The sequence below is a fragment of the Janthinobacterium goodfellowi genome, from assembly GCF_051380695.1.
Lineage (GTDB): Bacteria > Pseudomonadota > Gammaproteobacteria > Burkholderiales > Burkholderiaceae_D > Janthinobacterium.
The window spans coordinates 500698-558147 of the sequence record NZ_JBNYXN010000002.1 but is presented as its reverse complement, the minus strand read 5'-3'; the positions used below and the strand labels follow the sequence as shown (position 1 = coordinate 558147).

Genomic DNA, 57450 nt, shown 5'->3' with positions numbered 1-57450 from the left:
GTATTCCTGGCGCATGCGCACGCTGGCGCGCGCCGTCTGCGCCTCGAAATACGCGCTGACCGTCGCCGCCAGGGTCTTTTGCAGCACGGCGTCGCGGTTGGCCAGGGCCGCGTCCAGCATGGCTTGCGCCGAACGCCGGCCCGCCGCGCGCCCGCCGAAGTCGAACAGGCGCCAGGAAAAGCTCAGCGAGCCCGTATTGCTGGCCAGGCTGCCGGACGGCGTGCCGGCGCCCGGATAGGCCGTGCGGTCGTGCACCCGGCTCAGCCCCGCATTCAGGGTGGGCAGATAGGCGGCCCTGGCCTCGCCCACGCCGGCCGCCTGCAGCCGGATGCCGGCCCAGGCGCCATGCACCTGCGCGTTGCGGCACAGGGCCAGGTCGACGGCCGCCGGCAGGGTCAACGGCACATCGCCGTCGTGCGTGGACGGGCATGGCGCGGCGTCCAGCATCTGCGCCCGGACCGGCGCGGCGGCCAGGGACAGGAACATGAACAGGCCGGCGGCACGGCATCTAGCGTTCATGCAGCGCCTCCTTCTGGTGCTGCACCAGCGGCGAGAGCACGTATTCGATCACCCTGCGCGTGCCTGTGCGGATTTCCGCGCGCACGGCCATGCCGGCCGACAGCGGCACCACTCTGCCATCGATGACGATGGCCGGCTGGCGCAAGGTGATCCTGACGGCGTAGACGGGCCCCTTCTTTTCATCCTCGATGGCATCGCGCGAGACGCTGCTGACGACGGCGGGCACGGTGCCATACTTGGTGTAGTCGAAGGCGTCGATCTTGACGGCCACCGCCTGCCCTGCCTGCACGAAGCCGACGTCTCGGTTTTCCAGCATGGCGTCGATTTCCAGCCTGCCCTGGCGCGGCACGATCTGCATCAGCGCCTGCGCGGCCGGCACCACGCCGCCCACCGTATGCACCTTCAGTTGCTGCACCGTGCCGTCGACGGGGGCCGTCAGGCGCAGCAGGCTGCCCCGGGCGCCCGCGCGGCGCGCATCCTGGCCGCTGGCCGCCGCCACCCTCGCCCCTTCCGCCAGCGCGTCATACGCGTCTTTCCTCGTCTGCGCCACCAGGGCCGCCCGCTCGCTGCGCGCCGACGCCAGCTGGCCGGCCAGGTCGATGCGCGCCTGTTCCTTGTCCAGCCACGCGTGTTCGGCCACGTCGCGCGTGGCCAGCAGCGCCCGATAGTCGCCCGCCCGCTGCGTGGCCAGCGGCAGCGCCTGGGCGTAGCGGGCGATTTCGCCGTCGAGATGCGCGAGCCGGGCGCGAAAGCTCGCGTACTGGCCATCCACGTGCGCTTGCGCGGCAGCGCGCTCCAGGGCCGGGATCGCGTCCGGCGCCGCCAGCTTCGGCATCGTCAGGGTGTCGACGGCGGCGATCAGCGCGCGCGCGCGGGCCACCTGCAAGGCGGCGGCCACGGCGTCGCCGGCCGCCTTGTCGCGCTCGGCGTCGGGTCCCCGGCTGTCGAGTTCCACCAGCAGCTGGCCCGCCTGCACGGCCTGCCCCTCGCGCACGTTCAGGGCGCGCACGGCGGCCACGTCGACGGAAGCGATGGTCTTGGTGTTACCGGATGGAATGATCTTGCCGGCCGCATGGACGATGATGTCGACCTGGCCGAAGATAGCCCACAGCACCACGCAGCCGACCAGCAGCATCAGCACCCTGGCAGTGAGGCGCAGCGACGGCGACACTGGCCGCTCCTGCAGGGCCAGCGCGGCCGGCAGGAAGGCCGCCTCGTCTTCGCTGAGCACGGGACCGCCCAGGGTGGCCCGGCTTTGCCAGCTGTGCCGCAGCACCTGGCCATAGCGTTTCAATAACTCGCCATACGCGGCGAGACGGTGGCCGGCGTTCATGTTGCGTCCCCTGTTGCGCTCCCGGCGCCGCCCTGCTGCAGGCTATACAGATGGGCATAGATGCCGCCCGGCCGTTTCAGCAGCGCGTCGTGGCTGCCCAGTTCCGCCACCTGCCCCCGCTCCATGACGACGATGCGGTGTGCTTCGCGCACGGCCGACAGGCGGTGGGCGATGATCAGCACGGTGCGCCCCGCGCAAATGCCGCGCATATTGTCCTGGATGATCTTTTCCGACTCGTAGTCGAGCGCGCTCGTCGCTTCGTCAAAAATCAGGATGCGGGGGTCGCCGATCAGGGCGCGGGCGATGGCGATGCGCTGGCGCTGGCCGCCCGACAAGCCCGTGCCATGCTCGCCCACCATGGTGTCGTAGCCTTCCGGCAACTCGCAGATAAAGTCGTGGGCACCGGCCAGTTTCGCCACGGCAATGACCGCATCGATGGGCAGCGCCGGGTCGCTGAGGGCGATATTGTCGCGCACGGAGCGGTTGAACAGGATGTTTTCCTGCAGCACCACGCCGATCTGGCGCCGCAGCGAGGCCGTGTCGATGACGGCGATATCCTGCCCGTCGATCAGCACCTTGCCCCGCTCGGGGATGTACAGGCGCTGCGCCAGCCGCGTCAGGGTGCTCTTGCCGGAGCCGGAGCGCCCGACGATGCCGATCACCTCGCCGGGCGCGATGGCGATCGATACCTCGCGCAGCACCTCGGCCGCGTCCGGCCGGTAGCGGAAGCCCACCTGCTGGAAATCGATGGCGCCAGCGATGCGCGGCAGGCGCGCCTTCTGGCTGCCCGCTTCCGTACGGGCATTGAGGATATCGCCCAGCCGGCTCATGGAGATGCCCACTTGCTGGAAATCGTTCCACAGCTGCGCCAGGCGCAGGATGGGCGAGGCCACCTGCCCCGCCAGCATATTGAAGGCCACCAGTTCGCCCACCGTCATCCTGCCGTCGATGACGAGGGTGGCGCCCCACCACATGATGGCCGCCGTCACTAATTTACTCACCAGGGTGACGCCGCCGCTGGCCAGCATGCCGATGTTGTTCGCCGACAAACCCGCCGAGACATAGCCGGCCAGCTGCTTTTCCCACTGCTGCTGCCAGCGCGGTTCCACGGCCATGGCCTTGAGCGTGTCGACGCCGCTGATGGTTTCAACCAGAAAAGACTGGTTTTCCGCGCTGCGGTTGAATTTGTCATTCAGGCGCCCCCGCAGCACGGGCGTGAGCAGCATCGACAGGGCCGCGTAGACGGGAATCGACGCGAGCACGACCACGCTGAGCGCGGCACTGTACCACAGCATGGCGGCGATGAAGATGAAGGAAAACAGCACATCGAGCACCAGGGTCATCGCATTGCCGGTGAGAAAGGACCGGATGTTTTCCAGTTCATGGATGCGGGCCACGGAATCGCCCACGCGGCGCGCCTGGAAATACGCGATCGGCAGGGCCAGCAAATGGCGGAACAGGCGCGCGCCCAGTTCCACGTCGATCTTGCTGCTGGTGCGCGCGAATACATAGGTGCGGATGAGGCCCAGCACGGCTTCGAAGACGATGGCGCAGACCAGGCCGATGGCCACCACGTTCAGGGTCTGCATGGCGTGGTTGACCAGCACCTTGTCCATCACCACCTGGAAAAACAGGGGCGTGGCCAGGCCGATCAGCTGCAGCACGAAGGAAATGAGCAGCACTTCGCCCAGCAGCCTGCGGTATTTGACGATGGCGGGGATGAACCAGCTGAAATCGAAGCGGGCCGTCTCGCCCGCATAGCTGGCCTTGCTGGTAAAAAAGATCAGTTCGCCCGACCAGACGGCGAGGAAAGCGTCGCGGCCGAGGACCTGGGGCGGCTGGCCCGGATGCTGGATCAGCACCTTGCTCACGGCGCCGTCGCTGCTGTCGACCTTGCCGAGAATAAAGAAACACCCATCGTGAGCGATGGCGATGGCAGGCAGCGGCGCTTGCGCCAGCCGTTCGGGCGGCTGGCGCACCAGCTTGGCCGTCAAGCCCAGCCCTTTCGCGGCCAACAGGACGGTTTGGCGCGTGAACAGGGCCTGGCCGAAAGCGTGCTTGAGCTGGGCGCCGTCGGCGGCGATGCCGTGCAGGCTGGCCATCAGCAGCAGCGACAGCAAGCCCGTGTCGGGCGCGGGTTCGGTGGACGAGGTAGCGTGGCGATATGGAAGTGCGGTCATCGTATCATGTCGGAAATTCAATGGCACAGCCGGGCCGGGACGTGCAAAGCCGGCCCGGCTGCGCGGCGGTGGAACTACGTACTCAAGCGATCAACGTAAGCGATCATTGCGCTGCCGCCAGCTGGATCTGCGTCGACGGGTTGCCGTGGCCGGACCAGGGCGCCGATGCGGCTGCCGGCACGGCAAAACCGGCCATCGCTTGCACCAGCTGCGCCGGATCGGCTTGCCAGGCAGCGGAACCGCCCTGGCTGGCGGCGCCGAATTGCTGCGCAGCACGCCAGTTCTGCGCCAGCACCGGCGCCAGGATGGCGGCCGTGCCTGCAGGCAAGGTCAGCTGGCCGGCCGGCGGCGGCGTCAGGCCCGCCATCGCCTGCACGAGGTTTTGCACCTGGCTGCCCAGCAAGACGCGGCCATCGGCCGTGCGGAATTCCTCGATGCGCCGCAGGGTGCCTTCGTACCAGCCGGTGACGGTGACCTTGTCGCCCGTGCCGATGGTGCTCACTTCCAGGGCCGTGCCCACCTGGCGGAACCACAGCTGCTCGGCGCTGACGCCGGCCAGAAAGGACACCACGTCGCGGCTGCCCGCCTCGTCCGCCTCGGAAATCGTGTCGGCGCCGTCGCCGCGGGCGAAGATATAGGTATCGTTGCCCAGCGCGCCGGACAGCCCATCGTCGCCCTTGCCCCCTTGCAGGGTATCGTTGCCCAGGCCGCCGATGAGGATATTCCTGATGTCGTTGCCGATCAGCACGTCATCGAAGGTGCTGCCGATGACGGCGTTGAAGTTGGCCAGCACGTCGACGCCGGCACGCGCGGCCAGGGGCCCGCCGACGGGCGCGAAGGCGGCCGTCACGCCCGCACTGGCGCCGTTGTAGTTGAGGAAGTTGCCCGCCCCGCCGCCGTCGAGCACGTTGCCACCCGGGGTAGAAACGAAAAAGCTGTTGCTGGTGTAGGCGCTGCCCGTCACGGTCAGGCCGGCGCCGGTCAGGCGCACGATCTCGACGTTGTCGGCTACCGTGTAATTGACGTTGGTGTAGACGGTATCGTTGCCGCCGTTGCCCCGCTCGACGATGAAATCGCCCGCATGGTTGACGTAATACGTGTCGTCGCCCCCCAGGCCTTCCAGCAGGTCGGCGCCGGCCGTGCCGTACATGACATCGGCATTGGCCGTGCCGGTAAAGGTCTGCCCCGTCGGCTGCGTGGGGCCGTTGAAATGCCAGGCCTGGGCCAGCGCGGGCGCCAGGGCGCTGGCCGTAGCGGCCGGCAGGGTCAGCTGGCCCAGCGGCGGCGGCGCCAGGTTCGCCATCGCCTGCACCAGCAGCTGCACGTCCGCGCCGCGCAGGACGTGGCCGGCAGCCGTGCGGAATTCCTCGATGTTCGGCGTGGCCGCGTTCCAGGCGCGGATGGTGATCTTGTCCGTCGTGCCGATGGTGCTCACTTCCAGGTCCGCGCCCACCTGGCGGAACCACAGCTGGTCGATGTTCACGCCGGCCAGGAAGGCGATGCTGTCGTAGCCGGCATCGGCGGACAGCTCGGTGACGATATCGGCGCCGTCGCCGCGGCCGAAGACATAGGTATCGTCGCCCAGGCCGCCCGCGAGCTGGTCGTTGCCTTTGCCGCCTTGCAAGGTATCGTTGCCGAGGCCGCCGGACAGGGTATTGGCCAGCTCGTTGCCGGTCAGCACGTCGTCATAGGCGCTGCCTGTCACGCTGGAAATATTGACCAGCACGTCGCTGCCCGCACCCGCCGCAGTGGCGGCGCCGGCCGGCGCCATGGTCGCCGTGGCACCCGTCCTGGCGCCCGCATAGGTGGCGGAGTTGTTCGTCCCGCTGCCGCGCAGCAGGTTGCCGCCCGCGACATCGACGTGGAAGACATTATCGCCGCCATTGCCCGTCACCGTCAGGCCGGCGGCGCTCAGGTGCACCTCTTCCACATTCGCCGCCAGGGTATAGTCGACCGTGGCAAACACGGTATCGCGCCCGCCGCCCGCCTGCTCCAGCACCACGTCGCCCGCATGGTTGACGTAATAAATGTCGTCGCCGGCCAGGCCCGCCATCACGTCGGCGCCCGCCGTGCCCTTGATGATGTCCGGGTTCGCCGTGCCGGTGTAGACGCCATTGCCGGGCTGGTTCGGTCCCTCCGTGCGCCAGTTCTGCGCCAGCGCCGGCGCCAAAATGGCGGCCGTGCCGGCCGGCAGCGTCAGCTGGCCAAGCGGCGGCACCGCCAGGCCCGCCATCGCCTGCACCAGGTTTTGCACGTCGCTGCCCAGCAGCACGCGGCCATCGGCCGTGCGGAATTCCTGGATGCGGGGCACCGTGCCGGAAAACCAGCCGTTGATGGTGATCTTGTCAGCCGTGCCGATGGTGCTGACCTCCAGGTTCACGCCCACCTGGCGGAACCACAGCTGGTCGGCGCCGACGCCGGCCAGGAAGGAAACCACGTTGCGGCTGCCCACCTCTTCCATCTCGACGATGAGATCGGCGCCATCGCCGCGGGCAAAAACATACGTATCGTCGCCCTGAAGGCCGGACAGCGTGTCATCGCCCTTGCCGCCGCGCAGGGTATCATTGCCCACGCCGCCGATGAGAATATTCCTGAGTTCGTTACCGGCCAGGACATCGTCGAATTTGCTGCCGATGAGGTTGGCGAAATTAAGCAGCACATCGCTGCCGACAGGCGCCGTCACGGCGGCATTCGCACCCAGCAACGTCGCCGTCACACCCGTGCCGGAACCGATGTAGGTGATCGCGTTGCCCGTGCCGCCGCCATCGAGCCTGTTGCCACCCGCCGTATCGACGTGAAACACATTATTGGTATTGGCGCTGCCCGTCACGGTCAGTCCGCTGGCCGTCAGGTGCACGTTCTCGACGTTGTCGGCCACCGTGTAATTGACGCTGGTGTACACCGTATCGTTGCCGCCGTTGGCCAGTTCGACGATCACGTCGCCGCTGTCGTTGACGTAATACGTGTCGTCGCCGGCCAGTCCCTCGAGCACGTCGGCGCCCGTGGTGCCGCTGAGCACATCGGCGCCCGCCGTGCCGGTGAAGCGCTGCGGGGCGGCCGCGACAGCGTTCAGGTATGCCTCGATGGCGGTCATGCCGTCGGCAGAGGCGGCGGTGGAAGTTTGCGATGCAAATTTTTCAGTCATGTTGCAGTTTCCTGTCATTAAACGTCAAAACCAAGAGTGAATATGTCGGCGCAAGCTGACATGCAAGGCAAAAGTCCGGGCCGCCTGCACTTGCCGTTCAGCGTGCACTTGCAACGGTCCGGCACTTTCGGCGCATGGACGGCGCGCCGTTGAGCGTCGCCTCACATGCACGCCTTAATGACGCGCAAGCGGGATAGGCACTGTTATTTGTCATGCAAATGTCACACTGCACGGGGGGAGGAAAGAAGGGGACAGGCGGGAGGAAGCGAGCCTGCGCGCCCGGTGGCGCGGGCCCATGCAACTAGCGTCAGGAAAAAATCCGCCGTCATGGCTGGGTTCAAAAAGTGTGATCCTGTAGCTGCTGCACCAGGAAATCGATGAACACGCGCAGGCGCGGCGGCAGGTGGCGGCTGGCAGGCCACAGCAGCCAGAATGCCGTGCGCGCCTGCGTGTGCTCGTCCAGCAGCGAGACCAGCTGCCCCGCCGCCAGCTCGCGCTGCACGGCGAATGCGGGCAGGTAGGCGATGCCCTGCCCCTGCACGGCCAGGAAGACGCGCATTTCCACGCTGTTGCAGACCATGCCGGGCGCCGGCTGGGCAGCCTCGTCCATCAGCGGCCACTGTTCCAGACGGCCCGTGGCGGGGAAACGGTAGTGCAGGCGCTGGTGCCGCAACAGCGCGGCGCCATCGGCGGGCCGGCCATGAAGGGTCACGTAGCCGGGCGACGCCACCAGCAGGCGGCGGAACGTGCACAGTTTGCGCCGCATCAGGCCGGAGTCAAGCAGCTCGCCCGTGCGCACGACAGCATCGAAGCCGTCGCTGACGATGTTGACCATGGCGTCGGAGAAATCGAGGTCGAGTTCGATGGCGGGATACGCCTGCATGAACGCGGCGATGGCCGGCTCGAACAGGCCGCTGTAGCGTGGCAGGCTGATGCGCAGGCGGCCGCTCGGGGCGCCGCCCGCTTCAGCCAGCTCGCGCTCGGCCGCCGCCACTTCGGCCAGGATGCGCTTGCAGCGCCGCAGGAATTTTTCCCCTTCGTCCGTCAGCGCCAGGTGCCGCGTGCTGCGCTGGAACAGGCGCGCGCCCAGCCGCGCCTCCATGCGCGCCACGCTCTTGCCCACGGCCGACGACGACAGGCCCAGCAGCCGGCCCGTGGCCGAAAAGCTGCCGCTGTCGGCCACCTGCACGAACATGGCGATGCCGCCCAGGCTATCCATACGATTTTCCATTGAAGACATTCTTGTCCGATATGTTCGGCAGTTTAGGCCATTTTTCTTCAATGACGGGCGCGCCATAATCGCCCCTCTTTCTTTCATATCCGACACCGATGCCCTTTTCCTCTCGCCTTTCACTCCCGCTGCAAGTGCTGGCCGCCTGCCTGACGGGCTTGCTCATTCCCCTGTGCTTCACGGGCCCGGCCCTGGCCTTGCCCGCCCTCGGCGCCGAACTGCACGGCAGCGCCGCCGCCCTGAACTGGATCATCAATGCGTATATCCTCAGCTATGGCAGCGCCATGATGGTGGCCGGCAGCCTGACGGACGTGCTGGGACGGCGCCGCGTCTGGCTGGCGGGACTGGCGCTGTTTTGCGCGGCGACCCTGGCCATCGCCTGGGCGCCCTCGGCGGCGTGGATCGCCGCGCTGCGCTTCGTGCAGGGCCTCGGTGGCGCGGCCGCGTTCGCCGCCGCCATGTCGTCGCTGGCGCCCCTGTTCCACGGTGCGGCGCGCAGCCGCGTGATGAGCGTGCTGGGCACGACCTTCGGCCTGGGCCTGGCCTTCGGTCCGCTGGCGGCCGGCGCCATGCTGGCGCTGGCCCGCTGGCCCGCCATTTTTTATGCCACGGCCGCGCTGGGCGCCATCGGCATGCTGCTGGTCTGGGGCAGCGTGCCGGCCGATCCGCCGCGCGGCAAGGGCCGGCTGGACTGGCCGGGCGCCATCAGCTTCAGCGCCGCGCTGGGCTTGCTGACCCTGGGCATGCTGCTGGCGCCCGAACACGGCTGGCGCAGCGGCGCCGTGCTGCTGTCTGTTGCCGCGTCCGTGCTGCTGTTTTTCTCCTTTGGCGCCATCGAGCGCAGGACGGCGCAGCCCCTGCTGGACCTGTCGCTGTTCCGCCAGCGCCGCTTCGTCGCCGTGCAAGTGCTGGCCGCCTCGCCCGCCTTCCTGTTCATCGTGCTCATCGTCATGCTGCCAGGGCGTTTCATCGGCATCGACGGCATGTCCGCGCTGGCGGCGGGCCGTTTGATGGTGGCCCTGGCCGCGCCGCTGCTGCTCGTGCCCGTGCTGGCCGCGCTGTTGTCGCGCTGGATCAAGACCGGCGTCCTGTGCGCGGCGGGGCTGCTGCTGGCCGCGGCGGGCCTGGCCTGGCTGGCGCAGGTGCTGGGCCATGGCGGCACTGCGGCGCTGGCCGGCCCCTTGCTGCTGATCGGCGCGGGGATCGGCTTGCCGTGGGGCTTGATGGATAGCATGGCCTTGAGCGTGGTGGGAACGGAGCGGGCAGGCATGGCCACGGGCATCTTCAATACCGTGCGCATCAGCGCCGATGGGGTGGCGCTGGCCTTGGCGGGCGCGGTGCTGGCCGGCCTGATCGGCGCGAACCTGGCGCGGCAGCTGCCCGCTGGCCTGCCCGTGCTGGCCGCAGCCAGCCGCGCCGCGCTTGGTGATATGCAACAGGCAACACAGCTGCTGGGGGGCCAGGAAGCGCTGCTGCGCGCCAGCTATGACGCCGCCTTCCGCCAGTTGCTGAACGGCTTGGCCGTGCTGGCCGTGGCGCTGGCCGCGCTGCTGCCGTATTTGCTCAGGAAGGAAGAAAAGCGCCTAACAAAACCGTAGCGAGCGGAAGGTAGCGGTGGTCGAGAAGCGCAACCGTACTAAGTACGGGGGCGCCGAGCCGGTGAGCATCGCAGGCCGCCTATACCGACGCGCACCAGGTTTTGGAAGGTGCTTTAGGCGTCGAGGCCGTAAAACACGGCAACGAGGATGGCGATGTTGTTGCAGGCGCGGGCAAAGGTTGTTGTCGCATAAGCCACGGCCACGCCGGGGGCGCGGTAGCGCAGGTAGACAAAGCTGAACATGGCGCCCGAGCCCAGCGCGACGATGGCGTGCAGCAAGCCGCCGCTGATGAAATGCACGATGGCCCACAGGATGGCGCCGATAAAAATGCTCAGCTGGCGGCTGGCGCCCAGGCGCTTGAGGATTTCCAGCGGCAGCAGTTGGCCGAGAAACGTTTCCAGGATGGGAGAGTAGATGACGACCCAGAACACCAGCAGCGGCAGCGACATTTCGCGCTTGAACTTGGACAAGCCCGTGTGCGCGCCCCAGTATGCGGGCGGCAGCAGCCATTTCGTGAGGAACAGGATGGCAAAGCACAGCATGCAGGTGAGCAAGCCCCAGCCGAGACCGGCAAGGGCCAGCTGCAGCACGGGCGGCGCCGGTTTGTCGTCGTCCGGGCTGGATAGATCGTGGCTGCTGCGCACTTGCATGAGTCGTCCTGGCGGTGATCCAGCGCTCATTGTAGCGCGGAATAGGACTATTGGCGCATGGCTGGCGGCGCGCCGCGCTGCCGCGCCATCGGCGTCAGGCCGCCAGGCGCAAAGGGCCGTTCGTCGGCGGGGCCAATTTAAAAATGCCCACTTCCTGCTCCAGTTGCGCCGCCTGCTGCTGCAATTCGTGCGCGGCGGCCGCCGCCTGCTCGACCAAGGCCGCGTTTTGCTGGGTCACACGGTCCATGTCGACGATGGCGCGGTTGACTTGCTCGATGCCGGCGCCCTGCTCCTGCGTGGCGTGGCTGATCTCGGCCATGATGCCCGTCACCCTGCCAATGCCGGCCACCACGTCATGCATGGTGGCACCGGCCTGTTCGACGAGCACCGTGCCCGTGCCCACCTTGCTGACGGAATCGTCGATCAGGGCCTTGATTTCGCGCGCGGCGGCGCTCGAGCGCTGCGCCAGGTTGCGCACCTCGGTGGCGACCACGGCGAAACCGCGTCCCTGCTCGCCCGCGCGCGCCGCTTCCACGGCCGCATTCAAGGCGAGGATATTCGTCTGGAAGGCGATGCTGTCGATCACGCCGATGATGTCGACGATCTTGTTCGACGAGGCATTGATCAGGCCCATGGTGTGCACCACTTCGGCCACGGCCTTGCCGCCCTGCTCCGACACCTTCGACGCTTCGCGCGCCAGGCGGTTCGCCTGCTGGGCGTTGTCCGCATTCTGGCGCACGGTGGAAATCAGTTCTTCCATCGATGAGGCCACCTCTTCCAGCGAACCGGCCTGCTGCTCCGTGCGCTGCGACAGGTCGCGGTTGCCCGAGGCGATCTCGGTCGAGGCCGTGGCGATGCTTTCCGTACCATGGCGCACCTTGCCGACGATGGCGGCCAGGTTGTCGCGCATGGTCTTGATGGCGAACAATAAACTGCTGTCGTCGCCATGGCGCGTGTGCACGTCGATGGCCAGTTCACCGAGCGCGATGCGCCCGGCGATCGAGGCCGCATACGCCGGTTCGCCGCCCAGCTGGCGCAGCAGGCCCCGCGTGATGACGGTGGCGACCGCAATACAAATGAGCACGCTGAGCGCGGCCAGCACGCCGATCCAGCGCAGCGACTGGCCATAGATGGCGCGCGCGGCCACGCTGGCCTGTTCCGATTCGCGCTGCACGTTTTTCAGGACGGCATCGATGTCGGCGACGATCTGGCGCCGCAGGGGGCTGCATTCCTCGACGAGGAAGGTGCCGTACTGCTCCATCTGCCCCGTGGCGCGGAACTGGCGCGGACGCTGCAATTCCTGCGCCATGGCTTTCAGGCCCGTGCTGACTTTCTCGAATTGCGCATCGCCGGCGAACTGCGGCGCCAGCTTCGCCAGCGCGTCCAGGTACAGCGCTTTCTGGGTATCGAGGATGGCCAACTCTTTTTCGGCGGCGGCCTGGTCATGGAAGATATACGCATTGCGGGCTGCCAGGCCCGTCTGGTCGAGCGCTTCGCGCGCCACGTACAGCGGTTCGAGTTTTTCCAGCTGTACTTTTTCTTGCGCGTCCATGGCGCCGGAAATGGCGCCGATGCGCAGCAGCGCGAAGGCGGCCAGCAGCAGCATAAGCAAGACCAGCAGCCCGAAGCCTGCGCTCAGGCGCGCGCCTATCGTCAAACGATTGAATGACATCATTGTTGTTATTGCCCTGTATATAAAGTTGATTGTTGCCGGCTCCGCTAGAGCCGGCGATCTGCTCGCCGTCGTGTTGCCTTTCCCGCATGGCGCAGGATGGGTCTCTAACTGGCGTTTTTTGGGCAGTCAGCTTCTAATTTCGGGCAATGTAGCTGCGCGGGGAAAAACCTCGCGCAATACAACAGCACACTGAATTATAAGCGAACAGCGTTATGGATGATTCCACGCGCTCGCTTTTAATGCCTTGATGCAAGTCAAGGGGTACCGTGTCGGCCCGCGCCAGGGGCGTCGATGACGGCCATGGTGATGCGCGAGATGCAGCACAGTTTGCCGTCATCATCCGTGATGCGGATTTCCCAGACCTGGCTGGTGCGGCCACGGTGGATGGGCGTGGCGCGCCCCGTCACGTGGCCGCCGCGCACGCCGCGCACGTGGTTGGCATTGATTTCCTGGCCCACGCTGACCTGCTTGCTGCTGTCCAGGCAGGCATTCGCGGCCATGCTGCCCAGGGTTTCGGCCAGCAGGACGGACGCGCCGCCATGCAGCAGCTTGAAAGGCTGCATGGTGCGGTGGTCGACGGGCATGGTCGCCTCGATCCAGTCTGGGCCGAAGGCCGAGAATGCGATGCCCAGGTGGCGCATGGCCGTGCCCTCGCTGGCGGCGTTGAGGGTGGCCAGGTCGAGCGGTGCGTGCCAGATTTCCATTGTTACCCCTTCAGTGATGAAATAAAGCCATTGTAGGACAGAGCGCCCAGGCGCGCCGCTTCATCTTTCCTTCACCGTGGCACGCGGTGGCGGGGGCATTAACTGGTTATAATTGCCCCATTCTTTCAAAACGAGGTTGTGTATGAAGTGGGCCTTGCTGGGCATTTTTGTGTTTTCTGTTTTACATATTCATTTTCGGGGCAAGGTGCGCCTGCCGTTTCGCCGCCAGATCTTCGATCACTCCTCGTTCATGGCGCCGCTGAACCTGTTCATGCACACCTTTTCCAAGGTGCCGGCCACGCCCTATCTGTCCGTCGATCAATTCCCGGAACTGGCGCCGCTGCAGCAGAACTGGCAGATCATCCGCGATGAAGCGCTGCGCATGCAGGAAATGAAAAAGATCAAGGCGGCCGAAAAGAACAATGACGTGGGCTTCAATTCCTTCTTCAAGTATGGCTGGAAGCGTTTCTACCTGAAATGGTATGACGCGAACCACCCGTCGGCGCAGCAGATGTGCCCGCAAACCTATGCGCTGCTGCAATCGATTCCCTCGATCAAGGCGGCCATGTTCGCGGAACTGCCGCAAGGTGGCAAGCTCAACCCGCACCGCGACCCGTTCGCCGGCTCGCTGCGCTACCACCTGGGCTTGCAGACGCCGAACGACGACCGCTGCTTCATTGACGTCGATGGCGAACGCCACAGCTGGCGCGACGGCCAGGCCGTGATGTTCGATGAAACATATATCCACTGGGCACGCAACGATGCCGACAGCGACCGCATCATCCTGTTCTGCGACATCGAACGCCCGATGCGCTACCGCTGGGCGCAAGGCTTGAACCGCTGGCTGGGCCGCACCCTGATGACGGCTGCCGCCTCGCCCAACGAACTGGGCGACCAGGTGGGCGGCGTGAGCAAGCTGTTCCAGATTTCCTGGACCATGGGCCAGTACCGCCGCCGCTTCAAGGCGTGGAACAAGACGGCATACCAGGTCACCCGCGTGGCGCTGGTGGTCGGCATCATCGCGCTGATCTATTTTATTTAAGCGCTTGCTTGCACCGCATTGGAAAACCGCCTTCGGGCGGTTTTTGCGTTTCTGGCTGCCTGGAAAAATACATAGCCTACTATATTCATCGGAATTATGATAGCATGCTATATTCTTTTCATCGGGGATGTTCATGATCGACTTCCAGAAAGAGCATTCCGCAGGCCACATGACCAGCCGGGCTGCGCGCCTGTTTGCCAAAATCATCGAGCGCAAGCTCAAGCTGATCGGCATGGCGCCGGGCCAGTTGCCCGTGTTTTATGAACTGGCGAATGGCGCGCAGCTGACGCAGAAAGCCCTCACCGTCGCCGCTGCCGTCGAGCAGCCGACCATGGCGGCCACCCTGGCGCGCATGGAACGTGACGGCCTGGTCAGCCGCCAACCCGACCCCAGCGATGGACGCAGCAGCCTGTTCGGCCTTACCCCGGCCGCATTACAGCAGTCGCCCCTGATCAAGAAAGCGATTCATGCCAGCAACCGCGACGCCCTCGCCGGTTTCAGCGCCGAGGAAGAACACGCCTTGCTGGACATGCTCAGCCGCATCATCGCCAATCTCGACAGCAAGTCCACCACGCCAAACTCGGGCTGAGCATCCCGCCAGCGGGCCTGCGCTCACCCCTCGCCCAACAGGGGAACCGAGTCTTGGTTATTCAGCATCAGCGGGCGGCGCCTGGCCGGCCGGTCAACAATAAAAGGAATCATCGTGAACCGTTCCAGTTCATCCACACCTGCAGCGCGGAGTCAGACAGCGTCGCCGTTGCGCTACCTTCCAGCCGCGCTGCTCATCCTGTCCGGCCTCTTCCTCGCCATCGGCGGAGCGTACCTCGTGTACCTGGGCGGCAGCTGGTTTTACCTGCCGATGGGCATCGCCACCTTCGCTTCCGGCGTACTCGTCTGGCGTAGCAAGCCGGCTGGCGCCCTGCTGTTCGGTGCCGCCTTCATCGTCGCCCTGATCTGGGCGCCCTTCGACGCGGGCTGGAACTTCTGGCCTCTCGTGTCGCGCCTGTTCGTCTTCGGCGTACTGGCATTCCTGGTCGCCCTCGCCTATCCGGGCCTGCGCCGCGCCGCCGGCGTGCCGGCCGGCAAAGGCGCCTTCGCGCTGGCGGGCCTGATCGCCGTCTGCCTGGCCATTACGGGCGTCAATTTCTTCCTGCCCAAGTCCGTCATCGAAGCCGATGTCGTGGCGGGCGTGACGCCCGTCGCCCCCGGCGCGCAGCAGAAGAACTGGCTGCACTGGGGCAACACCACGGCCGGCAACCGCTTCGCCGCCCTGGACCAGATCAACAAGGGCAACGTCAGCGAGCTGAAGCTGGCCTGGACGGTGCACACGGGCGACATCCCGCAAAGCAATGGTTCCGGTGCGGAAGACCAGAACACGCCGCTGCAAGTGGGCGACACCCTGTACGTCTGCACGGCCTACGGCAAGGTCGTGGCGCTGGATGCCGACACGGGCGCCGAGCGCTGGAAATACGATCCGAAAGGTTCCGCGCCAAACTGGCAGCGCTGCCGCGGCCTGGGCTACCATGAAGCGCCCGCCGCGCAGCCGCTGCCGGCCAACGCCTCCAGCGACGCCGCCCCGGCCGCCTGCCGCGCGCGCATCTTGCTGCCGACCATCGATGCGCGCCTGATCGCGCTCGACGCGGCCACGGGCGTGCCTTGCGCCGATTTCGGCGAGCATGGCATCGTGGACTTGAAGGTGGGCATGGGCGAGGTCAAGCCCGGCTACTACCAGCAAACGTCGACGCCGCTGATCGCGGGCGACCTGATCGTCGTCGGCGGCCGCGTGGCCGACAATTTCTCCACCGGCGAGCCACCGGGCGTGGTGCGCGCCTTCGACGTGCGCAGCGGCGAACTGGCATGGGCCTGGGATCCGGGCAACCCGGCCATCACGAAACTGCCGCCGCCAGGCCAGACCTACACGCGCGGCACGCCGAACGTCTGGTCGGCCATGTCGTATGACGCCCAGCTGGACACCATCTACCTGCCGACCGGCAATGCGACGCCCGACTTCTTCGGCGGCACGCGCACGGCGCTGGACGACAAGTACAGCTCGTCCATCGTCGCCGTCAACGCGAAAACGGGCCAGGTGCGCTGGACCTTCCAGACCACCCACCACGACCTTTGGGACTTCGACCTGCCGGCTCAGCCTCTGCTGTACGACATTCCTGACGGCAAAGGCGGCACCCTGCCCGCGCTGGCGCAAGTGACGAAACAGGGCGAAATCTTCCTCATCAACCGCGTCACGGGCCAGCCCATCGCCCCCGTGGAAGAGCGCCCTGTACCGCAAGGCAAGGTACCTGGCGAGCGCTATTCGCCCACGCAGCCGTTCTCCGTCGGCATGCCGTCGATCGGCAACGCCACCTTGCACGAGTCCGACATGTGGGGCGGCACCGTGTTCGACCAGCTGCTGTGCCGCATTGAATTCAAGGGCATGCGCCACGAAGGCGTCTACACGCCGCCAGGCCTCGACCGTTCGCTGCAGTTCCCGGGCTCGCTGGGCGGCATGAACTGGGGCAGCGTCTCCGTCGACCCGACCACCAACTACATGTTTGTCAACGACATGCGTTTGGGCCTGGCCAACTACATGATCCCGCGCGCCGCCATTCCGAAGGGTGCCAGCGGCATCGAGATGGGCGTCGTGCCGCAGGAAGGCACGCCGTTCGGCGCCATGCGCGAACGTTTCCTTTCAAAAGCGGGCATTCCCTGCCAGAAGCCGCCATTCGGCACCATGTCGGCCATCGACCTGAAAACGCGCAAGCTCGTGTGGCAGGTACCGGTCGGCACGGTGCAGGATACGGGCCCGATGGGCATCCGCATGAAGATGCCGATTCCCATCGGCATGCCGACCCTGGGCGCGTCGATGTCGACGCAATCGGGCCTGCTGTTCTTTGCCGGCACGCAGGATTTCTACCTGCGCGCCTTTGACAGCGCCACCGGCAAGGAAATCTGGAAACAGCGCCTGCCCGTGGGCAGCCAGTCCGGCCCGATGACATATGTCTCGCCGAAAACGGGCAAGCAATACATCGTCGTCAGCGCCGGCGGCGCGCGCCAGTCGCCGGACCGGGGCGACTACGTGCTCGCATATGCCCTGCCCGACAAGCAGTAAGCGGCAGCGCCATCGCCTGCAGAAAACCGCCTCCGGGCGGTTTTTTTTATAATGCGATACCACCGACCAGGAGAATGTTGAAAAATGACCGAACGCGACCGCCAGTACGATATCCAGATCGGCGACGACGCCTGGATCGAATTCATCGATCTTGACGGCCGCTATGACCAGGCCGTCGATATCGATGCCTTGCTGGGAGAGCTGTGGCAGCTGATCTGCCGGCTGGAAACGCATTGCGTGGCCGGCTGTTGCGGCATGGATGCCTACGATTTTACGCGCGAAGGCATAGCGATGGCGATGCTGGAACTCGATCGCGCGCAGCTGCATGCCGCCTGCGCGCAAGCCAAGGCCGCCGTGGCGGCGGTGGACAGCGATGTCTTGACGAGCGCCACGATGAATCACTTTGCGGATAAACGCGTGTTCTTGCAGTTGCTCGATCATCTCGACGCCTGCATCGTCGCAGGGGCTTGACCTTGCCAAGGCGGGAAGGTCCAAGGTGACGGTATTGCAAGATAACCGAGGAGAATCCCGCATGCCAAAAATCACCGTCCTGCCCCATCCCGAGCTGGCTCCCGACGGCGCCGTGTTCGACGCGCCCGAGCAAATGAGCATCTGCGACGCCTTGCTGCTCAACAAGATAGACATCGAACATGCCTGCGGCCAGGTGGGCGCCTGTTCCACCTGCCACGTGGTCGTGGTGCAGGGTTTCGACTCGCTCAACGCACTGGGCGACAATGAAGAGGATATGCTCGGCCAGGCCTGGGGCTTGCAGCCCCACTCGCGCCTGTCCTGCCAGGCACGCATCAGCCAGCAAGACCTGACGGTGGAACTGCCCCGGTACACGCTCAACCACGCCAAGGAATAGTCCCCGGCGCGGTGCGCGACTGCCCTACGGGTTTACCACATGATCACGCGCTGCTCGGGCGGCAGGTACATCGGGTCGCCCGGCTTGATGCCGAACGCTTCGTAGAAGCCGGGCTGGTTCTTGACCGTACCCTTGGCGCGGAATTCGCCCGGCGAATGGGGGTCGCTCTTGATCTGGGCGATCGCCGCTTCCGGACGCAGTTTCGCGCGCCATTTCTGCGCAAAGCCGATGTACAGGCGCTGTTCGCCCGTCAAGCCGTCGATGACGGGCGACGGCTTGCCGCCCAGCGAGCGCTGGTAGGCCTTGTAGGTGATCGACAGGCCGGAATTGTCGCCGATGTTTTCGCCCAGGGTCAGCTCGCCATTGATGTGGTAGCCCGGCACGGGGCTGTAGGCGCCGTACTGCTTGACGAGCCCGGCGGCCAGCGCCTTGAAAGCCGTGCGGTCTTCCGCCGTCCACCAGTTGCGCAGGCGGCCCTTGGCATCGTATTGGCTGCCCGAATCGTCGAAGGCATGGCTGATCTCATGGCCGAAGGTGATGCCCAGCAAGCCGTAATTGACGGCATCTTCCGCTTTCACATTGAAGAATGGCGGCTGCAAAATGGCGGCCGGGATCGTGATGGCGTTCAGCGCGGGGCTGTAGCTGGCGTTGACGGTTTGCGGCGTCATCGACCATTCGTCGCGGTCGACGGGCTTGCCCAGCTTGGCCAGGTTCTGCTGGCGGCTCCACACGCGCGAGGCGCGCACGTTGGCGATCAGGTCGTTCGGCTGCGTCTGCATGCTGCTGTAGTCGCGCCAGGTATCGGGATACGCGATCTTCGGCTTCAGGGCGGCCAGCTTGAGCTGGGCTTCCTTCTTGGTTTCCGGACCCATCCAGTCGAGCTGCTCGATGCCATCCTTGAATGAGGCGACGAAATTGTCGAACATGGCCATCACGCGGGGCTTCGTCTCCGGCGGCAGATACATTTCCACGTAGCGCTTGCCGACGGCGTCGCTGATGGCGTTATCCGTGAAGCGCAGCGCCAGTTGCCACTGCGGTTCGCTTTGCGGCACGCCGCGCAGCACCGTGCCGTCGAAGGCGAAACGCTCCTTGACGGTGGCGCTGTCCAGGTAGGAAGCATAGCTTTCGATGATGCGCCAGTTCAGGTAGCTCTTCCACGATGCCAGCGGCACGGCGGCCACGGCCTCGGAAAAACCGCTGAGGAAGCTGGGCTGGCGTACCACGGCCGAGGTTTCCTTTTTCGCCAGGCCGGCGGCGGCAAAGTAGGCTTTCCAGTCGAAGGCGGGCGCCAGTGCCGCGAACTTGTCGAAATCGACGCGGTTGTACGATTTGACGGGGTCGCGCATCTGCACGCGCGTCCACTGCACGGCCGCCAGCCGGGTTTCGATGTCGAGGATCTGCGCCGCGTGTTCGGCCGCGGCCTTGTCGCCGCTCATGGCCAGCATGGTCTCGATATGCTTGAGGTATTTGGCGCGCACGGCTTGCAGCTTGGCGTCGTCATCCTTCAGGTAGTAATCGCGGTCAGGCAAGCCCAGGCCGGACTGGCTGATGTTGACCGTGTAGCGCTCGGGGTCTTGTGCGTCGGGCGCCACATAGGCGGAAAACGGCGTCTGGATGCCATTGCCTTGCAAATAAGCAAACAGCGCCGGCAAATCCTTCTTGTCCTTGATGGCGGCGACGCGGGCCAGCTCGGCCTTCAGGGGCTTGAAGCCGGCCGCATCGCGCGCCTTGTCGTTCATAAAACTCGTGTACAGGTCGGCGATCTTGTGCGCCTCGCTGCCGGGCTTGCCCGGGTTCTTGACGGTGGCATCGATCAGGCCGCGCAGCTGGCCCTGCGCGATTTCACGCAATTCGATATACGTGCCCCAGACGGATTTGTCGGCCGGGATTTCCGTATTGCGGGTCCACACGCCGTTGACGTAGCCGTAGAAATCATCCCTGGGGCTGACAGCGGGGTCCAGGGTTTTCAGGTCGATGCCGGAGACGGGCGCGGCAGCATTGGTGGCTTGGGCGTACAGCGATGGCGAAGATAGGGCGAGCAAGGCGCAGCAGGCGGCGCTGATGAGTGAACGTTTCACGAAGATTCCTTTAATTGTTTTAACTTCATGTTGGGGAACATGCTGTGTCCAGGCATGGGAGGCAAGATTATAGTCGGCCTGCTTGCGGGGAAACAATGTCGGTTGAACAAGTCCGGTGAGACGATGGGTGCTGAAGCCCCCAAGCCCCCGCCGATCATCGGCAAATGTTACCATCTGGCAATAGCCATGCCCGCAGCGCGCCATATCGCCTTACCTGGCTCTTTGACTGGAGAAGTGTGATGCAGGAATTCAAGTTCAATATTTTCGGCACGCTGATTGCCGTCCGGGGGAACCAGGGCGCGTGGCGCGCATTCTATCTCGGCGCGGAAGGCAAGCGCCGCCCCGCCGATTTCATTATTCCGGACGATATTGGCGCCGATGCGCTATGCGAATACCTGGCGGACCTGTTCCATGAAGAGGCGACGCCGCGCAATAACACGGCCACGCCTGTCACTGTGCCCGCGTTCCGGCCCTAGCCTACTTCACCGGCTCGAACGTCACCGTCAAGCCATTGCCCGTGGTCCTGAGCTGCGTGGGCACGAATTGCACGCCCGCATAACGCAGTTCATCGGGTCTGAACGTATAGATCGGCGTTTCATGCATGAGCTGGTCGGCCACCAGGCTGGCCACCTTGGCGAACTGGCGCTGCTGCGACTCGTCCATGCCATCGATGCTCACCTTGTCCACGCTCGCTTCGCTCAGATAGACGGCATTGCGCTGGGGGTCGAGCACCAGGCGGCCCGACATGGCCAGGCTGCCGCGCCAGGTCTGGCGGATAAACGGCGGCATCACGCTGGCGTCCACGCTCAATGCGACCCGTTCGCGCTCGGGCTGCAAGGACAGCTGCGGATGCGTCAGCTTGACGTCCAGCACGGACAGCACGCGCTTGTCGATGGGAAAGCGGCGCTCCAGGCCTTGCTGCATCTTGCTGAGCGACACATTCACGTCGCGCGGGCCAATCAGGGTGGAACACGAGGCCAGCACGCTACAGGCAAAGGCGGCGATGGCGGCGGTTTTCAGCAAGGGATGCACGGCGGTCACATTCATGGATAGTCTCGGAGGAAAGATGGCGCCATCTTACACATGCGGCCGCTTTCACGCAAAAACCGGCGCCCACCTTGCAGCGGGCGCCGGTTTTTCTCATGTTGGCCTGCTTAGCGGACGAACAGGGCGATCAGTATGACGATGGGCAATGGAATGCCCAACAGCAGCAAGAGGATGGAACGCATGGCAGACTCCTTGATTTATATGATAGGTAGGGGTTCAGATGGTGACGTGGCGCAGCACGCGCTCATGGTCGCGCTGGCGGCCGCCGAACGTTGCCGCCAGGCTGGCGACGAAGGCACCGAGCAGCAAGGCGACGAACATCCACAAGGCCGTGTGGGCACCGGCCTTACGGGCCGTTTCCGCCGCTTGCTGGGCAGCCGCCTTGGCATCGGCGGCAGCCTTGGCGGCGCGGCCGTAGACGGCGTCGACGCGCGCTTCCGCTTCCGCTTGCGTCAAGCCGGTGCGGCTGGCCACGACCTGGCCCAGGTAGGCGCGGTCATCGGCGGCCAGGCTGCCCGTGGACAGGCTTGTGGCGAAGATCTTGCCGATTTCCACGCGCTGGTCGGCGACGGTCGCGCCGGGGTTCGCTGGCGTGCCGGTGGCGGCAGCGGGCGCGGGTGCGGCGCGCAGCAGCATGTCCGAGAAATAATCGAGCGGATTGGCGCTGCTGCCGCCCTCGCCCGCCTTGGCGCCCGCTGCGGCTGCGCCCGCCCCTACGGCCGGGCCAACGGCAGCCGCCACGCCGCTGCCCGCGTCGATGGCGCCGCTCAGGACGGCGCGCGTGCCGCCGGCCAGCACGGCCACGGTGATCAGGGTGGCCACGGCCCAGGCCAGCAAGCCGTGCGCCGTATCGCGGAAATGCACCTCATCCGTATGAATGGCGCTCCATTTCACGCGCAAACGGCCCGCCATGTAGCCGCCGATACCGGAGGCGGCCAGTTGCATGAAGGCCAGCCAGGCGATGGTCGACACGCCGATGGCCGTGGCATTGAACGACCACGGCGACACGGACGACAGGCCCAGGCCCACGCCGAGGATCAGCAGGATGAAGGACAAGGCGGCTGCCGCGGCGGCGCCCGCCAGCACGGCGCCCCAGGAGACGCCCGGGTTGTTCAGGTCCGATACGGACAATTGTGTAGCTTGCATGGAATACTCCCTTGGTTGTTGATTTTGTATGCCGTTCAGGCGGCGACGCCCGTCAGCTGTTCCTTGCGCGCGGCCATTTCCTTGCCCAGCGCATCGAGGTCGACGTCCGCCTTGCGCACCTTGGGAAACATGTCGCCCTCTTCTTCCTGGACGTGGTGTTCGATCTGCTCGGACAGAACCTTGACCTTGGCGTCGTAGAGGTCGTCGGACGGGTCCATCGCGGTAATTTGCGCGATCAGTTCCTTGGCGCTCGCGTGCTCGACGAGGGCTTCATCCATCAGGTCGCCGTCGTGGATGGGACGGCGCACCGCCGGATAGAAGATTTCTTCTTCCAGTTGCGTGTGCACGGTCAATTCCTGGCAAATCTGGTCGGCCAGCTTTTTCTTGGTGGCAAACGAGCGGTCGCTCAAGCCTTCATATTCGGCAAACAAGGCTTTGACGGCCTTGTGGTCCTGCATTAATAAACTGATCGCGTTCATGGCGCCTCCTCGTTGTTGATGAGGCTAGGATGCGCCACGACGGCGCCCGCGTATGTGCGACGCCTTACACAATATTGATATTTGATACACATCAGTATCCGGACGCTACTTGATGCCGTGATGGCTCATCAGGTCGTACAGCGTGGGCCGGCTCACGCCCAGCAGTTCGGCCGCCTTGGCGATATTGCCGTCGGCCCGCGCCAGCGCCCGCACCATCACCTTGTATTCGGCCCCTTCGCGGGCCTGGCGCAGGTTCAGCGGCTCATCGTGGGGCGCCGCCTGGGCGCTGGCGGGCAAGCCCAGGTCGTCGGCGCCGATCTGCGGGCCGTCGCTCATGATGACGGCCCGCTTGATGCAGTTTTCCACTTCGCGCACATTGCCGGGCCAGCCATAGCTTTCGATCAACTGCAGCGCGTCGGCGCTGAAATGCAGGTTGCCGCGTCCTTCGCCGGCGCAGTACTTGTTCTTGAAATGATGGGCCAGCAAGGCCGCATCGCCGGCCCGCTCGCGCAGGGGCGGAATACGCAGCACGATTTCGCTGAGGCGGTAAAACAGGTCTTCGCGGAAACGCCCCTGTTCCGCCAGCACCTTTACATCCTGGTGCGTGGCGCAGACGATGCGCACGTCGATGGCGATCTCGGCCCGTCCGCCCACCCGTTCGATGATTCGCTCCTGCAGGAAACGCAGCAATTTCGCCTGCAGCGCCATCGGCATGTCGCCGATTTCATCGAGAAAGAAGGTGCCGCCGTGGGCCAGTTCGATCTTGCCCAAGGTTTGCCGCGCCGCGCCCGTAAATGCTCCCCGCTCATAGCCGAACAGCTCGCTTTCGAGCAGGTTCTCGGGAATGGCCGCGCAATTGATGGCGACAAAGCGCTGGGCATGGCGGCTCGACAGCGCATGCAAGCCCCGCGCGATCAGTTCCTTGCCGCTGCCCGAGTCGCCCAGCAGCATCACGCTGGCCGACGAGGGCGCCACTTTTTCCACGCTGCGGCACAGTTTGAGCATGCCGGGATCGCGGCTGACGATGCCCGCCAGGGGCGAGTCGGCCTGCGTCTGCAGCATGCGGCGGTTTTCCTGCTGCATCGCGTGCAAGTAAAACGCGCGGGCGATGACCAGGCCCAGCATGTCGGCCTCGAACGGTTTCTGGTGGAAATCGTAGGCGCCCAGCGCGATGGCTTTCAAGGCATGCGCGCGCTCCTGGTTGCCCGAGAGGATGATGACTTTCGTGTCCGGCGCCAGCGCGAGGATTTGCTGCAGGGTAGCCAGGCCTTCCGTGGCGCCGTCCGGGTCGGGCGGCAAGCCCAGGTCCATCGTCACCACGGCAGGCTGGTGGCGCCGCACCAGCGCCAGCGCCGCCTCGCGCTCGCCTGCCAGCAAGACTTCGTAGCCGTCGAAACTCCAGTGCAGCTGCTTTTGCAGGCCGGGATCGTCTTCGATGACCAGCAGTTTCTGTTTGCCCATGGCACTCCTTTGCTATGCCGCATGCAGCGGCAGGATCACGCGGAACGTCGTGCCCACCTGCGGCTCGCTGCGCACTTCCAGGCTGCCGCCCACCTCGCGCAGGTATTCGCGGCTTTCGAACACGCCGATGCCCATGCCCGCCGTCTTCGTCGTGTCGAACGGTTTGAACAGGCGCTCGCGGATGAACTGTTCGCTCATGCCCTGCCCCGTATCGTCAAGCTCGACCACGGCCATGTGCTGCTCGCGCCGCAGCCGCACATCCACCTTGCCGTCGCTGGCCGTGGCCTCGATGGCGTTCTGGATCAAGTGGCCCAGCACCCGTTCCAGCCGCGCGCGGTTGGCCAGCACCGTCAGCTCGCCATCGACGATTTCCAGCCGGGGCGCAGGCGCCAGGCTGGCCTTGGCGGCCACGGCCTGGCGCAGCAAGCCGTCGAGCAGCAGCGGCGCCGGCGCTTCCGGCGCCTCGCCGCGCGCCAGTTTCTGCAGCAGGGTCTTCATTTTTTGCACGGAATGATCGAGCGTGCCCAGCATGTCTTCCTGGAAGGCGGGATTGGCGCGGTGCTTTTCCGCATTGCTGAGTAAAAGGGATAATTGGAACACCAGGTTTTTCAGGTCGTGCACGATGAACGTGGACATGCGGTTGAACGACTCGAACTGGCGCGCCACCGTCAGCGTGTCGAGCGATTCGCGGTGCGCCAGGTAGCTGGCGGCCTGGCTGCCGGCAATTTTCAGCACGTCGAGGATTTCCCAGTTCAAGCCGATGTGCGTGCGTGGCCGCGCCAGCGCGACAAAGGAGAACAGCTGCCCATGCAGCATCAGGGGCACCAGCAGCCATACGTCGGGCAACGCCAGCAGTGCGGGCGGCAACAGCAAGCCGCCGTACTGGCGCGGGTTGTGCTGGCAGTCCGGCACGTCGATCACCCATTGCCGCGCCTCCAGGAACTGGCACAGGCTGCCGGACGCCGGCTCGCTCCACGTGCTGGGAGGCCAGTTCCAGCTGGCGGCCGGGGCGAACAGCCCGGGCTCGCGCAAGATCCACAGCGCACCGGCGCGGCTTTCCACCAGCTGCGCCATGGCCTGTATCGTGCGTTCGCCCAGGGCCGGGCCGTTTTCGGACAGCGCCCGCGTAAACCTGAGCCATTCCTCGCGGTAATCGAAGATGGCGTTATAAAAATGTTTATTGATAGTGACCTTGAGCTTGGCGCGCAGGCTGCCGGAAAACAGCACGCCGGCCAGCAGCAGGGCCGCGCCGCCCAGGTAAGCCATCTGCATCAATGCCCCCCAGGTGCCGCCGAAATAGCGCAAATAATAGGCGCTGGCCGCCATCGCCAGCAGGTAGATGGCCGAGCCCAGCAAGGCGGCCGAGCGGTACAGCATCTGGCGCGACACGGACAGCCCCAGCGCCCAGCCCGGATTGCGCGCGGCAGACACGGCCAGCAGCGGCGCGCACAGGGCGTCGACGATGCCGCGCGCGGCCCAGATGTCATCGTTGACCGTGCGAAACAGCAAGGCGTCGCTGTACAGATAGAAATCGTAGGCAAACAGCCCGCCCACGCCCAGGCATGCAAACTTGATGCCCCAGCGTTTCAAGGGCGGCGTGTTGCGGTACCACTGTTCCACCAGCAACATGCCCAGCACGGCCAGCAGCAAACGGCTGACGCTGGCGATGATGCGCGCCGGCAAAGGCAGCGCCAACCACGACGAGGCCAGCACGGACAGCCCGGGCGCCAGCGCCGTGAGGACGATGCCCGCCAGCACCAGGCGCAAGCGGGGCCGCGACGGTTCGATCAGCAGCAGCAAAAACACCAGCCAGGCCACGGTGCGCAGCAATTCGAGCGCATCGCCTGCCAGCGCACTGCGTTGCCCCAGCAGCACCAGCACCACCGTGCCTGTGGCCCAGCCGCCCGTCGCCAGGCAAGCGACCAGCAAGGCGCGCACGTTCTGCCGCGCACGCCAGTTGCTGATCAGCAGCAGCGCCAGCACAAAGAAGGCCAGCGACGCCAGGCCGTGGCTGAGCGCGGCCGCATCGGCCGCCGCCAGCCAGGCCGACTGTGCCCGCATCATCGGCTGCCCTTGCCAAACAGCACCACCTGCACCGTGTCGAGCAAGATCAGCAAGTCCAGGAACAGGCTGTTGTTTTTCACATAATACAGATCGTATTGCAGCTTCTTGACGGCATCGTCGACGGAGGCGCCATATTGATAGCGCACCTGCGCCAGGCCCGTGATGCCGGGCTTGATGTTGTGACGAATGTTGTAGTACGGCACCTGCTCCTTCAGTTGCTCGACAAAATACGCGCGCTCGGGACGGGGGCCCACGAAACTCATCTCGCCGCGAAATACATTGAGCATCTGCGGCAATTCGTCGATGCGCAGCTTGCGGATCAGCTTGCCCACGCGCGTGATGCGCGCATCATTGTCCAGCGCCCAGATGGGCTTGCCGTCGCGCTCGGCGTCGCAGCGCATGCTGCGAAATTTCAGCACGTTGAAGGGCAAGCCGTCGCGCCCTACCCGCTCCTGCTGGTAAAACACGGGGCCGCCGTCTTCCAGGCGGATGCACAGGGCCGTCGCCAGCATCACGGGCAGCGCCGCCAGGCAGATGACGCTGCTGGCAGCCAGGTCGAACAAACGCTTCGAGGCGGCGCGGAAAAAACTCTGGTCGAAGCCGCCGCCATAGATCAGATAGCTCGGCTGCAAGGAATCGATGCGGATCTGGCACGCTTCGCGCTCGAAGAACGTGGCCGCGTCGATCACCTTGACGCCGCCCAAGGCGCATTCCAGTAGTTGCTTGGCAGGAAACGCGCCATTGCGCCGGTCGCTGACGGAGACGACGATCTCATGCGCGGCATGGCGCTGGGCCGTGGCCAGCAGCGACGGGCCGGCCGGTAGCAAGGCCGAAGCGGGAACGCAGCATTTCTCCCCAGCAACATCAATGCAGCCGACGACCGTAAACTGGTGGAAACCGATCTTGCTGGCTGCCAAGTCCATGCATTCGCGCGCCAGCGCCCCGCCGCCCACCAGGATCAGCCGGCCTTCCATCAGCGCCGACTGCGAGGATTTGAACACCACCAGGCGCGCCAGCAGCACGCCGATGGCGCCCAGGCCGAAGATCATCGCGCTGCCGCGCCCGAATTGCAGCGCAGGAATGAAGCGTATCAGGACGCTGAGCACGGCAAAACCCAGCGCGAACGACGGCAGGATGCGTAATAAGGTGTTGCGGATGTCTTCGCGCGAGCGGTGCTGGTACATGCCCAGCGCACTCATGCTCAGGACGATGACCAGCGCAAAGATCGCGGACGACAGGTAAATATCGCCCACGCGCAGCACGCGGCTGCCGTCCGCCAGCCACAGCAAGGATGTCAGGGTGGCCGACAGCAGCAGGATCAGGATTTCCAGCAACAGCAAGATAAACGCTGTTTTCGAGACATAATGGCTGAAGATGCGGATCACGGTTCCTCCTGCGGCAAAAAGCATCACGCCGCGCACAGGGCGGCCTGCTGCTGTCTTGCCATGATGGCGAACTGTTCCGCGAAGACATTGATGCGCCACAAGCTACGGCCCCGGCTATCTTTCGCTGGCAGAATTTATCTCAACACATTACCGAATGTGGGGAAATGGCATATAGTATGCTTCCCCTAAAAAAAGATAAATGTCATGAAATTTGATGTAGCGATTGTCGGCAGTGGCCTGGCGGGTTTATCGGTTGCACTGCATTTAGCTGAGACGCGCACCGTCGCGATCATTTCCAAACGCGCGCTGCTCGATGGCGCCAGCAACTGGGCGCAGGGCGGGATCGCGGCCGTGCTGGACTCGGGCGACAGCCACCAGCAGCACATCGAAGACACCCTGATCGCGGGCGGCGGCCTGTGCGACGAGAGCGCCACGCGCTACATCGTCGAGCACGGCCGCGAAGCGATCGAATGGCTGATCGAGCAAGGCGTGCCGTTTACGCGCGACGCCTCGGCCGAGCTGGGTTTTCATTTGACCCGCGAAGGCGGACACAGCCAGCGCCGCATCATCCACGCGGCCGACGCCACGGGGCACGCCGTGCAAGTGACCCTGGAAGAAAAGGTGCGCGCCCATCCGAACATCAGCCTGTTCGAACACCATTGCGCCATCGACCTGATCACCTCCGACAAGCTGGGCATGAAGCCCACGCAGCGCAATGCGCAGCCGCATTGCCACGGCCTGTACGTGCAGGATGAGCAAACGGGCAAGGTGCATACGTTTGCCGCCGAGCACACCGTACTGGCCACGGGCGGCGCCGGCAAAGTGTATTTATATACGACGAATCCCGACACGGCCAGCGGCGACGGCATCGCCATGGCCTGGCGCGCGGGCTGCCGCGTGTCGAACATGGAATTCATCCAGTTCCACCCCACGTGCCTGTACCACCCGTACGCGAAATCGTTTTTGATCACCGAAGCCATCCGTGGCGAAGGCGGCTTGCTGAAACTGCCGCCCGAGGCTGGCGCGGCAGCAGGCACGCGCTTCATGCTGGCCCACGACGAGCGGGCCGAACTGGCGCCGCGCGACGTGGTGGCGCGCGCCATCGACTTCGAGATCAAGAAACGCGGCCTCGACTACGTGCATCTGGACATCAGCCACAAACCGGCCGAGTTCCTCATCGAACACTTCCCGACGATTTACGCGCGCTGCCTGGAACTGGGCATCGACATCACCAAGCAGCCGATTCCCATCGTGCCCGCCGCCCACTACACGTGCGGCGGCGTGGTGACGGATTTGTCCGGCCGCGCCGACTTGCCGGGCCTGTACGCCGTGGGCGAGACGGCCTGCACGGGCTTGCATGGCGCGAACCGCCTGGCGAGCAATTCCTTGCTGGAATGCATCGTCATCGGCCGCGCCTGCGCGCAGGATATCGAAAGCAAGGAAAAGCTGGGCACGCCCTACCTGCCCGACTGGGATGAAAGCCGCGTCACCGATGCGGACGAGGAAGTGGTGATTTCCCACAACTGGGACGAGCTGCGCCGCTTCATGTGGAATTACGTGGGCATCGTGCGCACGACCAAGCGCCTGGAGCGGGCCCAGCACCGCATCGCCCTGCTGAAGGAAGAAATCGACGAGTACTACCGCAACTTCCGCATCACGCACGACTTGCTGGAGCTGCGCAACCTCGTCGACGTGGCATCGATGATCGTCAACAGCGCCCTGTCCCGCCGCGAAAGCCGCGGCCTGCACTTCAGCCGCGATTATCCGGAAACGTTACCGAAGGCCATCGCCAGCGTGCTGACGCCGCCGCATCGCTGACAGCGGCTGGAATGCGCGCCGGGCTTGCACCGGCGCGCATTCTTTATTGCTCTGGTATCTCGACTTCAATGCCATCTTCCGTATAAGAAAACTTGGCCGACTCCCCCGCGCACTCCCCCTGCGGCTCATCCGCCACATAGCGGCATTCGCTCTCCACGCTGCCATCTGCGTGCCAGTGCCGGGTCCAGCCCTGGCGCTCGCCATCGACGTATTCGATCAGCTGCTTCGGCTTGCCATCGGCGTACCAAGAGCGCAATGCGCCCTCCTCGCGGCCGCCCTCGTTCCACTGTTTCTGCACGAGCAACACGCCTTGGGGGCTGAAGCGCTGCTCGCTGCGCAATACGTAGTGGCCGCTGTGCGTGCGCTTGCTGGCGACCTTGCCGTCCGGATAATATTCGACGCTGTCGCCGGCGGGCTTGCCGTCCACATAGCTTACCGTGCTGCGTACCTTGCCATCCGGAAAATAGCCGGTGCTGGGGCCCGTCATGATGCCATTCACATACTGGCTGCGGCTTTCCACGGTGCCGTCGGGATAGAACAGCAGCAGCTCGCCGTCCGTCTCGCCCTTGACCCGCGTCATGCGCGTGCGCAGCTTGCCGTTTTCATCGAACGTTTCCACCACACCGTCGGCGCGGGCGCCGTTGCGGTAGGTGCGCGACTCGATCAGCTTGCCACTCTGGTGATAAGTCTGCTCCTCGCCCTCCTGCACGCCATTGCGCCAGCTGCCGCGCATGGAAATCTGGCCGTCCGGATAATAGCGGGTCTGCATGCCCTCTTGCACGCCGCGCCCGTCCTGCTCCACCTGCATTTCCAGCTGTCCATGCGGGTAATACATGCTGTAATTGCCCACCAGCTTGCCGCGCAGGTAATCGGGGCCGTCGACCTGGCCCGACAGCCGCGTCGGCTCGCCTTCGCGCACGTGGAATACCGCGACTTGCCAAGTGCCCGGTGTCTTGCCTGGCGGCAGCGGCACGACGAGCGCATAGCGCGCATGCTCCTTCACTTCGCCGCGCCGCAGATTGTGGTTCAGGTACAGGCGCGCCTTGCCATCGGCACACGCTTGCGGCTCGCAGCCGCCCAGTTTGCTAACTTCGGGCATGGCCGCCGCTGCGCCCGGCGCCGGACACGACAGGATGCGCATCAGCAAGGGCGTCGCGTCGCGTATCAGCGGCGCCAGCTGCTGCTTCATGGCCGCGTATTGCGCCGCATCCAGCCCGACCGAGCGGGTATCCATGCGCACCTGGCGCCCGCCGCAACCGCTGTCGCTGGCCAGGGTCAGCACGTCGCCGCCGGGTGCCGCCGCGATGGCGCTGACGACCTGCCGCTGCTCGATCTCGGCGCTGGCCAGCGCCGGCAACAGCAGCATGGCGCCAAGCAAGTGTTTCACAATGCGCGCCATGCCTGCTCCTTGCGCTGCAGTTCCGGCGCCGGCGGCGCTTCGCCGCAGTCGCCCTGCGCCTTGCCGGCCACATACCGGCATTCGCTGTGCAAGCTGCCGTCCTGGCGCCAGCGGCGGCTCCAGCCGTCGCGCCTGTCGTTCACGTAGTCGATCGATTGCTCGGGCTTGCCGCTTTCGTACCACGAGCGCGACGTGCCCTGCTCGCGCAATTGCGCATCCCAGCGTCTTTCCAGCACCAGCACGCCCTGCGGGCTGTGGCGCTGGAGGCTCAGCAAGCCGCCATCGTCGGCATACTGCTGGCGGCTTTGCACCTTACCGTCCGGATAGAATTCCAGCGCCTCGCCCGTGGGCAAGTCATTGCGCAAGGTCATGGTGCCGCGCACGGCGCCATCAGGGTAATAGTTTGTCGTCAAACCATTGTATTTCCCCTCCTTCATTGCGGAGCGGCTGGAAATGCTTCCATCAGGGAAATACGTGAGCATCTCGCCTTCGATCTTGCCGCCGCGCAGTACATAACTCGTGCTCGGCTTGCCATTTTCAGCCAAGATCTGCTTGGGGCCGTCCAGCTGCTTGCCATCGCGGTAGCTGCTCGTTTCGCGCAGCTTGCCCGAGGCGTGATAATGCCGGTGCTCGCCCTCGGGCAAGCCGTGGCGCCAGTTGCCGCGCTTTTCCAGGGTGCCGTCCGCAAAATACTGGCTGGTAACACCGTCCTGGCGCCCCTGTCCATCCTGCGCCACCTGTTTCTCGATCTTGCCATTCGGGTAATACGTGACATAGCCCCCCACCAGCTCGCCTGAGGCATAGTCGGCGCGGTTGACCTGGCCGGACAGGCGCAGCTTGTGGCCGGCGATGCTATAAATGTCCACCTTCCACGTGCCCGGCGATTTACCTTTCGGCAAGGGCAACAGCAGCACGTTGGGCGCATTCTCCTGCTCGATGGGGTAGAAACGTTCGTGCAGGTACAGCCGCGCCCGGCCATCGGCGCAGGCGGCTGGCGTGCAGGCGGCGATCTGGCGCACGATGGGCACGCTTGCATCCTCGGGGCATTTTTTCAGGGTGACGAGCATGGGCGTCTTGCTGCGGATGTGCCGGGCCAGTTCGACTTTCAGCGCTTCGTACGGCGCCTCGTCCAGATTGACCGAGCGGGCATCCATGCGTATCTGCTTGCCGCCGCAGGCCGTCGTGCCGGCAATAGTGAACACATCGCCGCCTTCGCTGTCGGGTTCGGCGGCCATGCTGGCCAGCACTTGGCGCTGCACGATGTCGGCCTGCGCCATGCCCGGGGTCAGCAAGCAAGCGCCAAGCAGCGCACATAGGGTCTTGATTTTCATGCTATTCCTTTAATTTTCCGTCGTGGCGGCCACACCGCCCGGCACAAAGCTGACCCGGCCGTTGCGGTAGCGCACCAGCACCACCACCTTGGCATCCCGCAATTGACCGTGCTGCACGGCCGGCAAGTAGGTCCAGCGCTTCACGCTGTCGAGCAGCACCTTGTTGAGCATCGGCTCCATCGGCAACTCGGCCGCCGCATAGCTGAGAGTGCCGTCGGCGGCAATGGTCAGAGTCAGGCGGTTTTCACCCGTTGCATGCTTTTCGTCAAGCACGCCATATTCAACCGTCGTCATCGTCTCGCGCTGCACGCCGCCGACCTGGTCGCGCAAGGGCGGCATGGCCTTCAGCCTGGCCGCCAGCAGCGCGCCATCGGCCAGCGCCTTGTCCCAGCGCTTCTGGTAATCCCATCCCTGAACCAGGCGCAGCATCCTGGCGTTCAGGTCCATGCGCTGCATCGTGCGGGCGACGCCATTGTCGGCCGGTTCGCCCGGTTCCGTCGGCAAGGCGTTCTCCACCGCGTAACGGTAGGCCGTCAGCTGCGCCAGCGCCACCATGTTGACGGCATCGCGCTCGTCGCCGCCGCGCAGCAGCGCCGTCGCCGCGATGCCCAGCCAGCCCACGCCATCGGTCGGTCGGGCCCACACGGCTTGCTCGAAGTACTGGCGCGCCGCCTGCGGTTCATTCAGGCTCAGGTGCATGCGCCCCATGGCGGCGGCCGCCAGATAGTCGCGCGGGTCGGCTTGCAACTGATCAAGATAGGTCTGCGCCAATTCGGGAGAATAGCCGGGCATCGCGCCCAGGCCTTCCATCAAGGTGGTACGCAGGCGCGCACGCGTAGGGTCGCCGCGGTAGCCAGAAGACTTGTCCTCGCCGGCCCGGTACAGCAGCTGCAAGCCGCGCGTCACGGCGTCATCGTCGCCCTTGCTGATCGCTTGCGACAGGCTCTGCACGGCCTTGCGCGCGTCGGATTGCTGGAAACCGGCCGTCTTGCGCGGGCGCCAGCCAAATACCTCCAGGCCGGCCGCCTGGTCGGCTTGCGCCTGCAGGCTGGCCTTGGCCTTGGCTTCATCGGGCGACGAAGTCCAGGCCGTAAAGCCGATCAGGAACAGCACGATCAGCAGCACCACGACGGCCCAGCCCTTGCCCGTGATGCCGCCGCTGCCCGACACGGGGATGAAGACCGGAGCCTGCCCCGGCGCCGTATGGTGCGCGCCGCGCATGCTGCGCTGCTGCGGCAACGATGGCTGTTGCAGTTGCATCTGCTGCGCCTGTACGGACGCTTGCGCGGCCGAGGCTATGACCTTGTCGCGCGCGCAGGCGGCACAGCCCAGCCCGGCAAAATGCTGGTGCTCGGCATTCGCAGCACACACGACGAGCTTGCCGCCGCTGCGTTGCGCATAGCCGCGCAGCAATTGCGCCCAGTCGGCCGCCGACGGCCGCTGCGGTGTGGGCGACGGGGAAAACGCGCGGTCGAACATCGCGCGCAGTTCGGGCGGCATCAGCGCATGGCCGCTGGTGGCGTTCGGCGCCATGTTCTTGTGGCGCTTGACGCCATACGCGTAATAACCGTCGCGGATGCGCCCGGGAATATCGGTCGCCACTTGCGCATTGCCGGGCCGCCCGCTGTACGGGTGGATGCCGAAGTTGAGCAACTGGAAGATGACGACGGCCAGGGCGAAGCGGTCTTGCGCCAGCTCCGTGCCCGCCGGCATGCCCTTGCGCTGGAATTCCGGTGCCAGGTAGTCGGCCGTGAATTGCTCGGCAGGAAAACGCTCCGCATGGCCCTGAATGCTGAAGCCGTCGCAATCGAGCATGGCGATGTACAGCGAATCGCGGTAAAAGCGCAGGTTCACGGGTTTTAAGTCGACCACGTAATGCTGCTGCTGGTGCAGCGCATCGATGACGGCAGCCAGGTTGGCGGCCAGGGTCAGCTTGGGACCGAGTCCCGTGGGCAAGCCGGCCGCGCGCGCTTGCCGCTCCTGCATGATCTGTTCCAGTTCCGCCGTTTGCGCCATGTCCAGCAGGGGCATGACGAAACCGGCGAAGCCGCCCTGGCCGTCGAACACGGCCGCTTGTGGCCACGCGATCTGCACGTAGCGCTTGCCGTTTTCCAGCTGGTCGGGCAATTCGGGCGACAGTTCCAGCATCGCTTCGAGCTTGCGCCGGTTGGCGGCCCGGTCCAGGTGCGGGTGGTACAGCTTGGCCACCTGCGTGGACGCACCGGGCAACAGGTACACGCTGCCCGCGCCGCCGCTCTTGACGAGTTTGCCCAGTACCAGGCTGCGGACCTTATCGAGCCATATCTTGCCGCCCGGACTCAGACCGGGCGTCACTCCCTGCTTCCGGCTCATGCGCGCAAGGCCAGCAACAAGGTCTTGTCGTCGCCCGTGATCTGGTGCGTGCGCGGGTCGGCCAGGGTGGACGCCAGCGCCGCATTGCCCAGTTCCACGCTGTCGACCGTGCGCAGATAGCCTTGCACGGCATCCATGAACGGCGCGTACAGCGCTGCATTGTTCTTGCTCATGGCAAAGGGCATGCAGCCGTCCGACATCAGCACGATGCCACGCACGGCTTGCGGAATCACCAGCAGGCGCAGCTGTTCGCGCCAACGCTCGCCGCTGATGAAATATGTTTCGTTCGCGTATTCGCCGTTGGCCGGCAGCGAGATGAGCTCGTCGCCATCACCCAGTTGCGCCACGCCCAGGCCGTCGCCCAGGTGGAAAAAGAAACCGTTGTCGGCGCCCATCACCACGCCGACGACAGTGGCAGCATAGTCGTCGAGCGTGGCGTTGGCGGCGCGGGCGATGTCGTCCAGCGCGGCGCGGATCTGCGCCAGGGTGCCGGCCAGCGCGCCGTCGTATAAATCCTGCACGGTGGCGCCCTGCTCCAGCCGGCCGGCCAGCGCTTGCACGGTCTGCGCGGCAACAAACTGCGCACCCTGCTCGCTGAGGCGGGCCGAACCGGCGCCATCGCAGACGATGGCCACCAAAACGTCGTTCACGACGCCATGCGCGTGCGCATCCTGGCACGGGATGTCTTTATCCAGGTGCGCCTTGCCCGTGACGGACGCGCCGAACACGCGCCAGGTTTGCTGTGCTGCAGTCATAAATCAGCGGGCTTTCACGTATTCACGACAGACCAGCCGTCCGTCGAGGCCAGCTGCGCCTGCGCGCCGGGGCGCGATTGCGACACCACCTGCATGCTGGCACTGAGCCACAGGAACAGTTCGCGGAACTGCAAGCCTTTCAGCTGCTTCACGCCCCGCTCGCCACGGCTGGAAAATTGCCCCAGCGTATCGATATTCGCGTGATCACCCACGGCGATGGGGAAGATCGCCACTTTATTGGCCTGTTCGGCCGCGCGCGCCTGCTCGGCGCCGAGCTGCCAGCGGTCTGTCGGCTCGCCGTCCGACATCAGGAACAGCCATGGCCGCGTGTACGCCACGCCCGCCGCGCGGAAGCGCTGCTTTTCCTGCTCGATTTCGGCCAGGGCCAGTTCGACGGCCGCACCGGTCGGCGTGGTGCCGTTCGCTTCAAGCCGGGGCGCCGTGAAATCCATGGCGTCGCACCAGTTGCTGGCCACCACGGCTTCATCGTGGGCGCCGTATTGAATCACCAGGATGCGCACGCGCTTGGCGGCGATCACATCGGACTTGAGTTCCTGTTCCAGCAAGGCCAGGCCTTCGTTCAGCAGCGAGACGGGTTCGCCATCCATGCTGCCGGAGCAGTCGAGCACGAGCACCAGCGGCGTGCGTTGTTCGGTATTGTCGACCAGGGCGACGTCGGGAATCATTATTGAACTCATGGGCAATCGGTAAATGTGAAATCGGACATAGTGCGAATCTTACATCATGGCCATGATTTACCCGCGCGAGTTTCCTGCAGAACACTATCCAGAAGGACAGGCACAAACCATTGCAGCACCGATATCTTTGTACTATCTTGATAGTTGCCCAGGACAGAAGGCAGCGAACAGACCTTCCTCACAAAGGTGGGGCGAATCGCTGCGCAACACCGCTTACCCAGTTCCGCACCTGCACGCCTGCGGCACACTGATGTAGTCAGGAAATGGGGGCAAGCATGGACACAGGTACAGTAACGGCGGATGTGGGGAAATTGATCGCCGCCATGTACGACTCGGCCTGCGGCGCGGGCGACTGGCCGCAGCTCGACAGCGCAGACCTGAACGGCCAGCAATGGCAGGAACTTCTGCCCCATCTGCAACGCGCCCTGTGCCTGCAGCAGCGCCTGCGCGAGGCCCAACTGGCCAGCCACTGTGCGCTGGCGGCGCTCGACGCCATGGGCGCCGCCGTGCTGGTGCTCGATGCCAACCTCGGACTGCGTTTCGCCACTCCCGCCGGCCACGCCTTGCATGCGGCGCAACTGGCACACGCTGCGCCGCCCGCCTTGGCGCGCGCCGTGCGCATGGTCATCGCCAGCAGGGGCGGCGCAGCGCAATGCCAGTCGCTGCGCCTGGCGCGCAAGCAGCAATGTCCGCTGGCCCTGACAGTCACCCCGCTCGCCGATTGCCAGCCCCCATGCGCGCTGCTGATCGCGCGCGATCCCACGCAAGCGAGCACGTCTGTCACTGCCTTGCGGCAGCTGTTCGACTTGACGCAAGCCGAAGCGCTGGTGGGCAAGGCGCTGGCGCAAGGCGCCACCATCGAGGAAATCGCCGCGCGCGGCGGCATCAGCGTCAATACCGTCAAGACGCATCTGCACCACACCTATTTGAAGACCGATACGCGGCGCCAGGGCGAGCTGATCGCGCTGATCCACGGCGCGACGGCGCACCTGGCCGTACTCGATGCATGAGGCCGTGTCATCCGATCGGATGATGCGCGCTGCATATTGCCTGCCTACACTGGCAAGACCGGTCGCCCCACCTCGCCAGTGTCGCCACAGCGCGTGCGGACCAGCCGGTTCGATTTTCCTGGCACTACCAATATCGCCGCACCGGCAGCGGACGGCGCCAACGTTCAAGGATGGGTAAAAAAATGAAAACATGGATCCTGGCCGGCACCCTGGGCGTCTGCGCCCTGCTGGCAAATGCGCAATCGCTTCCCGACAGCCAGACCGTCGTCATTCCAGGCGGACGCCTGCAGACGATCGAACTGCCGGCCCACAAACATTTCATGAGTGCCGAAAGATTTGCTCCGTTCCGCGGCGGCTATGAGCTGTCGAACGGCCAGGTACTCTACCTGCGCAATGCGGGCAACATCGGCGCCCTCATGTATGCGCGCATCGACGACCAGGACGAACACCGCATCATCGCCACCAGCAGCAACAGCTTCGTGGCGCTCGACCGGCAACTGGCCATGCGCATCGACTTGCGCGACGATGGCAGCGTGGGCGGCGAAGTGCTGATGCAGATGCCGGCCGACAAACTGGCCAGCGGCGACATCGTGCCCGCCCATGTGCAAAGCATGGCCCTGGCATCGCGTTGATGCGGCAAGCCGCCTTCCGCATGGGTGGCAGCCATGAGCAAACAGTATTCTGTGCAACAGCAAAACGCGCTGACCCAGGCCGCCATCAGACAGACGGCGGCCTGGTGGCGGGCGCGTCCCCTGCCCGACGCCTTGCGCCTGTGCGCGGCCAGCCATGGCGTGGCGCTCGATGCGGCCCTCATGCTCGACCTGCAACTGGCCTGGCCCGGCATGCCCGCCGTGTACGGCAAGCTGCTGAGCGCCGACGGCCACTTCATTCACTTCGAGATGAACCTCGACGAGAACTTGCGGCCCTTGCCCGGCAGCGTGGCGTGGGATGACATCAGCGCACGCTACGACTTGGCCGCACACAAACGGAGCAAGGGCGTGCGGTACGGCGAACTGTGCAAGAAAGTGCTGCAGGAATTGAATCAGGGCGGACGGCAGGCGCCATGCGCCAGCGCTCATCAAGCAACGAGGACAACGACATGAAAACCTTCATCCTGGGCACACTCCTGTGCCTCGCCGCCGCCGGCACAGCAGCCACCGCGCAAACCCTGCCACCGGAGCACACCGTCACCGTGCCCGGCAACGCCCTGCGCATCGACGTGCCCGAACATCCTCGCTACATGATGCGTCAGGATTTCAAGAAATTCGTCGGCACCTATGACCTGTCGAACGGCGACACCCTGGAACTGCGCCTCGCCGGCGCCGTCAAGTATGCGCGTATCGGCAAGCAGGAAGAGCACCGCATCGTCGCCACCGACCGCAACGCCTTCGTCGCGCTGGACCGCCAGCTGAAGGTACGCATCGACCAGCACGATGACGGCAGCCTGGATGGCGAGCTGGTGATGGTGGTGCCGTCGCAGAACGTGTCGGGCGTCGACATCGTGCCGGCCCACGTGCAAAGCATCGGCCTGGCGTCGCGTTGAGGTGCAGCGTAGTTCCAGGGAGGTGCGCGCTGCCATCGCATGCTGTCACCGCCGCCAGATTCCTTAAAGGAAGATAAATATTTGAGAATATTTTTTAATAATAAAATTATCAAATAGGTTTACATTTTTATTATTAATTATCATAATTGCCATTTTCAAAAAGGGAAATGGCATGCAAGTTTTCAGAAAATCAGTACTGCCCCTGCTTGTGGGAATGGCAGCCACATCGGCGTCCGCTGCACCTGTTTCGGCGCCGCAATTCAAGCTGACGCATTTTAACTACTCGGCGCCTGCGCATCTGTACGCTGGAGAAATCAATTCGCGGGGGGAAATTTTTGGAGTCGGACAGTCCGAGGGCCAGAATGTCTGGTTCAGCACCTCGGGAAGCGCCCTGAATGTTTCAGCCCCCCTGCCGGGAAATATCACGATCAGTTCGCTCAATGCCGCAGGCCAGGGCATCGCCTATTCCACCACCGGCTCCAGCGACCGCTCGTATTACTATGTGGAAAATGGTACATTCACCCCCTTCGCGGTCAATGGCCAGAAAGCACAGGCGAACGCCATCAACGATGCCGGTCAGGTTGCCCTCAGCACATACGACGGCAGCGGCAAGGAGCGCGCCTATGTGTACTCCAGCGCCGGCGGCTATCAGGAAATCACCGCGGCGGGCGGCAACGGCACCACTGCCTTCAATATTAACAGTTCCGGGGCCGTCGTCGGCTACACAAAGGACGCCGATGGACAAGCCCAGGCCTCCCTGTATGCCAACGGCGTGATGACCACGCTCGTCAGCGAGTATTATGCTCCGAGTTATGCTGTCGGTATCAACAACGCTGGCCAGGTATCGGGCTGGGCCACGTTAGGTCAAGGCATGACCGGCACGGAAGCGTTCTTCTGGGCCAATGGAAACTATCAAACGATATCGCGGCTCTCCACCTCCGTCGGTATCGATGGCCTCGGCAGGGTATTGGGCTACAACGACTTTGGCACGATGGCCATGCTTTGGGATGGCAATGAAACGTATAGGCTGAGCGACCTCGTTGGCGAGGATGGCTGGTACTTCGGGCTGGTAGGCGGCATCAACGAAGCGGGCCAGATTTCTGCCTATGGCTGCCGCGACAGCATATGCGAAGTCGTGCGGCTCGATCCCCTCTCGCCGGTTCCGGAACCATCGACCTACGCCATGCTGCTCGCCGGCATGGCCCTGCTCACTTGCGCGGCACGCAAGCGTAGCTGATTCGGCCTGCCGGCCACGCAGGTGCCAGCGCACGGTGCCATGTGCAAACCGGCAGCTGTTCCGCTAGAAACATGCTCCGTGGAAAAACGACTGCGTGCTATGATCGGCGCCTTCGCTGCAGTGAAGCCGCAGCCACTCCATGGAGCACCATGTTTCAATCTGAGCATATTCGTAGCCGCTTGCTGACGTGCCTGCGCCACACCATGCGCCTGCTGGCCTGGCCCCTGCTGGCCTTGGTCAGCGTCGCCTGCACCAGCACCACGCGCCATCCGGCCAGCGAGCCCACGCAAGTCGTCCTGCGCTTTACCTATGACGACGGCAAGCCGATGCGGCATGACGATTACCTGGCCAATGCGCGCCAGGAAACGTATATCAAGCGCTGCAGCAAGATAGGCAGCACCACTGTCTGCGATATCGGCTCGGATGCACTGTTCACGGGCGGCGACGCCCCGCTGGACGCCAACGGCGAAGTGCGCGTCACCCTGCACTCGACCGGCCCCATCGGCAACAATCCGACCAGTCTTTGCATCAAGGGCAAAGGCTACGTCTTTGATTCCGGCGACTGGAAACGCGGTCCCTTCAGCCCCGGCCAGGTGATCGAGATCCGCTACAGGATCAGCGAAGTGGAAATGGCGTGCCCCTGGTCGTCGGGCACGCCGCCGTGGTGGGACAAGAGTTAAGCCAGCCAGGGCCGGCTGGCCCGGCTTTACTGCAGCTCGAACTCGCCGGGAGTCAAGCCCAGCTCGCGCGCGATCTTGCCGGCCACGCGCTGCTCGTTGGCGTCGAAATTGCCGTCCGACGAAGCGACGGCGATGATCATGCGCACCAGCAGGCGCGATGCCTCCACATTCGACTTCATCTTGCCCAGCGCCTGATACGCCTTGGCTTCGCCGATATCCTTGTCGAATTCCAGCTGGCCGACATATTCCTGGAAAGCCTTGATCACGTCCGTGGTGGTAAACACGGATAGCGCATCATTGCTTTCAATAAACTTCACCATCTTCTGCTTCTCTTCCGCACTGACGCTGCCGTCGGCCATGGCGATCAGGGCCGACCCTGCCATCGCGGCGTTGAGGAAATCCTTGTTCTTGTACTTCAGTGCCTCGGTTTTCAGCTCGCTTGCCTTGGACTTCAGCTTGGACAAAAAGGAATCGAAACTCATGGTGTACCTCCGGGGTAGTTGATGCATATCGAGCGGCAAGTCTTGCCGCCACCAGGGATAGTTGAGGGTGCAAGCTTGAAATACAAGCAATGAAACCACGCCATACGCTCACTGGCGGCATTTATCTCACCCACAGGCCAAAGCCGGGTCAGTCACTTCGTGATCGTAATGCCCCCCCATTGGGGGACATTACCCCTGTAGGGTCTGACCCCAGTTTCTGCCTTGGGGTGAAATTCAGTCAACTCCACACAAACCAACACAAAACCCCAATCACATAAAATTATCTTCTTTGCAGTTGAAAAATAAGTAACTTCATGGCAGCATGGAATTACATTTTCTTTATTGCAAGGTTGTGATGGACAAGCAATTGCTGTTGATTTGTGCACTGACGTTCATCATCCACATCATCGGCACCCTCGCCTCCCGTGCGCATCGCCGGCATCCGCACGCGGCGCATCGCCGTGTCCCTGGCCCTGTTCAGCATTCTCATGCTGCTGTCGCGCACCTCGAATTCCTTCCTGGGACCATTCCTCGCCAAGCGCGTGGAAACGGGAATCGACCAGCATATCGCCGCCAGCGCCCTGCTGCTGGACTTCCGCTGGCTGAGGAGCGCCTACGCAATTTTTTGAATAATGTGGCACACACCTATAGATAACGCTACAATCTTTCCAAATAAAAATTTAGGTACCTTGCAGCGTAAAGTCAATAATTAAAAACACAATCGATAATTTCAAAAAATCTCAATGACAAACAAAAAGAAAAGTATTAAAAGAGATACATCTTACTGGGATGTCTTATACAGTCCAAACTCTGCAAATGACTATGAGGACAGCAATTGGATTTTCGATGGAATAAGTGGCGTTGAAAAACGGTGTTACACTGCAGAAAAACTCCAAGAAGAATCAAGAAAATATCCGCGATTTACATTGAGAGGAAAAAATTTTCAGTTTTGTGATTTTCGAGGTGATTTTTTCGAAAAAAACTTAGGCTTCTCAAAATGCAATTTTGAAAAATGTGATTTTGGCTATGCGAATTGGAAAAAGGTTAAATTTACCGATTGTAAATTCAAGCAATGCTCCTTTACAATGTGCGCTTTTGAAGATTGCCAGTTCATTGATTGCAAGTGGGAAGAAATCAGCATATCAGGAACCGAAACTAGATTTAACAACACACTAATAACCAATCCTGATAAATTCATAAATTCTGCCTACACAAATATAAAGGATGCTGAACTATTAAAGCAAAAGAATACAAATACAAGTTATCAAAAAATGCGACTAGAAGAATCCAAAGGAAAAATTGCCAGAGCATTAGTAGCGAATCTTGAAAAGGTAGGGAGCGACAAATTTTATTACGATGCTGTCAAATGCCACTCCATTCAAAGAATTAGAGAGAAAATATCAAAGACAAATCATGAGATATTTTCAAGGAAAAACATTCTCATCAATATCTTATTAAAATTTTTTTACCATACCGAGAAAATAATTATGGAATTATCTGGATTGATCAATGACTGGGGCAACAGTCTAACCCGTCCAATAATTTTTGGAATCTCTTTAATCTGTTTATTCTCAATAATTTATAGCTTTCTTGGAATTTCTAGCGATTGGAAATTGGGATTGATGATGGCCTTTGATATCACTTTCTTAATAGGATATACAAAGCATGCAACCACTACAAGTAGCTATTTTAATCAAACCATATTTGCGCTAAATGCCTTACTGGGCCTTTGGTGGTATGCAATAATTGTACCAACGGTTGTTAACCGAATTAGCCGAGTTCGCTTATGAGTATTTTGACACTATTGCTTTATGGTAGCAGAGCGCGCGGCGACGAAACATTAACATCGGATGTGGATCTATTGGCAATAACAGATGAAATTAATTACAGAGCCATAGCTAACGGATCAATTAATACTGTTTGCTATCCTAAGTCACTGGTTATTCAACGTGCCAGAGACGGCGATCTATTTCTTCTACACATAGTAAGTGAGGCGAAAATTCTATACGATGAGCTTAACTTATTTGATGAAATTAAGTTCAACTTTACCTACAAAGAAAATTACAAGAAAGAGTTACTTGACGCTGCAAACTTAGGATGGATGTTGATCAACATTGAAAGTTCGATATTGAATTACACATTACTAAATAGAAGAATAGCATGGTGTGTTAGAACCATATTAATTTCAAAATCAGCTGACATTAGAAATCCAATTTTTTCATTGAAAAAACTGAAGGAATTTTCCAAATTTCAAGCAACAGAAATGTTAATTGAAAACAAAAATAGCAACACAAGATCAGCAACAATAATTGAATTATTTCGAGATTTTCTAGAATCCACAGATCTTAAAGAACCAATTAATTTCAAGACATTCTCTCAAGAAGATTATCAGAAATTTTTCCATATTAAAAAAAATGAAATGGCATTAAAAACATTAAAAATGCTTACAACAACATCGCAAGGCGGTGAATATTAAGCAATCGGAATCGTCGATAAATATTTAAGCACTTAAAATAAAAGCCGCTGTCTCCCGACAGCGGCTTTCTCATTCCTACCCCAGCAGCATCGCCTTGAACTCCAGCGCTGCCCTGCACGCGAGCTAATTACCCCACAAACTTCCGCGCATTCCTGAACATGCGCATCCAAGGCGAGTCCTCGCCCCATGCTTCAGGGTGGTACGACTGTTGCACGCTGCGGAACACGCGCTCCGCGTGCGGCATCAGCACGGTGAAGCGGCCGTCTGGCGTGGTGACGGAGGTGATGCCTTCCGGCGAGCCGTTCGGGTTGTACGGGTAGGCTTCGGTGGCGGCGCCCTTGTTGTCCACAAAGCGCATGGCTTTGGTGACTTGGGTGATGTCGCCCGTTTGCGAGAAGTCGGCGTAGCCTTCGCCGTGGGCGATGGCGATACCGGCCTGGGTGCCGGCCATGCCGTTGAAGAAGATCGATGGGGAATCCATCACTTCGACCATGGCAAAGCGGCCTTCGAATTTCTCCGACTTGTTGCGCGTGAACTTGGGCCAGGCGTGGGCGCCGGGGATGATGGATTTCAGGTTGCTCATCATCTGGCAGCCGTTGCAGATACCGAGGCCGAAGCTGTCCGTGCGGTTGAAGAAGCGCGCGAACTGTTCCGCCAGGCTAGCGTTGAACAGGATGGTTTTCGCCCAGCCCTCGCCCGCGCCCAGCACGTCGCCGTACGAGAAGCCGCCCACGGCGATGACGCCCTGGAAGTCGTCCAGTTTCACGCGGCCCGCGATCAGGTCGCTCATGTGCACGTCGACAGCCGTGAAGCCTGCCTGGTGCATCACGTAGGCCGTCTCGATATGCGAGTTGACGCCCTGCTCGCGCAGGATGGCGACACGGGGACGCACGCCCGTGGCGATGAATGGCGCGGCGATGTTCTCGTTCTGGTCGAAGGTGACGATAGGCGACATGCCCGGGTCCTGCACGTCCAGCAGGCGGTCGTATTCGGCGTCCGCGCAGGCCGGATTGTCGCGCAGGCGGGCGATGCGCCAGCTCGTTTCGCTCCACAGGCGGTGCAGGTCCGCGCGCGGCTGGGTGTAGATCAGCTTGGCGTCGCGCGTGAATTCGATGACGTCGCGGTCGTTCAATTTGCCGATGATATGGCTGCAGGCGCCCAGATTGAACGTGCGCAGCACATCCATGACGAGCGACTTTTCTTCCGCGCGCACCTGGATCACGGCGCCCAGCTCTTCGCTGAACAAGGCGCGCAAGGTCAGTTCGTTGCGGCGTTCCGCTACCTGGCCGGCCCAGTTCTTGGCGTCGCCCCAGTCGCTCGAGTGCTCGCCTTCCATGGTCAGCATGTCGAGGTTGACGGACATGCCCGTGTGGCCGGCGAAGGCCATTTCCGTCAGGGTGGCGTACAGGCCGCCGTCCGAACGGTCATGGTAGGCCAGCAGCTTGTCGTCGCTGTTCAGCTTTTGGATGGCGGCGAAGAAGCCTTTCAAGTCTTCCGCGCTGTCCACGTCCGGCGTTTCATTGCCCAATTGCCCCATGACTTGCGCCAGGGCGGATGCACCCAGGCGGTTCTTGCCGCGACCGAGGTCGATCAGGATCAATGACGTGTCGCCCTGGTCCGTTTTCAGCTGCGGCGTGAGCGACTTGCGCACGTCCGTCACTGGCGCGAACGAGGAAACGATCAACGACACCGGCGAGGTGACGGATTTCGCCGCGCCCGTGTTCTCGTCTTTCCAGGTGGTGCGCATCGACAGCGAATCCTTGCCGACGGGGATGCTGATGCCCAGTGCCGGGCACAGGTCCATGCCGACAGCCTTGACCGTGTCGTACAGGGCCGCGTCCTGGCCAGGCTGGCCGCAGGCGGCCATCCAGTTGGCGGACAATTTGATGTCGGAGATGTCGCCGATGGCTGCTGCGGCGATGTTGGTGACGGCTTCGCCCACGGCCATGCGGCCGGATGCTGCCGCGTCGATGACGGCCAGCGGCGTGCGTTCGCCCATGGCCATCGCTTCGCCCAGGTAGCCTTCAAAGCTCATGGTGGTGACGGCGCAATCGGCCACCGGCACTTGCCATGGTCCCACCATCTGGTCGCGCACGGTCATGCCGCCCACGCTGCGGTCGCCGATGGTGATCAGGAAGGATTTGTCGGCCACGGTCGGCAGCAGCAGCACTTTTTGCGCCACGTCCACCAGGTCCATGCCCGTCAGCTCAATCGCCGGGAAATCGTTGGCCACGTGGACCACGTCGCGCTGCATCTTGGGCGGCTTGCCCAGCAAGACGTCCATCGGCATGTCGACCGGTTCATTGCCCAGTTCCGGGTCGATCAATTTGAGTTGACGCTCTTCGGTGGCCACGCCCACGGCGGCGAACAGGCAGCGTTCGCGTTCGCACATGGCTTTAAATAATGGCAGGCTTTCCGGCGCGATGGCGAGAACATAGCGTTCCTGCGATTCATTGCTCCAGATTTCCTTCGGCGCCATGCCCGATTCTTCCAACGGGATCTTGCGCAGGTCAAAAATCGCGCCGCGCTTGGCGTCGTTGGTGATTTCCGGGAACGCATTCGACAGGCCGCCCGCACCCACGTCGTGGATGGAGATGATCGGATTGTCCGCACCCATTTGCCAGCAGGCGTTGATGACTTCCTGGGCGCGGCGTTCCATTTCCGGATTGCCGCGCTGGACGGAATCGAAGTCCAGGTCGGCCGTGTTGCTGCCGGTCGTCATCGACGAAGCGGCGCTGCCGCCCATGCCGATGCGCATGCCCGGGCCACCGAGCTGCACCAGCAGGCTGCCGACGGGGATGTCGTTCTTGTGGGTGTGCTGCGCCGAGATATTGCCGATGCCGCCCGCGATCATGATCGGCTTGTGGTAGCCGAAGACGGCATCTTTGTCTGCGCCGACGTTCTGTTCATAGGTGCGGAAGTAGCCGCCCAATACCGGACGGCCGAATTCGTTCGAGAACGCGGCGCCGCCCAGCGGACCCTCGATCATGATCTGCAGCGGCGAAGCGATGCGCTCCGGTTTGCCGTATTGCTCGGCGTCCGTGCGCGATGCCAATGGCGCCGTCACGGAGGCGGCCGTTTCCCAGCTGCGCACGGCGTCCGGCAGCGACAGGTTCGAGACGGTGAAACCGGTCAGGCCAGCCTTCGGCTTGGCGCCGCGGCCCGTCGCGCCTTCGTCGCGGATTTCGCCGCCCGCGCCCGTGGAGGCGCCAGGGAATGGGGAGATCGCCGTCGGGTGGTTATGCGTTTCCACCTTCATCAGCGTGTGCGTCAGTTCCGTGGAAGCCGCGTATTCGTGGCTGGCACCGCGCGGGTAGAAGCGCGACACGGTGGCGCCTTCCATGATGGACGAGTTGTCGCTGTAGGCGACGACGGTGCCCTTCGGCTGCAGTTCATGCGTGTTCTTGATCATGCCGAACAGCGATTTTGGCTGCGCGACGCCGTCGATGGTCCAGTCGGCGTTGAAGATCTTGTGGCGGCAATGCTCGCTGTTCGCCTGCGCGAACATCATCAGTTCCACGTCCGTCGGGTTGCGGCCGGCCTTGGTGAAGGCGGCGTCCAGGTAGTCGATTTCGTCTTCCGACATCGCCAGGCCCAGTTCGACGTTCGCCGTTTCCAGCGCGCGCTTGCCCTGCCCCAGCAAGTCGATCGATTCGAGCGGACGCGCTTCCAGCGTGCGGAACAGGTCCTTGGCGTCGTCCGCGCTGCGCAGCACGGATTCCGTCATGCGGTCATGCAGCAGGTCGGCCACCGCCTGTACCTGCTCGTCCGTCAATTTGCCGGCGCCGATGGCGCTGCCCAGGATGCCCGATTTCAGGTTGATGCGGAAAGCGATGCCGCGTTCGACGCGCTTGATGTGCGCCATGCCGCAGTTGTGCGCGATGTCGGTGGCTTTCGAAGCCCACGGCGAAATCGTGCCGAAACGGGGAATGACGAAGAATTCTTCGGCAGCGCCTTCCGTATTGTCAGCCTGGGCCGGCTCGCCGTACGTCAGCAAGGCGCCAAGGCGCGTGCTGTCGTCGTTGGTGAGAGGCGCGCTGGCATCGATGAAATGGACATAGCGTGCTTGCACGGCAACGATCGCAGGCGAAACGGCTTGCAGTTGGCTTAACAGACGGTGGCTACGGAAATGGGACAGGGCATTGGAACCCGGCAGTATCAACATGATTGGAAGGTGGTTGATGCAGCGTGGCTGCGGGTTAAAGGTAGGTATGACAATATCTTTCGTACGGCAAATTTCCTTTGCGCGCATTATACCCGTTTTACCCCTGCTTTATTACCGGAACTTATGGCTTTCGGGCCATTTTGCCCCTGAAACGGGCAGTTTTTGCCAACTTGCAACAACCATCGCGGGCGACCGACCATCAGGCGATCACATAGCGGTTCTTGCCCTGGCGCTTGGCCAGGTACAGCGCTTCGTCGGCCAGCCGGTAGCTGTGGCCCAGCTCCTTGCCCCGGTCCAGCTCGGCCACGCCCACGCTGATCGACACGAACTGCGCGGCCAGGAAAGCCTGGCTGACGGCCTCGACCAGGCCGCCGGCAAAGGTTCCGGCATCCTCGCGGCTGCCCGCGTAGACGATGCCGAATTCCTCGCCGCCCAGGCGTCCGCACAGATGGCCCTGCGCCTTGTCGGCGATGATGGCGGCGGTGCGCACGAGCACCGCGTCGCCCGCATCGTGGCCCTGCTGGTCGTTGATGATCTTGAAATCGTCGATATCGATCATCAGGAAATGCAGCATGCCGCCGTGGGCCGCGCCATGCATCTGCTGGGCGCGCTGCGTGAACATGCGGCGGTTGTTCAGGCCCGTCAGACCGTCCTGGAAGGCCAGCCGCGTCAATTCCAGCTTGGAGTGATAGTTGCGCAAGCGCAATAAACTGAAGCTGACATTCAGCGCCAGCCCGAACAGGATGCTGACGGCGATCATGAGTGGCGCCCACGACTGGTCGGGCAAGCCGACGTTCACGGGATACAGGCCGTGGCCCACGTTCCACCACACGCCGCCCACCACGGCCAGATAGCTGAGACCGCCATTGAAGATGGAGGCGATGGCCAGGGTCATGAAGACGCCCACGGGCAAGACCCAGAAGCTGGCGTGCTGGACGGCGTCGGCCATGGTGCGCAAGCCAAAAGTGAGGGTCAGCACGGCGCAAGCTCCCGTGATGGTCAGCATGGGCAAGGTGGTGCAGCGGTAGCGCACCACCAGGCTCGTCAACATGCCCAGCAGCGCCAGCACGGCATGCGTCAGGTTCGGATGATAGGGCTCCGGCATCAGTAGCCAGGTCAGGCTGAAGGCGATGATGCCCAGCAGCTGCGTGACCATGCCGACCCGGTGCAATTCCGCGAAATACGTGTGCTGCTGTTCGCTGTTGCCGCCGAACGCGAGAGGAACGGCGATGCGCCGCAAGGAAGTAAGGTCAGGAACGCGCATACGGGTATCGACACCAGAAAGAAGAAAGCGCCCGGTACAGCCTTGCGCATGCCTGGCCGCAAGATTGAGCGGCATCCAACATTAGTTGTAATTAGGATACTATCATGCTAGTCAGCTATTTGCCGGAATATGCGTCGCTGGCAGCCCCGCACAACGCGGCGGCCCCACGAAATACAACGCCGCACGCCACCGGACGCACCCGGCGCCCTGCTCCGCACCCAATTGCATGCATTTTGCTGGCAGTGTCGCCCGGCTTTGCAGTATGCTGATAAAAAACAATACTGCCAGGCAGATACATATAAGAAGAGTTCCCGCAAATGACCGAACAGATGAACGAGAGCTGAACCATGCCAGAAACTAGCGACTTATCTGTCCTGATCGTCGACCCGAACCCCAGCATGCGGGGCAATCTGCACAATATGCTGAACCAGGCGGCCATCACCAAGGTCGAGTATGCCGTCAATGCCGGCACGGCCATCCGCTTGCTGACGAAGAAGCCGTTCGACATCATCCTGTGCGAATACGACCTTGGCAGCGGCACGGACGGCCAGGATGGCCAGCAACTGCTGGAAGACTTGCGCCATCATAAGCTGATCGGCCTGTGGACGATCTTCATCATGCTGACCTCCGAAGCCATCCACAGCAAGGTGATCAGCGCGGCCGAGCTGACCCCGTCCGACTACATATTAAAACCGTTCACCGTCGATGTGCTGAGCGGCCGCATCGCGCGCGCCATCGAGCGGCGCGCGATTTTCCTGCCCACGTATCAGCTGATCGACAAGGGCGACTTGCGCGAAGCCGTGAAAAGCTGCCGCGCGGCCGAACTGCAGCACCCGCGCCTGGCGGCCGATTTCGCCCGCTTGCGCGCCGAGCTGCATATCACCCTGGGCGAGTGGCGGGAAGCGGAGCAGATCTACGCCGACATGCTGGCCACGCGGCCCATGGCCTGGGCCCACCTGGGACTGGCGCGCACCCTGTTCGAACAGCAGCGCCACGAGGAGGCGCAGGACGCGCTGCTGGAACTGGTGGAAACCTATCCCCGTTTCATGGCCGCCTACGACTTGCTGGCGCAAAACCATGAAGCCATGGGCCAGCAGTTGCAGGCCAAGAAAATCCTCGAGGACGCCGTGGCCATCTCGCCGCACATGGTGCGCCGCTTGCGCCACCTGGGCGGCATCGCCTTCGACACGGGCGACATCGGCGCGGCCGAACGGGCCTACAAGCAGGTGGTGACGAAAGCGAAGTACTCCGAGTTCCGCGACCCGGAAGACCACGTCAACCTGGTGAAAACGCTGGTGAAAAAGGGCGATGCGCCGCAGGCGAGCGGCGTGCTGCGCGACATGGAGCGCTCGCTGCGGGGCGGCGCCAACGTGGAAGCATGCCGCGCCATCTCGGCCGCCATGCTGCATGAACTGTCGGGCAACGACATCGCCGCCGCCGGCGAGCTGCAGCTGGCCGCCGCCGCCCTGGACACGGCGCGCGGCCTGTCGACGCAGCTGAAGGTAGGCCTCGTGCAAAGCTGCCTGAAGAACAATCTGGAACAGGCCGCCTCCGACGTCATGATGAAGCTCGTCAACGAAGCCGACAGCGACGTGACGATGGAAGCGGCCGTGGACGTGTTTGAAAAGGCGGGACGCCACGACCTGGCGCAAGGCATGGGCCAGCAGATCACGAACCAGGTGCAGGAATTGATGCAGGATGCGGCCAGCAAGTCGGAAAGCGGAGAGCTCAAGGGCGCCGTCTTCGTGCTGCGCCAGGCCCTGCGCAAGACACCGGGCAACCTGCCCGTGCTGTTTGCCTCCGTCGAAGCCATCCTGCGCCAGCTCAACATGCTGGGCTGGGAAGCCCCGCTGGCCGAACAGGCCCAGCACCAGATGCAGGTGATCCGCAAGATCGACCCCAAGCATCCGAAGCTGGAGTCGCTCAAGCAGCAGTATGCGGCCACGCAGCACAAGTATGGTATTGCGACCTGACTGGCGCCTGGCCACTGCCCTGTTTATCTTCCGGGGTCGGACCTTGAGGACCGACCCCAGTCCCTGCTTTCGGGCTCAGCGCGCCTGACAACACCTTGTCATTACTCGAAGAGCAACAATCCCATACGCTGGGTTGTGCCGAGCCTGGGCTGGCCGTTGATGTCGACGCTCCGGTGACGTGCCTGGCGACTAATTTTAAAAGTGGAAAAATGGATTATGCAACCGCGCAACAACTCATGTCGACATATGCACGCATGGGAAAAATCATTAACGAAGCGGACAGTCTTATTCGCACCCTCCCCGACGCCGAGCGGTCTGAGCACTTACGCGCGCTGGCGGGCTTGATCAACCACTTGTGGTTCACGCTCCAGCATCCTATCGTGCGTCAATACAGGGATCTGGACCCGGATGGCGATTACTTCCGCGATCAAGCATCGAAGCGAGGCATGGGCGAATGACCGTTTGGAGGAAATCTTCCTGCGCACGAACGCCGTGAGCACGCTGCACGCCTTTGTCTGTTGCGCTCATTCCAGCCGCCTGGCCGGGCACGGTTAGATCAAGGCTCGCCCCTGAGCGTGTAGACCGGCTTCGCGGACTCCCCTTTCTCTACCATCGCAAGCACGCGCTGCAGTTCCTTGCGCCCGTCGCCGTCCTTTTCGGACGACACCAGCTTGCGCAGGATGTCGGCGTGCGCCGTCTGCAGCGCCTGTGCCGCGGGCACGGCGATGTCCGGTTTCACGCCGACGTGCTCCCAGTTGGTTTTGGTGACGAAATTGGTCGTGCGCGAGGTGGGAATCACGACAACGATGCCCTGCCCCACGCTGAACCTGCCCACGGGATTGGAGCCGCCGCCGGTGGTTTCGCCGACCACCGTGCCGCGCTTCTGTGCCTGGATGCCATAGGAGAAGTCTTCTCCGCCGGAAAACGTGCGGGCCGAGGTCAGCACGTACACGGGCTTGTCGTAACGCTGGGCGACCGTCGCCACGGTAAAGATCTGCCGGGTCGTATCGGTCGGGCGATTGTATATGTCGATCAGGTGACGCTCGTCGCCGAGCGGGAAGAAATGACTCATCAGATAAGCCACGCTGGCCGGGCTGCCGCCGCCGTTGCGGCGCAGGTCGAGGATCAGCGCCTCCGTCCCCGCCATCAGCGACATTGCCGCCGAGTAGGCCGGGCCGACGAATTCCGTGCGCCCGAAGCCGCGCAACTCGATGTAGCCGACGTTGCCGGGTAGGCGTTCGACCTTCTCGATGCCATAGCCCCACCGCTCGGTCTGCTCACGCGCCTCGTCCATCCTGGCGCGCGTGGGCACGTCGCCGGCGTTGCTGCGCTCGCGGAAACCTTCGTCAAGCATGGCGCCGAAATGCAGGTCGCCGCTCAATGCGCGCAAGTCCTGCGCCAGCACCGCACTGAAGGCCTGCGCACTGGCGGCGGCCGCATAGCCTCCTTCGGCATTTTTCCTGGCGATCGCGCTGCCGACCCGTTCGGCCACCGCCGGCTCGATGTAATTCGCGTTCATTTTCTCCGCCAGCGTCTGCACGACCGCAGCGCGATCGGCTGCTTTCAAGGGAGTGTCCTGCGCCGCGAAGGCGGAAAACGACAACACGCTACCCAACACGACGCCTGCAACAAATTTCTTTCTGCCTGACATACCTTCCTCCAAGTTGGACTACGAAACGTTTGATCGTTGTGTAAAAAATGCGCGCGAGGCGCCCCCTGGGCACGTCATCGAAGCGGCGTTCAGCCAGGCGTGTCTGCATCATTCGGGGTTATCGTCAGGTGTTGCCGCAAGCTGGCGTCGCGGATGCGCGCGCCGAAGGAGCGCGTCTCGAGCACGGCGATCGCCTGTTCCAGGCAGGCGGACAAGGGAAACGCCAGCTCCGCATCGAGGCTGTCGGCCGCGGATTTTGTCGCCTGCCAGCACACCCGCAGGCGCGGCAGCAGCGCTTCGCCAGCGGCGCTGAGGCGCACCACGCGCTGCCGGCCGTCTTCGCCGCCGGCGGCCACCGTCAACAGGCCCTTCCTCACCATCACGGCCACTGTCTGGGTCGCGGCGGGCTGCGTGAGGCCGGCAACGGCGGCCAGCTCTCCGATGGTGGCGCTCTGCCGCTCGGCCAGCATGCGCATCACCGGCGTGTAGCGCGGCCGGTAATCGAGTCCCGCTTCCACATAGGCCTGCTCGACCGCGCCGTCCAGCAGTTCGATGAGATGTCGTAATTGCGTGCCCAGTCCAGGTTTCATGAAGCCATGGTAGCACGATTTACATAAGCACTTATATATATTCTTCCATAATTGATAACGCTTGAAACGAGCCGCTGCGCTGTCAAATGCGGTAAAGTCGTGACGGACCGCAGCCGCGGGAATGAGGCGGCGATTGCCCATTCCCCCTATTCCACGCAATCCCACCCTGGCAAGGAGGCGCCATGCACAAACAGATCATCCTCAACCTGCCCGTGAAGGACCTGGACAAATCCAGGGCCTTCTTTTCCGCTCTCGGCTTTACCTTCGATACCCGCTTCAGCGGAGAGAACGCGGCGTTCATCAACATCGTCGGCGACACCATCCAGGCCATGCTGACGACCGAACCCTTCTTCCAGTCGCTGATCGGCAAGCCGGTCGCGAATGCAAAGGAAGCCAATGAAATCGTCATTTGCCTCAGTTGCGAAAGCCGGGAAGAGGTGGATAACCTGATCGCCAGGGCCGTTGCCGCCGGCGGCCGCACGCCGCATCCGCCCGAGGACCATGGCTTCATGTATGACCAGGGTTTCGAGGATATCGATGGCCACCTGTGGAATCTGGTCTGGACGGCGCCGGAGGCCTGAGTCGCCGGGCAAGCTTTCACGGCAGTGGCGTAGGTCGGATTAGCGGAGCCGCCAAGGCGCAGCGTAATCCGACAATTTGCGGACCTCGCCGCGTCGGATTACGGCCCTGCCGGGCCTAATCCGACCTACGCGCCACCCGCGCCACCACCAGCTTGATCAGTTCAGCGATCAGGGGCCGGAACGTGGCGGCATCGCCGCCCTGCCCCAGCATCACGGTGCGCGTGGTCAGGTGCGAGAAGACGGCGTCGAACAAAATCTGCGGCAGGTTGGATAACGAGGTGTCGGGCGCGATGCGGCCCTGGGCGCGCTGCTGTTCCAGCAGGCGCAATATCAATGCGTGCCACACTTGCGGGCCGTGTTCGTACCAGGTCTGGCCTACGGCCGGCACGGCGGCCGCGCCCGTGACGACGAGGCGGTAGAAATCCGCGTGGCGGGGGCTGGTGACGACGGCCACCAGTTCATCGAGGATCAGCTGCAAGCCCTGCTCCAGGCCCGCTTGCGAGGTATCGAGCTGGCGCAGCGCGATGATGAAGTCGGCGCACAGGTACTCGACCACGGCCACCAGCAATTCCTGCTTGCTGCCGAAATAACGGTAAGCAGTGGCTTTGGAGCCGCCCGCTTCGGCCACGATGGCGTCCATGCTGACGCCGTCGTAGCCGGAGGCGAGGAAGAGGTCCGCCGCCGCCACCAGCAGCTTGCGCCGCCGCTCCTCGCTTCGGGTCGTCGGGGAAGCGGGAACGGTACGCAACTGGGGCATGAAGCAAACTCTTACTGTGTCTTGGGAAGCGCGTATGCTATCACGTAATCTCCCCGGTCCGGACTCTGGCGGGCACCGCCCGCGACCACCACGACGTACTGGCGGCCAGAGGCTGGCGACACATACGTCATCGGCGTGCCTTGCGAACCGACGGGCATGCGCGCCTTCCACACTTCGCGGCCCGTGGTGATATCCATGGCGCGCAAATAGTAATCCTGCGTGCCCGCATAAAACACCAGGCCGGACGCCGTGCTGACGCCGCCGCCCAGGGTCGGCATGCCCAGCGGGATGGGCAGGCTTGCGCGCACGCCGTGGATGACGGCATCGCGCACCGTGCCGGCCGGACGCTCCCACGCTTTCGTGCGCGTTTTCAGGTCGATGGCGGCAAACACGCCCCACGGCGGGCTTTGGCACGGTATGCCCAGCGGCGAATTGAAGGCCTTGTGGTCGATGACGAAGGGCGTGCCATCCATGGGATAGGTGCTGCCCACGCCGTGGCCCGACGTCAGCTTGGCCACGTCCACCGTCTCGCGCGGCACCAGCCTGACCACCTGCGGCATGCGGATATCGTTGACGAACATATAGCCATTGCTTTCATCGACGGCCGCGCCGCCCCAGTTGAAGCCGCCGTAGTAGCCCGGATAGATCAGCGTCTCTTTTGTGCTGGGCGCCGTGAACTCGCCCTGGTAATTGAGCTTGCGGAAGCTGATGCGGCAAGCCAGCTGGTCGAAGAAGGTGGCGCCCCACATGTCGCGCTCCGTCAGCGTTTCCGCACCGAGGGCCGGCATCCCGGTGGAGTATGGCTGCGTTTTCGACACCCAGTCGCCGGCCGCGTGCTCCTGCGGCACGGGTTTTTCCACCACGTCCGCGATCGGCTTGCCCGTGCGGCGGTCCAGCATGAAGATCTGGCCCCGCTTGGTCAGCTGCACCAGCGCCGGTATTTTTCCACCCTTGCCGTCCGGGACGTCGTACAGGGCCGGCTGCGCGGCCACGTCGTAATCCCAGATATCGTGGTGGACGGTTTGATAGGTCCAGCGCTCGCGGCCCGTGGCCATGTCGAGGGCGACGATGGCCGACGAATACTTCTCTGTCAGCGGCGGGCGCTTGCCGCCCCAGAAGTCCGGCTGCTCGTTCCCCGTCGGCAGGTAGACCAGGCCCAGCGCATCATCGAACGCGGGCGCCGACCACATGTTCGGCGTGCTGCGCGTGTAGGTCTGCCCTTCCGGCGGCAGCTTGGTGATGGCCGGATTGCCCAGGTCCCAGGCCCACACCAGCTCCCCCGTGTCGGCGCTGTAGGCGCGCACGACGCCCGACGGTTCATCGGTGGAGCGGCCGTCGAAGACCCAGCCGCCAAGGATGATCAGGTTGCGCGCCACCGTGGGCGCGGACGTGTAGGCGTAATACGGCACGTTCATCTTCACCTTGCCCAGGCCGACCGTCAGGTCGACGGAGCCCTTGTCGCCGAAGCCCTCGCACTGCTTGCCCGTCTGCGCGTCGATCTCGATCAGGCGCGCATCCATGGTCACCTGCACGATGCGCTTCGCGCATGCGCCCGCCGCAGATGCGCTGGCCGCCTGCATGCCGTCGAAATGAAATGGTTTTGTCACCTTGGCCGGCTCGTAGTAGCCGACGCCGCGGCAGCGGTTCCACGTCTTCGTGTTGGCCGGCTTCGGGTCGAAGGTCCAGCGCTCCTTGCCCGTGTCCGCGTCGAGCGCGATGACCTTGCTCATCGGCGTGCACGTATAGATGGTGTCGCCGATCTGCAGCGGCGTGTTCTGCGATTCGGATGCCCCTTCGGCCAGCTCGCCCGAGCGGTAGGTCCACGCCACTTGCAGCTTGTCGACATTCTGCCTGTCGATCTGCGTGTACGGCGCGAAGCGCGTGCCTTGCGGTCCATAGCCGTAATGGGCCCAGTTGGCGCTGCCGTCATTGATGGCCGCCACCGCATCCTGCTGCGGCTGCGCGCTCGCCTCCGTCACGCCATGCGGCTTGAACATGGCAGCGAAACCGGCCGCCAGCACGACGGCAAGCAGGGCCGCAAAACCGCGCGACTGGCCACCGTGAGCACGCCCGGCCAGCCACGGATGCAGCAAGGCGGCCACCAGGCCGATGACGAGGAACGGCACCAGGCGCGGCACCATGGGCCAGAAAGCGAAGCCGATTTCCCACACGGCCCAGATCAGTGTCGCGACGACCAGCGCAGCGACGACGGCACTGGCCAGCGGTTTTCGGCGCAGATATAGCACACCTGCGAGGATGAGGCCCAGGCCGGCCGGCAGGTAATACCAGGAACCGCCAAGGGTGATGAGTTCGATGCCGCCCGCCGCCAGAGCCAGGCCGGAAAATCCAAGAAAGATGCCGAAAACCGTCAGGACAAGCCGCTTGCCCCTGAAGACCGCCAGGATCGCCGGCGCTCCTTTATTTACTGAAGTGTCCATTTTTTATCCATGACGCCTCCCCTGCCCAGGCAAGCACGCCGGGGATGGCTGGTTTTTTAAAATCTACGTAGTGAAACTGTACTGTACGGTTTCATTTTATGCCGATTTTTGATGCAAGGAAAGAAAAATTGACGCGGGAGCTTGATTTTTGGCGGGGATGGGGAAAGTCTGGCGAACCGAATCCGGTTCCGGCTTTTCGGGTAGCGTTCATGGAACGCTCGAAAAATGCCCAGGGCTAGGCGCCGCGTCGAAGACAGTACGAATGTACGGCGAGACGCGGCAACAACGCCCTGGGCGTTTTCTCGGGCGTTACAAAGAGGCCATGTCGATCACGAAGCGGTATCGCACATCGCTCTTGACCACGCGCTCGAACGCCTCATTGATATCCTGGATGCGGATGATCTCGATGTCGGACACGATATTGTGCTTGCCGCAGAAGTCCAGCATTTCCTGGGTTTCCTTGATCGAACCGATCATCGAACCGGACAGGCTGCGGCGCGCGCCCACCAGGCCGAAAGCGTTCACAGGCGGCACGGCACCGT

General features: G+C 63.3%; 47 protein-coding genes and 1 pseudogene (2 of these 48 cut by a window edge). 20 read left to right on the top strand and 28 right to left on the bottom strand.

Annotation, left to right across the window (positions count from 1 at the left end; genetic code table 11):
- The 5 genes from ACQ4WQ_RS10450 to ACQ4WQ_RS10430 form a co-directional block, all read right to left on the bottom strand.
- Window positions 1–519, bottom strand: the 5' end (the start) of a protein-coding gene (locus ACQ4WQ_RS10450; RefSeq protein ID WP_436496771.1) for a TolC family protein. The gene continues 879 nt to the left of window position 1, outside the view; the window shows 519 of its 1398 coding nt (coding positions 1–519); the start codon lies at window positions 517–519; the stop codon falls past the left edge of the window.
- Window positions 509–1852: an HlyD family type I secretion periplasmic adaptor subunit gene (locus ACQ4WQ_RS10445; RefSeq protein ID WP_436496769.1), complete on the bottom strand. Its 1344-nt coding sequence runs from the start codon at window positions 1850–1852 to the stop codon at window positions 509–511. Before ACQ4WQ_RS10445 ends, ACQ4WQ_RS10450 begins: the two co-directional genes overlap by 11 nt.
- Window positions 1849–4032, bottom strand: a complete 2184-nt coding sequence (locus ACQ4WQ_RS10440) for a type I secretion system permease/ATPase (protein WP_436496767.1) — start codon at window positions 4030–4032, stop codon at window positions 1849–1851. Before ACQ4WQ_RS10440 ends, ACQ4WQ_RS10445 begins: the two co-directional genes overlap by 4 nt.
- Window positions 4033–4135: 103 nt before the next feature.
- On the bottom strand, window positions 4136–7177 hold the full coding sequence (locus tag ACQ4WQ_RS10435) for a calcium-binding protein (RefSeq protein WP_436496765.1): 3042 nt from the start codon (window positions 7175–7177) through the stop codon (window positions 4136–4138).
- 337 nt (window positions 7178–7514) lie between these two features.
- Window positions 7515–8396 (bottom strand): LysR family transcriptional regulator, encoded by an 882-nt coding sequence (locus ACQ4WQ_RS10430; RefSeq protein ID WP_436497397.1) that lies wholly within the window; start codon window positions 8394–8396, stop codon window positions 7515–7517.
- 110 nt (window positions 8397–8506) lie between these two features.
- Between ACQ4WQ_RS10430 and ACQ4WQ_RS10425 the strand changes: the two genes are divergently transcribed.
- The gene (locus ACQ4WQ_RS10425) at window positions 8507–10006 is read left to right on the top strand and encodes an MFS transporter (protein WP_436496763.1); all 1500 of its coding nucleotides are present in this window, start codon (window positions 8507–8509) and stop codon (window positions 10004–10006) included.
- A 113-nt stretch (window positions 10007–10119) separates the two neighbouring features.
- Here the strand turns inward: ACQ4WQ_RS10425 and ACQ4WQ_RS10420 are convergent, their stop codons facing one another.
- The 3 genes from ACQ4WQ_RS10420 to ACQ4WQ_RS10410 form a co-directional block, all read right to left on the bottom strand.
- Window positions 10120–10656 (bottom strand): hypothetical protein, encoded by a 537-nt coding sequence (locus ACQ4WQ_RS10420; protein WP_326456162.1) that lies wholly within the window; start codon window positions 10654–10656, stop codon window positions 10120–10122.
- A 94-nt stretch (window positions 10657–10750) separates the two neighbouring features.
- The gene (locus ACQ4WQ_RS10415) at window positions 10751–12331 is read right to left on the bottom strand and encodes a methyl-accepting chemotaxis protein (RefSeq protein ID WP_326456161.1); all 1581 of its coding nucleotides are present in this window, start codon (window positions 12329–12331) and stop codon (window positions 10751–10753) included.
- Window positions 12332–12585: 254 nt separating this feature from the next.
- Window positions 12586–13035 carry a hotdog fold thioesterase gene (locus tag ACQ4WQ_RS10410; RefSeq protein ID WP_326456160.1) on the bottom strand — a complete coding sequence of 150 codons (450 nt, stop codon included), beginning with the start codon at window positions 13033–13035 and terminating at the stop codon, window positions 12586–12588.
- A 142-nt stretch (window positions 13036–13177) separates the two neighbouring features.
- Between ACQ4WQ_RS10410 and lpxO the strand changes: the two genes are divergently transcribed.
- The 5 genes from lpxO (at window position 13178) to fdx (ending at window position 18048) form a co-directional block, all read left to right on the top strand.
- Window positions 13178–14077, top strand: coding sequence for a lipid A hydroxylase LpxO (gene lpxO, locus ACQ4WQ_RS10405; protein WP_034787360.1), 900 nt, complete (start codon window positions 13178–13180; stop codon window positions 14075–14077).
- 133 nt (window positions 14078–14210) lie between these two features.
- On the top strand, window positions 14211–14666 hold the full coding sequence (locus ACQ4WQ_RS10400) for a MarR family winged helix-turn-helix transcriptional regulator (RefSeq protein ID WP_436496761.1): 456 nt from the start codon (window positions 14211–14213) through the stop codon (window positions 14664–14666).
- A gap of 168 nt (window positions 14667–14834) precedes the next feature.
- Complete coding sequence (locus ACQ4WQ_RS10395; protein WP_436496760.1) at window positions 14835–17183, top strand: glucose/quinate/shikimate family membrane-bound PQQ-dependent dehydrogenase; 2349 nt, start codon at window positions 14835–14837, stop codon at window positions 17181–17183.
- Window positions 17184–17267: 84 nt separating this feature from the next.
- Complete coding sequence (locus ACQ4WQ_RS10390; RefSeq protein ID WP_436496758.1) at window positions 17268–17654, top strand: DUF6331 family protein; 387 nt, start codon at window positions 17268–17270, stop codon at window positions 17652–17654.
- Between the two features lie 61 nt (window positions 17655–17715).
- Window positions 17716–18048, top strand: coding sequence for an ISC system 2Fe-2S type ferredoxin (gene fdx / locus ACQ4WQ_RS10385; RefSeq protein ID WP_436496756.1), 333 nt, complete (start codon window positions 17716–17718; stop codon window positions 18046–18048).
- Window positions 18049–18080: 32 nt separating this feature from the next.
- On the opposite strand, the gene ACQ4WQ_RS10380 is transcribed toward fdx, so the two are convergent.
- Entirely contained in the window at window positions 18081–20126 is a 2046-nt protein-coding gene (locus tag ACQ4WQ_RS10380; protein WP_436496754.1) for a M13 family metallopeptidase, read from the bottom strand.
- 239 nt (window positions 20127–20365) lie between these two features.
- On the opposite strand from ACQ4WQ_RS10380, the gene ACQ4WQ_RS10375 reads away from it, so the two are divergent.
- Complete coding sequence (locus tag ACQ4WQ_RS10375) at window positions 20366–20602, top strand: DUF7661 family protein (protein ID WP_436496752.1); 237 nt, start codon at window positions 20366–20368, stop codon at window positions 20600–20602.
- A gap of 1 nt (window position 20603) precedes the next feature.
- Here the strand turns inward: ACQ4WQ_RS10375 and ACQ4WQ_RS10370 are convergent, their stop codons facing one another.
- From ACQ4WQ_RS10370 to ACQ4WQ_RS10345, 6 genes are all read right to left on the bottom strand, one after another.
- The gene (locus ACQ4WQ_RS10370; protein WP_436496750.1) at window positions 20604–21173 is read right to left on the bottom strand and encodes a DUF1439 domain-containing protein; all 570 of its coding nucleotides are present in this window, start codon (window positions 21171–21173) and stop codon (window positions 20604–20606) included.
- Window positions 21174–21389: 216 nt separating this feature from the next.
- Entirely contained in the window at window positions 21390–22319 is a 930-nt protein-coding gene (locus tag ACQ4WQ_RS10365) for a hypothetical protein (protein ID WP_436496748.1), read from the bottom strand.
- Window positions 22320–22354: 35 nt separating this feature from the next.
- On the bottom strand, window positions 22355–22798 hold the full coding sequence (locus ACQ4WQ_RS10360; protein ID WP_326456152.1) for a hemerythrin domain-containing protein: 444 nt from the start codon (window positions 22796–22798) through the stop codon (window positions 22355–22357).
- A gap of 105 nt (window positions 22799–22903) precedes the next feature.
- On the bottom strand, window positions 22904–24259 hold the full coding sequence (prsR, locus tag ACQ4WQ_RS10355; RefSeq protein ID WP_436496745.1) for a PEP-CTERM-box response regulator transcription factor: 1356 nt from the start codon (window positions 24257–24259) through the stop codon (window positions 22904–22906).
- A gap of 12 nt (window positions 24260–24271) precedes the next feature.
- Window positions 24272–26323, bottom strand: a complete 2052-nt coding sequence (prsK, locus tag ACQ4WQ_RS10350) for an XrtA/PEP-CTERM system histidine kinase PrsK (RefSeq protein ID WP_436496743.1) — start codon at window positions 26321–26323, stop codon at window positions 24272–24274.
- Window positions 26320–27708 carry a TIGR03013 family XrtA/PEP-CTERM system glycosyltransferase gene (locus ACQ4WQ_RS10345; RefSeq protein WP_436496741.1) on the bottom strand — a complete coding sequence of 463 codons (1389 nt, stop codon included), beginning with the start codon at window positions 27706–27708 and terminating at the stop codon, window positions 26320–26322. Before ACQ4WQ_RS10345 ends, prsK begins: the two co-directional genes overlap by 4 nt.
- A gap of 204 nt (window positions 27709–27912) precedes the next feature.
- Between ACQ4WQ_RS10345 and nadB the strand changes: the two genes are divergently transcribed.
- Window positions 27913–29526: an L-aspartate oxidase gene (nadB, locus tag ACQ4WQ_RS10340; protein WP_409026388.1), complete on the top strand. Its 1614-nt coding sequence runs from the start codon at window positions 27913–27915 to the stop codon at window positions 29524–29526.
- A gap of 43 nt (window positions 29527–29569) precedes the next feature.
- Here nadB and ACQ4WQ_RS10335 read toward each other — a convergent pair whose 3' ends face one another.
- Genes ACQ4WQ_RS10335 through ACQ4WQ_RS10315 form a run of 5 tightly spaced genes read right to left on the bottom strand, consistent with a single transcriptional unit; the run spans window position 29570 to window position 36061 of the window.
- On the bottom strand, window positions 29570–30925 hold the full coding sequence (locus ACQ4WQ_RS10335; RefSeq protein WP_436496739.1) for a toxin-antitoxin system YwqK family antitoxin: 1356 nt from the start codon (window positions 30923–30925) through the stop codon (window positions 29570–29572).
- Window positions 30910–32256 (bottom strand): toxin-antitoxin system YwqK family antitoxin, encoded by a 1347-nt coding sequence (locus ACQ4WQ_RS10330; protein ID WP_436496737.1) that lies wholly within the window; start codon window positions 32254–32256, stop codon window positions 30910–30912. Before ACQ4WQ_RS10330 ends, ACQ4WQ_RS10335 begins: the two co-directional genes overlap by 16 nt.
- Before the next feature lie 9 nt (window positions 32257–32265).
- Window positions 32266–34608: a hypothetical protein gene (locus ACQ4WQ_RS10325; RefSeq protein ID WP_436496735.1), complete on the bottom strand. Its 2343-nt coding sequence runs from the start codon at window positions 34606–34608 to the stop codon at window positions 32266–32268.
- Window positions 34605–35363 (bottom strand): PP2C family serine/threonine-protein phosphatase, encoded by a 759-nt coding sequence (locus tag ACQ4WQ_RS10320; RefSeq protein ID WP_436496733.1) that lies wholly within the window; start codon window positions 35361–35363, stop codon window positions 34605–34607. Before ACQ4WQ_RS10320 ends, ACQ4WQ_RS10325 begins: the two co-directional genes overlap by 4 nt.
- Before the next feature lie 14 nt (window positions 35364–35377).
- On the bottom strand, window positions 35378–36061 hold the full coding sequence (locus ACQ4WQ_RS10315; protein WP_436496731.1) for a vWA domain-containing protein: 684 nt from the start codon (window positions 36059–36061) through the stop codon (window positions 35378–35380).
- 275 nt (window positions 36062–36336) lie between these two features.
- Here ACQ4WQ_RS10315 and ACQ4WQ_RS10310 point away from each other — a divergent pair, with 275 nt between their 5' ends.
- The 6 genes from ACQ4WQ_RS10310 (at window position 36337) to ACQ4WQ_RS10285 (ending at window position 40531) form a co-directional block, all read left to right on the top strand.
- Window positions 36337–37071 (top strand): helix-turn-helix transcriptional regulator, encoded by a 735-nt coding sequence (locus ACQ4WQ_RS10310; protein ID WP_436496729.1) that lies wholly within the window; start codon window positions 36337–36339, stop codon window positions 37069–37071.
- Window positions 37072–37253: 182 nt separating this feature from the next.
- The gene (locus ACQ4WQ_RS10305; RefSeq protein WP_436496727.1) at window positions 37254–37703 is read left to right on the top strand and encodes a hypothetical protein; all 450 of its coding nucleotides are present in this window, start codon (window positions 37254–37256) and stop codon (window positions 37701–37703) included.
- A gap of 33 nt (window positions 37704–37736) precedes the next feature.
- Window positions 37737–38174 carry a hypothetical protein gene (locus ACQ4WQ_RS10300; RefSeq protein WP_436496725.1) on the top strand — a complete coding sequence of 146 codons (438 nt, stop codon included), beginning with the start codon at window positions 37737–37739 and terminating at the stop codon, window positions 38172–38174.
- The gene (locus ACQ4WQ_RS10295; protein WP_436496721.1) at window positions 38171–38614 is read left to right on the top strand and encodes a hypothetical protein; all 444 of its coding nucleotides are present in this window, start codon (window positions 38171–38173) and stop codon (window positions 38612–38614) included. The genes ACQ4WQ_RS10300 and ACQ4WQ_RS10295 overlap by 4 nt, the downstream gene beginning before the upstream one ends.
- 172 nt (window positions 38615–38786) lie before the next feature.
- A complete protein-coding gene (locus ACQ4WQ_RS10290) occupies window positions 38787–39851 on the top strand; it encodes a PEP-CTERM sorting domain-containing protein (RefSeq protein WP_436496719.1) in 1065 nt (354 codons plus the stop codon).
- A 149-nt stretch (window positions 39852–40000) separates the two neighbouring features.
- Entirely contained in the window at window positions 40001–40531 is a 531-nt protein-coding gene (locus tag ACQ4WQ_RS10285) for a hypothetical protein (protein WP_436496717.1), read from the top strand.
- Window positions 40532–40557: 26 nt separating this feature from the next.
- Here the strand turns inward: ACQ4WQ_RS10285 and ACQ4WQ_RS10280 are convergent, their stop codons facing one another.
- Window positions 40558–41013: a tellurite resistance TerB family protein gene (locus tag ACQ4WQ_RS10280; protein ID WP_436496715.1), complete on the bottom strand. Its 456-nt coding sequence runs from the start codon at window positions 41011–41013 to the stop codon at window positions 40558–40560.
- A gap of 355 nt (window positions 41014–41368) precedes the next feature.
- On the opposite strand from ACQ4WQ_RS10280, the pseudogene ACQ4WQ_RS10275 reads away from it, so the two are divergent.
- The 3 genes and pseudogenes from ACQ4WQ_RS10275 to halB form a co-directional block, all read left to right on the top strand.
- Window positions 41369–41612: pseudogene (locus ACQ4WQ_RS10275) on the top strand (lipid II flippase family protein); the annotation flags it as partial.
- Between the two features lie 144 nt (window positions 41613–41756).
- Window positions 41757–42803 (top strand): anti-phage Hailong system effector protein HalA, encoded by a 1047-nt coding sequence (gene halA / locus ACQ4WQ_RS10270; protein WP_436496713.1) that lies wholly within the window; start codon window positions 41757–41759, stop codon window positions 42801–42803.
- Window positions 42800–43489 (top strand): anti-phage Hailong system nucleotidyltransferase HalB, encoded by a 690-nt coding sequence (gene halB, locus ACQ4WQ_RS10265; RefSeq protein WP_436496711.1) that lies wholly within the window; start codon window positions 42800–42802, stop codon window positions 43487–43489. The genes halA and halB overlap by 4 nt, the downstream gene beginning before the upstream one ends.
- A gap of 127 nt (window positions 43490–43616) precedes the next feature.
- Here halB and purL read toward each other — a convergent pair whose 3' ends face one another.
- Both purL and ACQ4WQ_RS10255 read right to left on the bottom strand, forming a co-directional pair.
- Window positions 43617–47654 (bottom strand): phosphoribosylformylglycinamidine synthase, encoded by a 4038-nt coding sequence (gene purL / locus ACQ4WQ_RS10260; protein WP_436496709.1) that lies wholly within the window; start codon window positions 47652–47654, stop codon window positions 43617–43619.
- Between the two features lie 199 nt (window positions 47655–47853).
- Entirely contained in the window at window positions 47854–48918 is a 1065-nt protein-coding gene (locus ACQ4WQ_RS10255) for a GGDEF domain-containing protein (RefSeq protein ID WP_436496707.1), read from the bottom strand.
- 347 nt (window positions 48919–49265) lie between these two features.
- On the opposite strand from ACQ4WQ_RS10255, the gene ACQ4WQ_RS10250 reads away from it, so the two are divergent.
- Together ACQ4WQ_RS10250 and ACQ4WQ_RS10245 are read left to right on the top strand one after the other, a co-directional pair.
- Window positions 49266–50891, top strand: a complete 1626-nt coding sequence (locus ACQ4WQ_RS10250) for a response regulator (RefSeq protein WP_436496705.1) — start codon at window positions 49266–49268, stop codon at window positions 50889–50891.
- 95 nt (window positions 50892–50986) lie between these two features.
- On the top strand, window positions 50987–51349 hold the full coding sequence (locus ACQ4WQ_RS10245) for a hypothetical protein (RefSeq protein WP_436496703.1): 363 nt from the start codon (window positions 50987–50989) through the stop codon (window positions 51347–51349).
- A gap of 98 nt (window positions 51350–51447) precedes the next feature.
- Here ACQ4WQ_RS10245 and ACQ4WQ_RS10240 read toward each other — a convergent pair whose 3' ends face one another.
- Complete coding sequence (locus ACQ4WQ_RS10240; protein WP_436496701.1) at window positions 51448–52542, bottom strand: S41 family peptidase; 1095 nt, start codon at window positions 52540–52542, stop codon at window positions 51448–51450.
- A gap of 89 nt (window positions 52543–52631) precedes the next feature.
- Window positions 52632–53132, bottom strand: a complete 501-nt coding sequence (locus ACQ4WQ_RS10235; RefSeq protein ID WP_436496699.1) for a MarR family winged helix-turn-helix transcriptional regulator — start codon at window positions 53130–53132, stop codon at window positions 52632–52634.
- 182 nt (window positions 53133–53314) lie between these two features.
- Here ACQ4WQ_RS10235 and ACQ4WQ_RS10230 point away from each other — a divergent pair, with 182 nt between their 5' ends.
- The gene (locus ACQ4WQ_RS10230; protein ID WP_436496697.1) at window positions 53315–53713 is read left to right on the top strand and encodes a VOC family protein; all 399 of its coding nucleotides are present in this window, start codon (window positions 53315–53317) and stop codon (window positions 53711–53713) included.
- 115 nt (window positions 53714–53828) lie between these two features.
- Here ACQ4WQ_RS10230 and ACQ4WQ_RS10225 read toward each other — a convergent pair whose 3' ends face one another.
- From ACQ4WQ_RS10225 to ACQ4WQ_RS10215, 3 genes are all read right to left on the bottom strand, one after another.
- Window positions 53829–54470, bottom strand: coding sequence for a TetR/AcrR family transcriptional regulator (locus tag ACQ4WQ_RS10225; RefSeq protein WP_436496695.1), 642 nt, complete (start codon window positions 54468–54470; stop codon window positions 53829–53831).
- Window positions 54471–54481: 11 nt separating this feature from the next.
- A complete protein-coding gene (locus ACQ4WQ_RS10220) occupies window positions 54482–56908 on the bottom strand; it encodes a membrane-bound PQQ-dependent dehydrogenase, glucose/quinate/shikimate family (RefSeq protein WP_436496693.1) in 2427 nt (808 codons plus the stop codon).
- A 309-nt stretch (window positions 56909–57217) separates the two neighbouring features.
- On the bottom strand, window positions 57218–57450 hold the final stretch of the coding sequence (locus ACQ4WQ_RS10215) for an NAD(P)-dependent alcohol dehydrogenase (protein ID WP_436496691.1). It continues 814 nt past the right edge of the window; the window shows 233 of its 1047 coding nt (coding positions 815–1047); its start codon lies off the right edge, out of view — the gene reads right to left on this strand; the stop codon is at window positions 57218–57220.

Excerpts from the sequence above, each read along its gene's own strand:
- ACQ4WQ_RS10445 (WP_436496769.1), bottom strand. The coding sequence starts at position 1,852 with ATGAACGCCGGCCACCGTCTCGCCGCGTATGGCGAGTTATTGAAACGC.
- ACQ4WQ_RS10440 (WP_436496767.1), bottom strand. The coding sequence starts at position 4,032 with ATGACCGCACTTCCATATCGCCACGCTACCTCGTCCACCGAACCCGCG.
- ACQ4WQ_RS10435 (WP_436496765.1), bottom strand. The coding sequence starts at position 7,177 with ATGACTGAAAAATTTGCATCGCAAACTTCCACCGCCGCCTCTGCCGAC.
- ACQ4WQ_RS10430 (WP_436497397.1), bottom strand. The coding sequence starts at position 8,396 with ATGGATAGCCTGGGCGGCATCGCCATGTTCGTGCAGGTGGCCGACAGC.
- ACQ4WQ_RS10425 (WP_436496763.1), top strand. The coding sequence starts at position 8,507 with ATGCCCTTTTCCTCTCGCCTTTCACTCCCGCTGCAAGTGCTGGCCGCC.
- ACQ4WQ_RS10420 (WP_326456162.1), bottom strand. The coding sequence starts at position 10,656 with ATGCAAGTGCGCAGCAGCCACGATCTATCCAGCCCGGACGACGACAAA.
- ACQ4WQ_RS10415 (WP_326456161.1), bottom strand. The coding sequence starts at position 12,331 with ATGATGTCATTCAATCGTTTGACGATAGGCGCGCGCCTGAGCGCAGGC.
- ACQ4WQ_RS10410 (WP_326456160.1), bottom strand. The coding sequence starts at position 13,035 with ATGGAAATCTGGCACGCACCGCTCGACCTGGCCACCCTCAACGCCGCC.
- lpxO (WP_034787360.1), top strand. The coding sequence starts at position 13,178 with ATGAAGTGGGCCTTGCTGGGCATTTTTGTGTTTTCTGTTTTACATATT.
- ACQ4WQ_RS10400 (WP_436496761.1), top strand. The coding sequence starts at position 14,211 with ATGATCGACTTCCAGAAAGAGCATTCCGCAGGCCACATGACCAGCCGG.
- ACQ4WQ_RS10390 (WP_436496758.1), top strand. The coding sequence starts at position 17,268 with ATGACCGAACGCGACCGCCAGTACGATATCCAGATCGGCGACGACGCC.
- fdx (WP_436496756.1), top strand. The coding sequence starts at position 17,716 with ATGCCAAAAATCACCGTCCTGCCCCATCCCGAGCTGGCTCCCGACGGC.
- ACQ4WQ_RS10375 (WP_436496752.1), top strand. The coding sequence starts at position 20,366 with ATGCAGGAATTCAAGTTCAATATTTTCGGCACGCTGATTGCCGTCCGG.
- ACQ4WQ_RS10370 (WP_436496750.1), bottom strand. The coding sequence starts at position 21,173 with ATGAATGTGACCGCCGTGCATCCCTTGCTGAAAACCGCCGCCATCGCC.
- ACQ4WQ_RS10365 (WP_436496748.1), bottom strand. The coding sequence starts at position 22,319 with ATGCAAGCTACACAATTGTCCGTATCGGACCTGAACAACCCGGGCGTC.
- ACQ4WQ_RS10360 (WP_326456152.1), bottom strand. The coding sequence starts at position 22,798 with ATGAACGCGATCAGTTTATTAATGCAGGACCACAAGGCCGTCAAAGCC.
- prsR (WP_436496745.1), bottom strand. The coding sequence starts at position 24,259 with ATGGGCAAACAGAAACTGCTGGTCATCGAAGACGATCCCGGCCTGCAA.
- prsK (WP_436496743.1), bottom strand. The coding sequence starts at position 26,323 with ATGATGCGGGCACAGTCGGCCTGGCTGGCGGCGGCCGATGCGGCCGCG.
- nadB (WP_409026388.1), top strand. The coding sequence starts at position 27,913 with ATGAAATTTGATGTAGCGATTGTCGGCAGTGGCCTGGCGGGTTTATCG.
- ACQ4WQ_RS10335 (WP_436496739.1), bottom strand. The coding sequence starts at position 30,925 with ATGGCGCGCATTGTGAAACACTTGCTTGGCGCCATGCTGCTGTTGCCG.
- ACQ4WQ_RS10330 (WP_436496737.1), bottom strand. The coding sequence starts at position 32,256 with ATGAAAATCAAGACCCTATGTGCGCTGCTTGGCGCTTGCTTGCTGACC.
- ACQ4WQ_RS10325 (WP_436496735.1), bottom strand. The coding sequence starts at position 34,608 with ATGAGCCGGAAGCAGGGAGTGACGCCCGGTCTGAGTCCGGGCGGCAAG.
- ACQ4WQ_RS10320 (WP_436496733.1), bottom strand. The coding sequence starts at position 35,363 with ATGACTGCAGCACAGCAAACCTGGCGCGTGTTCGGCGCGTCCGTCACG.
- ACQ4WQ_RS10315 (WP_436496731.1), bottom strand. The coding sequence starts at position 36,061 with ATGAGTTCAATAATGATTCCCGACGTCGCCCTGGTCGACAATACCGAA.
- ACQ4WQ_RS10310 (WP_436496729.1), top strand. The coding sequence starts at position 36,337 with ATGGACACAGGTACAGTAACGGCGGATGTGGGGAAATTGATCGCCGCC.
- ACQ4WQ_RS10305 (WP_436496727.1), top strand. The coding sequence starts at position 37,254 with ATGAAAACATGGATCCTGGCCGGCACCCTGGGCGTCTGCGCCCTGCTG.
- ACQ4WQ_RS10300 (WP_436496725.1), top strand. The coding sequence starts at position 37,737 with ATGAGCAAACAGTATTCTGTGCAACAGCAAAACGCGCTGACCCAGGCC.
- ACQ4WQ_RS10295 (WP_436496721.1), top strand. The coding sequence starts at position 38,171 with ATGAAAACCTTCATCCTGGGCACACTCCTGTGCCTCGCCGCCGCCGGC.
- ACQ4WQ_RS10290 (WP_436496719.1), top strand. The coding sequence starts at position 38,787 with ATGCAAGTTTTCAGAAAATCAGTACTGCCCCTGCTTGTGGGAATGGCA.
- ACQ4WQ_RS10285 (WP_436496717.1), top strand. The coding sequence starts at position 40,001 with ATGTTTCAATCTGAGCATATTCGTAGCCGCTTGCTGACGTGCCTGCGC.
- ACQ4WQ_RS10280 (WP_436496715.1), bottom strand. The coding sequence starts at position 41,013 with ATGAGTTTCGATTCCTTTTTGTCCAAGCTGAAGTCCAAGGCAAGCGAG.
- halA (WP_436496713.1), top strand. The coding sequence starts at position 41,757 with ATGACAAACAAAAAGAAAAGTATTAAAAGAGATACATCTTACTGGGAT.
- halB (WP_436496711.1), top strand. The coding sequence starts at position 42,800 with ATGAGTATTTTGACACTATTGCTTTATGGTAGCAGAGCGCGCGGCGAC.
- purL (WP_436496709.1), bottom strand. The coding sequence starts at position 47,654 with ATGTTGATACTGCCGGGTTCCAATGCCCTGTCCCATTTCCGTAGCCAC.
- ACQ4WQ_RS10255 (WP_436496707.1), bottom strand. The coding sequence starts at position 48,918 with ATGCGCGTTCCTGACCTTACTTCCTTGCGGCGCATCGCCGTTCCTCTC.
- ACQ4WQ_RS10250 (WP_436496705.1), top strand. The coding sequence starts at position 49,266 with ATGCCAGAAACTAGCGACTTATCTGTCCTGATCGTCGACCCGAACCCC.
- ACQ4WQ_RS10240 (WP_436496701.1), bottom strand. The coding sequence starts at position 52,542 with ATGTCAGGCAGAAAGAAATTTGTTGCAGGCGTCGTGTTGGGTAGCGTG.
- ACQ4WQ_RS10235 (WP_436496699.1), bottom strand. The coding sequence starts at position 53,132 with ATGAAACCTGGACTGGGCACGCAATTACGACATCTCATCGAACTGCTG.
- ACQ4WQ_RS10230 (WP_436496697.1), top strand. The coding sequence starts at position 53,315 with ATGCACAAACAGATCATCCTCAACCTGCCCGTGAAGGACCTGGACAAA.
- ACQ4WQ_RS10225 (WP_436496695.1), bottom strand. The coding sequence starts at position 54,470 with ATGCCCCAGTTGCGTACCGTTCCCGCTTCCCCGACGACCCGAAGCGAG.
- ACQ4WQ_RS10220 (WP_436496693.1), bottom strand. The coding sequence starts at position 56,908 with ATGGACACTTCAGTAAATAAAGGAGCGCCGGCGATCCTGGCGGTCTTC.